The organism is Flavobacterium sp., from assembly GCF_034111225.1.
Lineage (GTDB): Bacteria > Bacteroidota > Bacteroidia > Flavobacteriales > Flavobacteriaceae > Flavobacterium.
Map to the genome: position 1 here is coordinate 115,344 of NZ_JAWUXR010000006.1, position 57,671 is coordinate 173,014.

General features: G+C 30.3%; 57 protein-coding genes (2 of these 57 cut by a window edge). 21 read left to right on the top strand and 36 right to left on the bottom strand.

The features are described 5' to 3' along the window. The 4 genes in view from UXY25_RS02530 to UXY25_RS02545 are tightly spaced (at most 57 nt apart) and all read left to right on the top strand, a layout consistent with a single transcriptional unit that may run on beyond the window. On the top strand, positions 1 to 186 hold the 3' end of the coding sequence (locus UXY25_RS02530; RefSeq protein WP_320814659.1) for an ABC transporter permease. The gene continues 588 nt to the left of window position 1, outside the view; the window shows 186 of its 774 coding nt (coding positions 589–774); its start codon lies beyond the left edge, outside the window; it ends in the stop codon at positions 184 to 186. 11 nt (positions 187 to 197) lie between these two features. Continuing rightward, the gene (locus UXY25_RS02535; RefSeq protein WP_320814428.1) at positions 198 to 974 is read left to right on the top strand and encodes an ABC transporter ATP-binding protein; all 777 of its coding nucleotides are present in this window, start codon (positions 198 to 200) and stop codon (positions 972 to 974) included. A 25-nt stretch (positions 975 to 999) separates the two neighbouring features. Further along, positions 1,000 to 1,977 carry an MlaD family protein gene (locus UXY25_RS02540; RefSeq protein ID WP_320814429.1) on the top strand — a complete coding sequence of 326 codons (978 nt, stop codon included), beginning with the start codon at positions 1,000 to 1,002 and terminating at the stop codon, positions 1,975 to 1,977. A 57-nt stretch (positions 1,978 to 2,034) separates the two neighbouring features. After that, positions 2,035 to 2,979: a tRNA-dihydrouridine synthase family protein gene (locus tag UXY25_RS02545; protein WP_320814430.1), complete on the top strand. Its 945-nt coding sequence runs from the start codon at positions 2,035 to 2,037 to the stop codon at positions 2,977 to 2,979. Here UXY25_RS02545 and UXY25_RS02550 read toward each other — a convergent pair. The 3 genes from UXY25_RS02550 to hisS form a co-directional block, all read right to left on the bottom strand. Then, a complete protein-coding gene (locus UXY25_RS02550) occupies positions 2,976 to 3,344 on the bottom strand; it encodes a hypothetical protein (protein WP_320814431.1) in 369 nt (122 codons plus the stop codon). The two genes, UXY25_RS02545 and UXY25_RS02550, sit on opposite strands and share 4 nt — an antisense overlap. Before the next feature lie 10 nt (positions 3,345 to 3,354). Continuing rightward, the gene (locus tag UXY25_RS02555) at positions 3,355 to 3,867 is read right to left on the bottom strand and encodes a hypothetical protein (RefSeq protein WP_320814432.1); all 513 of its coding nucleotides are present in this window, start codon (positions 3,865 to 3,867) and stop codon (positions 3,355 to 3,357) included. A 73-nt stretch (positions 3,868 to 3,940) separates the two neighbouring features. Next, positions 3,941 to 5,314, bottom strand: coding sequence for a histidine--tRNA ligase (hisS, locus tag UXY25_RS02560; RefSeq protein WP_320814433.1), 1,374 nt, complete (start codon positions 5,312 to 5,314; stop codon positions 3,941 to 3,943). Between the two features lie 481 nt (positions 5,315 to 5,795). Here hisS and UXY25_RS02565 point away from each other — a divergent pair, with 481 nt between their 5' ends. Then, positions 5,796 to 7,037 (top strand): ABC transporter permease, encoded by a 1,242-nt coding sequence (locus tag UXY25_RS02565; RefSeq protein ID WP_320814434.1) that lies wholly within the window; start codon positions 5,796 to 5,798, stop codon positions 7,035 to 7,037. A 35-nt stretch (positions 7,038 to 7,072) separates the two neighbouring features. Here UXY25_RS02565 and prmC read toward each other — a convergent pair whose 3' ends face one another. Together prmC and UXY25_RS02575 are read right to left on the bottom strand one after the other, a co-directional pair. Then, positions 7,073 to 7,927 carry a peptide chain release factor N(5)-glutamine methyltransferase gene (gene prmC / locus UXY25_RS02570; protein WP_320814435.1) on the bottom strand — a complete coding sequence of 285 codons (855 nt, stop codon included), beginning with the start codon at positions 7,925 to 7,927 and terminating at the stop codon, positions 7,073 to 7,075. Beyond that, complete coding sequence (locus tag UXY25_RS02575) at positions 7,928 to 8,404, bottom strand: GNAT family N-acetyltransferase (RefSeq protein WP_320814436.1); 477 nt, start codon at positions 8,402 to 8,404, stop codon at positions 7,928 to 7,930. An 80-nt stretch (positions 8,405 to 8,484) separates the two neighbouring features. On the opposite strand from UXY25_RS02575, the gene ribD reads away from it, so the two are divergent. The 4 genes from ribD (at position 8,485) to UXY25_RS02595 (ending at position 11,601) form a co-directional block, all read left to right on the top strand. After that, complete coding sequence (ribD, locus tag UXY25_RS02580; RefSeq protein ID WP_320814437.1) at positions 8,485 to 9,528, top strand: bifunctional diaminohydroxyphosphoribosylaminopyrimidine deaminase/5-amino-6-(5-phosphoribosylamino)uracil reductase RibD; 1,044 nt, start codon at positions 8,485 to 8,487, stop codon at positions 9,526 to 9,528. Beyond that, positions 9,521 to 10,132, top strand: coding sequence for an HAD family phosphatase (locus UXY25_RS02585; RefSeq protein WP_320814438.1), 612 nt, complete (start codon positions 9,521 to 9,523; stop codon positions 10,130 to 10,132). Before ribD ends, UXY25_RS02585 begins: the two co-directional genes overlap by 8 nt. 280 nt (positions 10,133 to 10,412) lie before the next feature. Further along, positions 10,413 to 10,982: an EamA family transporter gene (locus UXY25_RS02590; RefSeq protein WP_320814439.1), complete on the top strand. Its 570-nt coding sequence runs from the start codon at positions 10,413 to 10,415 to the stop codon at positions 10,980 to 10,982. 1 nt (position 10,983) lies between these two features. Then, a complete protein-coding gene (locus UXY25_RS02595; RefSeq protein ID WP_320814440.1) occupies positions 10,984 to 11,601 on the top strand; it encodes a YigZ family protein in 618 nt (205 codons plus the stop codon). Here the strand turns inward: UXY25_RS02595 and UXY25_RS02600 are convergent, their stop codons facing one another. Continuing rightward, the gene (locus UXY25_RS02600; RefSeq protein ID WP_320814441.1) at positions 11,602 to 12,003 is read right to left on the bottom strand and encodes a thioesterase family protein; all 402 of its coding nucleotides are present in this window, start codon (positions 12,001 to 12,003) and stop codon (positions 11,602 to 11,604) included. A gap of 201 nt (positions 12,004 to 12,204) precedes the next feature. Between UXY25_RS02600 and dnaA the strand changes: the two genes are divergently transcribed. Genes dnaA through UXY25_RS02615 form a run of 3 tightly spaced genes read left to right on the top strand, consistent with a single transcriptional unit; the run spans position 12,205 to position 14,872 of the window. Continuing rightward, on the top strand, positions 12,205 to 13,632 hold the full coding sequence (gene dnaA / locus UXY25_RS02605; protein WP_320814442.1) for a chromosomal replication initiator protein DnaA: 1,428 nt from the start codon (positions 12,205 to 12,207) through the stop codon (positions 13,630 to 13,632). Next, positions 13,633 to 14,082 carry a low molecular weight protein-tyrosine-phosphatase gene (locus UXY25_RS02610; RefSeq protein ID WP_320814443.1) on the top strand — a complete coding sequence of 150 codons (450 nt, stop codon included), beginning with the start codon at positions 13,633 to 13,635 and terminating at the stop codon, positions 14,080 to 14,082. A 52-nt stretch (positions 14,083 to 14,134) separates the two neighbouring features. Beyond that, a complete protein-coding gene (locus tag UXY25_RS02615) occupies positions 14,135 to 14,872 on the top strand; it encodes an SAM-dependent methyltransferase (RefSeq protein ID WP_320814444.1) in 738 nt (245 codons plus the stop codon). Between the two features lie 7 nt (positions 14,873 to 14,879). On the opposite strand, the gene UXY25_RS02620 is transcribed toward UXY25_RS02615, so the two are convergent. The 5 genes from UXY25_RS02620 to dapF all read right to left on the bottom strand — a co-directional run bounded on the left by UXY25_RS02620 (position 14,880) and on the right by dapF (position 18,971). Then, positions 14,880 to 15,533 (bottom strand): peptidoglycan-binding protein LysM, encoded by a 654-nt coding sequence (locus tag UXY25_RS02620; protein WP_320814445.1) that lies wholly within the window; start codon positions 15,531 to 15,533, stop codon positions 14,880 to 14,882. Positions 15,534 to 15,630: 97 nt separating this feature from the next. After that, the gene (locus tag UXY25_RS02625; protein ID WP_320814446.1) at positions 15,631 to 16,524 is read right to left on the bottom strand and encodes a DUF2279 domain-containing protein; all 894 of its coding nucleotides are present in this window, start codon (positions 16,522 to 16,524) and stop codon (positions 15,631 to 15,633) included. 85 nt (positions 16,525 to 16,609) lie between these two features. Then, positions 16,610 to 17,650: an endolytic transglycosylase MltG gene (gene mltG, locus UXY25_RS02630; RefSeq protein WP_320814447.1), complete on the bottom strand. Its 1,041-nt coding sequence runs from the start codon at positions 17,648 to 17,650 to the stop codon at positions 16,610 to 16,612. Between the two features lie 5 nt (positions 17,651 to 17,655). After that, a complete protein-coding gene (locus tag UXY25_RS02635) occupies positions 17,656 to 18,189 on the bottom strand; it encodes a GNAT family protein (RefSeq protein ID WP_320814660.1) in 534 nt (177 codons plus the stop codon). Positions 18,190 to 18,191: 2 nt separating this feature from the next. Continuing rightward, positions 18,192 to 18,971 carry a diaminopimelate epimerase gene (gene dapF, locus UXY25_RS02640; protein ID WP_320814448.1) on the bottom strand — a complete coding sequence of 260 codons (780 nt, stop codon included), beginning with the start codon at positions 18,969 to 18,971 and terminating at the stop codon, positions 18,192 to 18,194. 124 nt (positions 18,972 to 19,095) lie between these two features. Between dapF and UXY25_RS02645 the strand changes: the two genes are divergently transcribed. Then, on the top strand, positions 19,096 to 20,478 hold the full coding sequence (locus UXY25_RS02645) for a S1C family serine protease (protein ID WP_320814449.1): 1,383 nt from the start codon (positions 19,096 to 19,098) through the stop codon (positions 20,476 to 20,478). 132 nt (positions 20,479 to 20,610) lie between these two features. Next, the gene (locus UXY25_RS02650; protein WP_320814450.1) at positions 20,611 to 22,059 is read left to right on the top strand and encodes a glyceraldehyde-3-phosphate dehydrogenase; all 1,449 of its coding nucleotides are present in this window, start codon (positions 20,611 to 20,613) and stop codon (positions 22,057 to 22,059) included. A 53-nt stretch (positions 22,060 to 22,112) separates the two neighbouring features. On the opposite strand, the gene UXY25_RS02655 is transcribed toward UXY25_RS02650, so the two are convergent. From UXY25_RS02655 to UXY25_RS02675, 5 genes are all read right to left on the bottom strand, one after another. Next, positions 22,113 to 22,649 carry a hypothetical protein gene (locus UXY25_RS02655; protein ID WP_320814451.1) on the bottom strand — a complete coding sequence of 179 codons (537 nt, stop codon included), beginning with the start codon at positions 22,647 to 22,649 and terminating at the stop codon, positions 22,113 to 22,115. 27 nt (positions 22,650 to 22,676) lie between these two features. After that, the gene (locus UXY25_RS02660; RefSeq protein WP_320814452.1) at positions 22,677 to 23,555 is read right to left on the bottom strand and encodes a hypothetical protein; all 879 of its coding nucleotides are present in this window, start codon (positions 23,553 to 23,555) and stop codon (positions 22,677 to 22,679) included. A gap of 69 nt (positions 23,556 to 23,624) precedes the next feature. Continuing rightward, entirely contained in the window at positions 23,625 to 24,290 is a 666-nt protein-coding gene (locus tag UXY25_RS02665) for a Crp/Fnr family transcriptional regulator (protein WP_320814453.1), read from the bottom strand. Between the two features lie 95 nt (positions 24,291 to 24,385). Next, the gene (locus tag UXY25_RS02670; protein ID WP_320814454.1) at positions 24,386 to 26,650 is read right to left on the bottom strand and encodes an aconitate hydratase; all 2,265 of its coding nucleotides are present in this window, start codon (positions 26,648 to 26,650) and stop codon (positions 24,386 to 24,388) included. A gap of 265 nt (positions 26,651 to 26,915) precedes the next feature. Next, the gene (locus UXY25_RS02675; RefSeq protein ID WP_320814455.1) at positions 26,916 to 28,025 is read right to left on the bottom strand and encodes an acyltransferase; all 1,110 of its coding nucleotides are present in this window, start codon (positions 28,023 to 28,025) and stop codon (positions 26,916 to 26,918) included. A 34-nt stretch (positions 28,026 to 28,059) separates the two neighbouring features. Between UXY25_RS02675 and UXY25_RS02680 the strand changes: the two genes are divergently transcribed. After that, positions 28,060 to 29,193 (top strand): hypothetical protein, encoded by a 1,134-nt coding sequence (locus UXY25_RS02680; protein ID WP_320814456.1) that lies wholly within the window; start codon positions 28,060 to 28,062, stop codon positions 29,191 to 29,193. Between the two features lie 8 nt (positions 29,194 to 29,201). On the opposite strand, the gene UXY25_RS02685 is transcribed toward UXY25_RS02680, so the two are convergent. The 5 genes from UXY25_RS02685 to UXY25_RS02705 all read right to left on the bottom strand — a co-directional run bounded on the left by UXY25_RS02685 (position 29,202) and on the right by UXY25_RS02705 (position 34,893). Continuing rightward, entirely contained in the window at positions 29,202 to 29,627 is a 426-nt protein-coding gene (locus UXY25_RS02685) for a hypothetical protein (RefSeq protein WP_320814457.1), read from the bottom strand. Positions 29,628 to 29,687: 60 nt separating this feature from the next. Continuing rightward, positions 29,688 to 30,641: a MoxR family ATPase gene (locus UXY25_RS02690; protein WP_320814458.1), complete on the bottom strand. Its 954-nt coding sequence runs from the start codon at positions 30,639 to 30,641 to the stop codon at positions 29,688 to 29,690. Positions 30,642 to 30,738: 97 nt separating this feature from the next. Beyond that, complete coding sequence (locus tag UXY25_RS02695; RefSeq protein ID WP_320814459.1) at positions 30,739 to 32,094, bottom strand: peptidylprolyl isomerase; 1,356 nt, start codon at positions 32,092 to 32,094, stop codon at positions 30,739 to 30,741. Continuing rightward, positions 32,078 to 32,929 carry a hypothetical protein gene (locus UXY25_RS02700; protein ID WP_320814460.1) on the bottom strand — a complete coding sequence of 284 codons (852 nt, stop codon included), beginning with the start codon at positions 32,927 to 32,929 and terminating at the stop codon, positions 32,078 to 32,080. Before UXY25_RS02700 ends, UXY25_RS02695 begins: the two co-directional genes overlap by 17 nt. Continuing rightward, positions 32,929 to 34,893 (bottom strand): peptidylprolyl isomerase, encoded by a 1,965-nt coding sequence (locus tag UXY25_RS02705; protein ID WP_320814461.1) that lies wholly within the window; start codon positions 34,891 to 34,893, stop codon positions 32,929 to 32,931. The genes UXY25_RS02700 and UXY25_RS02705 overlap by 1 nt, the downstream gene beginning before the upstream one ends. Before the next feature lie 170 nt (positions 34,894 to 35,063). On the opposite strand from UXY25_RS02705, the gene UXY25_RS02710 reads away from it, so the two are divergent. Both UXY25_RS02710 and UXY25_RS02715 read left to right on the top strand, forming a co-directional pair. Continuing rightward, positions 35,064 to 36,659 carry a peptide chain release factor 3 gene (locus tag UXY25_RS02710; protein ID WP_320814462.1) on the top strand — a complete coding sequence of 532 codons (1,596 nt, stop codon included), beginning with the start codon at positions 35,064 to 35,066 and terminating at the stop codon, positions 36,657 to 36,659. Positions 36,660 to 36,717: 58 nt separating this feature from the next. Beyond that, positions 36,718 to 36,927, top strand: a complete 210-nt coding sequence (locus UXY25_RS02715) for a hypothetical protein (RefSeq protein WP_320814463.1) — start codon at positions 36,718 to 36,720, stop codon at positions 36,925 to 36,927. Positions 36,928 to 36,982: 55 nt separating this feature from the next. Here UXY25_RS02715 and UXY25_RS02720 read toward each other — a convergent pair whose 3' ends face one another. The 11 genes from UXY25_RS02720 to UXY25_RS02770 form a co-directional block, all read right to left on the bottom strand. Next, on the bottom strand, positions 36,983 to 37,867 hold the full coding sequence (locus UXY25_RS02720; protein WP_320814464.1) for a bifunctional 5,10-methylenetetrahydrofolate dehydrogenase/5,10-methenyltetrahydrofolate cyclohydrolase: 885 nt from the start codon (positions 37,865 to 37,867) through the stop codon (positions 36,983 to 36,985). A 61-nt stretch (positions 37,868 to 37,928) separates the two neighbouring features. Then, a complete protein-coding gene (gene ffh, locus UXY25_RS02725; RefSeq protein WP_320814465.1) occupies positions 37,929 to 39,266 on the bottom strand; it encodes a signal recognition particle protein in 1,338 nt (445 codons plus the stop codon). Between the two features lie 114 nt (positions 39,267 to 39,380). Next, the gene (locus UXY25_RS02730) at positions 39,381 to 39,617 is read right to left on the bottom strand and encodes a hypothetical protein (protein ID WP_320814466.1); all 237 of its coding nucleotides are present in this window, start codon (positions 39,615 to 39,617) and stop codon (positions 39,381 to 39,383) included. An 80-nt stretch (positions 39,618 to 39,697) separates the two neighbouring features. Next, the gene (locus UXY25_RS02735) at positions 39,698 to 41,296 is read right to left on the bottom strand and encodes a hypothetical protein (RefSeq protein ID WP_320814467.1); all 1,599 of its coding nucleotides are present in this window, start codon (positions 41,294 to 41,296) and stop codon (positions 39,698 to 39,700) included. A gap of 52 nt (positions 41,297 to 41,348) precedes the next feature. Then, positions 41,349 to 41,663, bottom strand: a complete 315-nt coding sequence (locus tag UXY25_RS02740; RefSeq protein WP_320814468.1) for a hypothetical protein — start codon at positions 41,661 to 41,663, stop codon at positions 41,349 to 41,351. Positions 41,664 to 41,716: 53 nt separating this feature from the next. After that, on the bottom strand, positions 41,717 to 43,231 hold the full coding sequence (locus UXY25_RS02745) for an MBOAT family O-acyltransferase (protein WP_320814469.1): 1,515 nt from the start codon (positions 43,229 to 43,231) through the stop codon (positions 41,717 to 41,719). A 1-nt stretch (position 43,232) separates the two neighbouring features. Then, positions 43,233 to 44,645: a GDSL-type esterase/lipase family protein gene (locus tag UXY25_RS02750; RefSeq protein ID WP_320814470.1), complete on the bottom strand. Its 1,413-nt coding sequence runs from the start codon at positions 44,643 to 44,645 to the stop codon at positions 43,233 to 43,235. Further along, on the bottom strand, positions 44,635 to 46,050 hold the full coding sequence (locus UXY25_RS02755; protein WP_414601361.1) for a hypothetical protein: 1,416 nt from the start codon (positions 46,048 to 46,050) through the stop codon (positions 44,635 to 44,637). Before UXY25_RS02755 ends, UXY25_RS02750 begins: the two co-directional genes overlap by 11 nt. A 58-nt stretch (positions 46,051 to 46,108) precedes the next feature. Then, positions 46,109 to 47,893: an arginine--tRNA ligase gene (gene argS, locus UXY25_RS02760; RefSeq protein ID WP_320814472.1), complete on the bottom strand. Its 1,785-nt coding sequence runs from the start codon at positions 47,891 to 47,893 to the stop codon at positions 46,109 to 46,111. A 142-nt stretch (positions 47,894 to 48,035) separates the two neighbouring features. After that, positions 48,036 to 49,043, bottom strand: a complete 1,008-nt coding sequence (locus UXY25_RS02765) for a beta-ketoacyl-ACP synthase III (protein WP_320814473.1) — start codon at positions 49,041 to 49,043, stop codon at positions 48,036 to 48,038. A 73-nt stretch (positions 49,044 to 49,116) separates the two neighbouring features. Beyond that, positions 49,117 to 50,058 (bottom strand): ABC transporter ATP-binding protein, encoded by a 942-nt coding sequence (locus UXY25_RS02770; protein ID WP_320814474.1) that lies wholly within the window; start codon positions 50,056 to 50,058, stop codon positions 49,117 to 49,119. A gap of 131 nt (positions 50,059 to 50,189) precedes the next feature. Between UXY25_RS02770 and UXY25_RS02775 the strand changes: the two genes are divergently transcribed. Beyond that, the gene (locus tag UXY25_RS02775; RefSeq protein ID WP_320814475.1) at positions 50,190 to 50,792 is read left to right on the top strand and encodes a hypothetical protein; all 603 of its coding nucleotides are present in this window, start codon (positions 50,190 to 50,192) and stop codon (positions 50,790 to 50,792) included. 73 nt (positions 50,793 to 50,865) lie between these two features. Here the strand turns inward: UXY25_RS02775 and UXY25_RS02780 are convergent, their stop codons facing one another. Further along, positions 50,866 to 51,543 (bottom strand): OmpA family protein, encoded by a 678-nt coding sequence (locus UXY25_RS02780; RefSeq protein WP_320814476.1) that lies wholly within the window; start codon positions 51,541 to 51,543, stop codon positions 50,866 to 50,868. Positions 51,544 to 51,554: 11 nt separating this feature from the next. Further along, entirely contained in the window at positions 51,555 to 52,031 is a 477-nt protein-coding gene (locus tag UXY25_RS02785) for a lipocalin family protein (protein ID WP_320814477.1), read from the bottom strand. Positions 52,032 to 52,210: 179 nt separating this feature from the next. Here UXY25_RS02785 and htpG point away from each other — a divergent pair, with 179 nt between their 5' ends. From htpG to UXY25_RS02800, 3 genes are all read left to right on the top strand, one after another. After that, positions 52,211 to 54,115, top strand: a complete 1,905-nt coding sequence (htpG, locus tag UXY25_RS02790; protein ID WP_320814478.1) for a molecular chaperone HtpG — start codon at positions 52,211 to 52,213, stop codon at positions 54,113 to 54,115. A 119-nt stretch (positions 54,116 to 54,234) separates the two neighbouring features. Further along, entirely contained in the window at positions 54,235 to 54,735 is a 501-nt protein-coding gene (locus UXY25_RS02795) for a GNAT family N-acetyltransferase (RefSeq protein WP_320814479.1), read from the top strand. Between the two features lie 108 nt (positions 54,736 to 54,843). Further along, positions 54,844 to 55,677, top strand: a complete 834-nt coding sequence (locus UXY25_RS02800; protein ID WP_320814480.1) for a hypothetical protein — start codon at positions 54,844 to 54,846, stop codon at positions 55,675 to 55,677. Between the two features lie 75 nt (positions 55,678 to 55,752). Here UXY25_RS02800 and UXY25_RS02805 read toward each other — a convergent pair whose 3' ends face one another. Together UXY25_RS02805 and UXY25_RS02810 are read right to left on the bottom strand one after the other, a co-directional pair. After that, complete coding sequence (locus UXY25_RS02805; RefSeq protein WP_320814481.1) at positions 55,753 to 56,721, bottom strand: sodium-dependent bicarbonate transport family permease; 969 nt, start codon at positions 56,719 to 56,721, stop codon at positions 55,753 to 55,755. Between the two features lie 8 nt (positions 56,722 to 56,729). Beyond that, positions 56,730 to 57,671: the 3' portion of an L-threonylcarbamoyladenylate synthase gene (locus UXY25_RS02810; protein WP_320814482.1), read on the bottom strand. 21 nt of this gene lie beyond the right edge of the window; 942 of the gene's 963 nt are visible here — the last part of the coding sequence; its start codon lies off the right edge, out of view — the gene reads right to left on this strand; it ends in the stop codon at positions 56,730 to 56,732.

Sequence of the window (57,671 nt, forward strand, 5' to 3'; positions counted from 1 at the left end):
CCTGCTACCATTAAAACCTTTTTTTTTGGTTATGCAATTGGACTAATTGGTTGTTTTAAAGGTTATTATTGTGAAAAAGGAACAGTAGGAGTTGGCGTAGCAGCAAATTCAGCAGTTGTTTTTACATCAATGTTATTATTTATTATTGATTTTATTGCAGTTTTTGTAACTGATATTTTTCTCTAAAAACATAAAAAATGCAAGAAAAAAAGGTAAACATAAATGAAAACAAAACAGTAGAAAGTAACCCCGTTTTAGTTATTAAGAATTTGAACAAACGATTTGGTGAAAACCAAGTGTTAAATGGTTTTAATTTGGAATTATATGAAGGGGAAAACTTGGTTATCATGGGGAAATCAGGTTCTGGTAAATCAGTTATGATAAAATGTTTGGTAGGTTTAATTGAACCTGATTCGGGAAGTATAAAAGTAATGGGACAGGAAATAATGGAACTAAACCAAACCCAATTTGATGTAATACGAAATGAAATTGGCTTTTTATTTCAAGGTAGTGCCTTGTATGATTCTATGACTGTAAGAGAAAATCTAGAATTCCCTTTAAGACACCACAAAGAACGTTTTGGAAATAAAATGAGTACAACTACACTTATAGAAGAAGCTCTTACTAATGTAGGATTACTGCATGCTATAGATTTGATGCCATCTGAGCTTTCTGGCGGAATGAAACGTAGAGTAGCATTAGCCAGAACGCTAATTTTAAAACCTAAAATAATTCTATATGACGAACCTACAAGTGGCTTAGATCCAATTACATCTAAAGAAATCATTCAACTCATAAAAAATATTCAAGAACAATATAAGACCTCTTCCTTAATAATTACACATGATGTGGATTGCGCCCGAGTAATTGCAAATCGAATGATTTTATTAATTAATGGTGTAAATTATATTGAAGGTAAATATGACGAGTTAGAAAAATCAACCGACGAAAATGTTAAAGCTTTTTTTAAATAAAATTTAGGAGGAAATTAAATAAATTATGAGAAAGACTTCAGGCGAAAAATTTAAACTAGGACTATTTGTTATAACAGGATTAATTCTATTTACTGCTGGGATTTTTCTTATTGGAGAACGTCAAAATATATTTGGAAAAAGTATTCTTATCAGTGTTAAATTCACAAACACAAATGGTTTACAAAAGGGAAATAATGTTCGCTATTCTGGAATTAATGTTGGTACTGTAAAAGAAATTTCAATGATTAATGACACCTTAATTAAAGTGGATTTATTGATTGATAAAAAAATGTCGCTTCATATTAAAAAAGATGCTATTGCAACAATAGGTTCTGATGGTTTAGTAGGAAATATGATAGTAAATATAATTCCAGGTAAAGGAAACGCTGTAAATGTAAATCCTAGAGACTTTATTAAATCTTACACAAAAATAGGAACTAATGAAATGTTAAATACTTTAAATGTAACAAATGAAAATGCAGCTTTACTAACATTAGATTTATTAAAAATAACCAATGCCATCAATAATGAAAAAGGTACTTTAGGAATGTTAATTAATGATAGTATCATTTCAAACAACATTAAAAACACCATAATTAATTTACAAAAAACTAGTACTGAAGCTTCAAAAGCAATGAACAGTTTAAGCGCAAAAATTACTGCAATAAATTTAGACAATAGTGTAGCTGGAGTGTTAGTTAATGACACTGTTCAAGCTCAAAAAATGAGAAACATTATAGCTAATTTAGAAATCACCAGCCAAAACATAAATAAAACCGTTGATAGTCTGAACAAAACTATTGACCAAGTAAAAAATGGGAAAGGAGCTATCAACTATCTTTCCAATGATGAAGAATTTGTTAAAAACCTTGATAAAACAATTAAAAATTTAAACGAAGGAACAAACAAATTTAATCAAAGTATGGAAGCTTTAAAACATAATTTTTTAATTAGAGGTTATTTTAAAAAATTAGAAAAACAGAAAGAAAAAAAACGAAAATAAAAATTGAGCATACATTTCTCTTTTATTTTAAATTACCTTTGCCGCTTGCAATAAAACATGAAAAACACACTTTTATCATCGCCTTTACAAGGTTTTACCGATTTTCGTTTTCGTAACGCTTTCCATAAGTATTTTGGCGGAATCGATACGTTCTATTCTCCCTACATTCGTTTAAACGGAAAATTAGTTATTAAAGGTTCGTACGAACGTGATATTTTACCGGAAAACAATACTACTTTGGAAGTAATTCCACAAATCATTACGAATGATGCAGAAGAATTTGTTTTTGTTGCAAAATACGTTCAGTCGTTAGGTTATAAAGAATTAAATTGGAATTTAGGTTGCCCTTATCCTATGGTTGCAAAGTGTGGAATGGGTTCTGGATTAATTAGCAATACTTCTCAAATAGAACATATTTTAGATAGAGCACATTCTGAAACCGATATTATTGTTTCGATGAAAATGCGAATGGGTTATGAAGAACCAACAGAAATTTTAGATGTTTTTCCAATTTTAGATAAATACCCAATTAAGAATGTTGCCATTCACGCACGAATTGGCAAACAATTATACAAAGGCGGAGTGGATTTAGATTCGTTTCAGCGTTGTTTAGATACTTCTAAGCAAAAGCTTTATTATAATGGAGATATAACATCTGTAGAAAAATATAGAGAACTACAAGAACGCTTTCCGACTATTGACCACTGGATGATAGGAAGAGGTTTAATTGCTGATCCGTTTTTACCAAGTATGATTAGAGACAACACAACGGAATATCCTAAAGACAGATATGAAATTTTTAAAGAATTTCACGATACTATTTTTGAACAATACGATGCGTATTTATCTGGACCAACGCCAATACGTATGAAAATGCTTGGTTTTTGGGAATATTTTGCGGAGTCGTTTCCAAATCCTCAAAAGACCTTTAAGAAAATTAAAAAAGCAGGAAATACTAAAAACTATCTTTCTGCTGTTGAAGATATTTTTAAAAGTGTTTAAACTTGAAGTTTATCACCTATTTTCTTACCTATTTTATACGCTATAAAAAGTCCAATAATTATAATAAGTAAGTTCCCAAAAACATACAAAGTATAATAGAGTATATTATCTTTTGAAAAAAAGCAAAAATCGTCCGTAATACAAATTTCTTCGTTTTGGGTAGAAAATTGAGTCAGTAAAAAACTAAGCAATAACAAGGAAAAAAAGGCAATTGTAAAGTATATAAATTCTTTTCTAATTGTTTTTTTTCCTGTTGGTTTAAATACATTTCGTTCTTCTTCAGAACGTTTATTGTTCTGAAGTGACCAAATTACTTTTTTTGCTTCGTCGTCTACATCCATATCAATTACAATGTCAAAATTCAATTACAAATTATTACTTCAACAAAGTAATCAATGTTTCATAATCAACTTTTTGTTGTTCACCAGAAGCTAAATTTTTCAATGCAAATACATTGTTTTTCATTTCATTTTCACTAACTAAACTTCCTCTAGAATTAGACAGCATAGAGCTCTTAATTTTATCCCTATTAATATTTGCACCCCAAATAAGAATTACAGTCAAAAATAAAACATACAATAAAATAAACATTAATCCTTTTGTTGTTTTTTTAAATCCTTGTCTCAAAAATTCTCTTTTCTTTATTATTAATTTGTGATTAAATAAAAATAATATTAGCAATTCTAATACTACATAATATTTGTTTGGCAGTGATGGCAATGGAGATTTATCAGAAGTATAAAAAAGCACAATAAAAACTTCAATAGTAAGATAAACAAAAAGAGAACTAAGAAATCCCGTCAAAACTAAAGACATTTTATGACCATATCCCCATACATCTCTATAAAACCAATAAATTCTATATAGTAAATAATAATATAATTTCATTTTAATCTTTAAAAGTGAAAATAAAAATATCTGATAGATTTTTAAAGACCTGATAGGTGTAAAAAATCATATACTATTTGTGTAAAGCTGATTTCAACTCTTCTAAACTTAATCTAGTCTGTTCCCCAGTAGCTAAATTTTTCAATGCATACACATTGTTTTTCATTTCATCTTCACCCACTAAAACTGCAAATGGAATTCCGCGTTTATCGGCATGTTGAAATTGTTTTCCAATTTTAGCATTATCAGGATACATTTCTACTTTTAAACCATTTTTACGTAATTGTGAAATCGCTTTCATGGCATATTTTGCTTCCGCATCACCAAAGTTTAAAAACAATGCTTTTGAAGTTGCAGTAACGGTTTCAGGAAATAATTGTAATTCTTCGATTACCAATGCAATTCGGTCTAAACCAAAAGAAATTCCTACGCCACTCATGTTTTTCAATCCGAAAATTCCAGTTAAATCGTCGTAACGACCACCGCCACCTATTGAACCCATGGCAACACCTTTTGGCGCAGCTACTTCAAAAATTGCTCCTGTGTAATAGTTTAATCCACGAGCTAGTGTAACATCTAAATCTAAATTGGCAGTTTGCAAACCTAATTCGGTTACATTATCGCAAATAAAAGTCAACTCCTCTACTCCTTTCATTCCTTCTTCAGAAGTTGAAAGTAAAGCGGCTAATTTTTCTATTTTCTCAGCAATCGAACCGGTGAAATTAAATAGCGGTTGTACTTTAACGATAGCTTCTTCTGAAATTCCTTTTTCAAGCATTTCTTTCTTTACACCGTCTTCGCCTATTTTATCTAATTTATCTAAAGCAACCGTAAAATCAATTAATTTATCAGAAGCTCCAATAACCTCAGCAATTCCTGATAATATTTTTCTATTGTTAATTTTAATAGTAACACCTTTTAATCCTAATTCAGCGAAAACTGAATCGTATAATTGTACTAATTCTACTTCTTGCCAAAGCGAATTTGATCCTACAACATCAGCATCACATTGAAAAAATTCTCTAAAACGACCTTTTTGTGGTCTGTCTGCTCTCCAAACCGGTTGAATTTGGTAACGCTTAAACGGAAATTCAATTTCATTTTGGTGTTGTACCACGTATCTCGCAAATGGGACCGTTAAATCGTAGCGCAATGCTTTTTCAGAAATTTGAGAAGTTAATTTTAAACTGTCTTTATTTTCTAAATGTGTTGCATCAGCTTTACCTAAAAAATCACCTGAATTCAAAATTTTAAAAATCAGTCGGTCGCCTTCTTCACCGTATTTTCCCATTAAAGTTTCTGAATTTTCAAAAGAAGGTGTTTCAATAGGTTGAAAACCAAATTTTTCAAAATTAGATTTTATAATAGAAAATATATAGTTACGCTTTGCTACTTCTGCTGGAGAAAAATCACGTGTTCCTTTTGGTATACTTGGTTTTTGAGCCATGTTAAAATTTAGAATTTATTGATTTGGTAATCTGATAATTTGAAGTGCAAATATCGGATTTATTCAGCAGTTTAAAAAATCTTATTTTTAACCTATAGGTTGTGAAAATTGAAAACGTCAATTCGAGTGTTTTTTGTGTAGTAAAACGGAACAAAAAATGTATCGAGAATCGTTTTTAATGAATTTTTCTGGTTCTCGATACGATTTTCTGAAGAAAATCACTCGAACTGACGAAAAATTGTCATCAAAAATTAATTGCACCAACGGGTTATTTTTAGTATAATTTTAAACACATAGACACATAGTTTTATTTTACGTTTTGTCATTCCGAAGCATGAGGAATCTCATAATCATAATTTATAATGTGATTTCTCCTTCGTCGAAATGACAATCGTTGTCTTTTTAATTTATGCTTAAAAAAAACTTCTAAATTCTAACTTTAAATATGTAACAAAAAGCAAACTCTATAGTCTAATACAACATGGTAGGATTATTTAAAGAAAACACAAATATTGCTATTGATTCAATTAAGAGTCAGGCTTTACGAACATCATTAACTGTTTTTATTATTGCTTTAGGAATTACTGCATTAGTAGGGATTCTTACAGTTGTATCAGCTTTACAAAATACTATTATGAATGATTTCGCTTCTATGGGAGCGAATACCTTTTCAATGAGTCAGTATGATTTTTCTGCAGAAATCAATCAAAATGATGTAGAACAAAAAGTTAATCCTATTATAAGTTACCCAGAAGCTAGAGACTTTCAAGAAAAATATAATTTCCCATTTACCTCAACTTCTTTATCATTTACTGCAGCATCAAATGTTGAAGTAAAATACGGTAGCGAAAAAACAGATCCAGAAATTTCAATAGTTGGTGTAGATGAAAATTTTGCTCCAAATAAAGGCTTAATTGTTGCAAAAGGAAGAAATTTTAATTCTTTTGATGTAGAAAATAATAATTTTGTTTGTGTTCTTGGTTCTGACTTTGAAAAAGGACTGTTTAAAGGCATAAATCCAATTGATAAAACTATTTCAATAAGAGGTGCAAAATTTAAAGTAATTGGGGTTTTAAAAGAAAAAGGATCAACGTTTGGAAACAGCCAAGATTTACGTGTTTTAATTCCAACTCAATTAGCGCGTTCTATATTTTCTGCTCCAAGCATTAATTATGAATTAAACATTATGGCAAACAATGAAGCTTTATTAGATGAAGCTGTTGACAATGCTATAATTACAATGCGCCAAGTAAGAAAACTAAATCCGGTTGAGAAAAATAACTTCGGAATTGAAAGAAGTGACGATTTAATTCAAACATTATTATCAAACACTGAAGTTTTAAGTCTTACTGCTTGGGTTATAGGTATCATTACCGTTTTTGGTTCATCTATTGCGCTTATGAATATAATGTTAGTTTCTGTATCTGAAAGAACGCGTGAAATAGGTATTAGAAAATCGTTAGGAGCCAAAAGAACAACAATTGCTTGGCAGTTTTTTACTGAAACATTAGTAATTGGACAATTAGGCGGAATCGTTGGTATTATCCTAGGAATTTCTATTGGTTTTGGTATCGCTACGGCTATTGGGTTTCAATTTACCATTCCTTGGATGGCTATCTTTTGGGCATTTGTCGTAACTTTTGCTGTTACTATTCTTTCTGGATTAATTCCAGCAATAAAAGCGTCTAAATTAGATCCTGTTGAAGCATTGAGACATGAGTAATACTAGTGATTAGTAAAATTATTATTCATAGTTAATTACAAACTACATTTTACCATTCTATCATTACCGTAAATGTCTTTGCGCAATTCTATATTTTTAAAACCTAATTGTTCTAATAGTTCAACCGTTTGCTTTCCTAAATACTGATTAATTTCAAAAAACAATTGACCGTCTTCTACAAGACTTTCTTTTGCCAATTGCGCTATTTTTCTATAAAAAAGCAACGCATCATTATCTTCTACAAATAATGCTAAATGAGGTTCATAGTCTAAAACGTTCTTTTTTATTTCTTGTTTCTCAAGATTACGAACATATGGAGGATTGGAAACGATTACATCGAATTTCGGCTCTAACTTTTCGAGTTCTAAAATATTCTGAAGAATAAAATGCACTTCTACTTTATTTTCAATAGTATTTCTTTTTGCCACTTTTAAAGCTTCTTCTGAAACATCAATTGCAAAAACTTCTGCTTCAGGAATATTCTTTTTAATTGAAATAGGAATACAACCCGTTCCTGTTCCGATATCTAAAATTTTTTGTTGATTTGGAAATTTGGAAATTTGGAGATTTGAAACAATCCAATCGACTAATTCTTCTGTTTCGGGACGAGGAATTAAAGTGTGTTCGTTAACATAAAACTTAGAATCGTAAAACCAAGTTTCCCCAATAATATACTGAATGGGTTTCTCTGTTTTTAATTCTGAAATTATAGCTTCCCATTTTTGAACCTCTTCTTCTGAAATTTCAAAATTAGGATTCAAAGCCAAGTCAATTCGTTTTAAATTATGCAAATACTCCATTAGAATAAAAAAGAAACTTTGTACTTCATCTTTACCAAAAAGAGCATCTAATTGCTCATGAAAATTATTATTTATTTCTTTAATCAGCATCTATAACTTTTTAATCATCCAAACTTGGCAACTGTTATGACCTGTGTTTCCCATTGGCCCATCAATATTCTCGAAACCTATTCGCTTATATAGTTTTTGAGCAGTAGTCATGAACGAAAGGGTTTCTAAATAGCATTGTTTAAAACCTACTTCTTTAGCAAATTCCAAACATTTTGAAATTATTTGTTCCGCATAACCTGTTCCTCTGATTTCGGGTGCAAAATACATTTTTTGCAATTCACAAACTGAAGCATCTCCATTTTCTAAAGGAGCAATACCACAACCGCCAACGACTTTTCCGTCTTTTTCGACCACATAGTATTTAGTCCTTCTTTCTTGATACACTTCAAACAAAGTATCTAAAATAGGATCTGCATAAGCCGTTCCTACTTTTGGTGCATCTAATTCATGAAACACATTTCTAATTACTGTCGCAATTTGCTTATTATCTTTTTGTTGGATTTCTCTAATCAACATAACCTTAATTTATACTGCAAAAGTAAACAAATACATAGAATACTATATTAAACCTATCTTAAAAATACTACTTTTGTAAAATGACTACGCATGAAAAATACATGGCTCGTTGCATTCAATTGGCGAAAAATGGATTAGGCTCAACCTATCCAAATCCATTAGTGGGTAGTGTAATCGTTTATAACGGGGAAATAATTGGAGAAGGTTGGCACCAAAAAGCAGGTGAAGCTCATGCAGAAGTAAATGCAATAAACTCAGTTAAGGACAAAGCTTTACTTTCAAAAGCAACTATTTATGTCAGTCTTGAACCATGTAGCCATTTTGGAAAAACTCCTCCATGTGCCGATTTAATTACGTACCATAAAATACCAAAAGCAGTAATTGGAACTATAGACCCTTTTGCTAAAGTTGCAGGAAACGGTATTAAAAAACTGATGGAATCTGGCATACAAATTACTTTAGGTGTTTTAGAAAAAGAATGCAAAGAATTAAACAAGCGCTTTTTTACTTTTCACGAAAAAAAACGTCCCTATATCATTTTAAAATGGGCAGAAACCGAAAACGGGTTTATTGCTCCATTAGAAAAAGACAAAAAAAAGCCGGTTTGGATTACCAATCAATATTCAAGACAGTTAGTTCATAAATGGCGAACAGAAGAACAAGGAATTTTAGTTGGCACAAATACTGTCTTAGAAGACAACCCAAGTTTAGAAGCTAGAGATTATTTTGGTCAAAACCCTATAAGAATTGCTATTGATAGAAATAACACAATTGATGAATCTTTTCAAATAAAAAATAAAAAAACGAGCACAGTAATTATTACAAATGATATTATTTTAACAAAAAAGGGATATATTATTTATAAAAATATTATATTTGATACTATTTTTGTTGATAATTTGCTTAAATATTTACACATATCCAATATTCAATCGTTAATTATAGAAGGTGGAACTAAAACACTTCAAAATTTTATTGATAAGGGTTTATGGGATGAAGCAAGAATTTTTTCAAATAAAAACAAATTTATAACTGGAATTGAAGCCCCAAAACTCAATTTTAAAAGTACTACTAATTTTAATGTAATTAACGATCAACTTAAATTATACAGAAATTATGATTGATACTATTATTTTTGATTTTGGAAATGTTTTTATAGATATAGACCGAAAAGCTACTGAAAAAGCCTTCGCTGAACTAGGTATTAAAGAATGGACAGAAGATCTAGAGCTATCAAACCAACTATACGAATTAGGAAAAATAGATGAACTTGAGTTCATGTCTGTAATCCAAAAACATATTCCTGAAACCGACATACTTTCTATAAGAAACGCTTGGAATATTCAAGTTGGAGATTTTCCTTTAAAAAGACTAGAATTTTTACAATTAATTTCTAATAAATATAGAATACTCTTATTGAGTAATGCAGACAGAACACACATTGATAAATTTGAACATAAATTTGGAGTTTCTTTTGCGAGAGATTTTTACAGTTGTTTTGAAAAAGTTTACTTTTCATTTGAGTTTGGATTCAGAAAACCAGATGTTAAAGCATTTCAATTAATAATAAACAACCATAACATTACCCCAAAAACAACTTTATTCATAGACGACACTTTGGAACATATTAAAAGCGCAAGTAGTCTTGGAATAAACACTTGGCACTTAAATCCTGAAAAAGAAGATGTAACACAATTACTAGATAAGTTAAAAACAGCTTATGCTTAATTTATTACTCACTATACTTTTTTCGAGTTTTTTATACTTAATATTTAAACTATTCGTAAAATATAACATCAACAACTTACAAGCAATTATATTTAATTATGTTATTGCTTTTTTTGTTGGCTATTTAATTAACCCCTTTGACTTTTCAATTCCCAAATTACTATCAACACCTTGGCTATTTGGTTCAATTTTTTTAGGATTTATGTTTATTTGTGTCTTCAATATCCTAGGTAAAACAACACAAATAAATGGCATCTCAGTAGCTACAGTATCCAGTAAAATGGCAATGATAATTCCTATACTATTTGGTATAATTATATTTAATGAAAATTTAGGAAGCAGTAAAATAATTGGAATCGTAATTGCCTTATTAGCTGTTTATTTTACATCAAAAAAAGAAAGCGGAAAAATAGAAACATCAAATTACCTACTGCCAATACTCTTGTTTTTTGGCGCTGGAATTATTGACACAAGTATGAACTACATACAACATCATTATATTAAAGAAGATGAAGCAAGCACATTTGCCTCATTTACTTTTATTTTTGCTTTTATTTTTGGGTTACTCTTTTTTGTAATAAAAAGTATAAAACAAGAAAGCAAAATTCACGGAAAAAACATAGTTGCAGGTATCGTATTAGGCATACCTAACTATTTTTCAATGTATTATTTAATAAAAGCACTGCAAAATAAAAATTTAGAAAGCGCTACAATTTTTACATTAATAAATATAGGTGTAATTTTGCTGACAACTATTTTTAGTATAATGTTTTTTAATGAAAAAATTAGAAAACAAAATTTCATAGGAATTCTGCTCGCAATAGCTGCTGTATTCTTAGTTACCCAATAAAATGAGCGATTTAAACCTAGATACCTACAAAACAATACTAACTTCACCTGAGCCAGCTTTATTTAAAGAAAAAAACAGCAAGTTCATTGGATATGCTTTTCCTGTTACAAATGAAGAACAAGTAAAAACTCATATAGAAGAATTAAAAAAAGAGCATCATTCTGCAAGACATTGGTGCTATGCCTATCAAATAGGAACCGAAAACATTAATTACAGAGCAAATGATGACGGCGAACCAAATAATAGCGCCGGAATGCCTATTTATGGTCAATTACAATCATTTGATGTTACAAACATACTTGTTGTAGTTGTTCGTTACTTTGGCGGCGTAAAACTTGGTGTAGGCGGTTTAATATCTGCATATAAAACTGCTGCGCAAATGGTTTTGGAAACCGCTCAAATTGAAGAAAAAACAATCGACATACATTACATCATAAAATTTGAATACATCAACATGAATAAAGTAATGAGAGTAATCAAAGAAAAAAATATCGATATCATAAATCAAAAAATGGAAATGTCATGTGAAATTGAAATTGCTATTCGCAAAAATAACGCAGAAAACATTTATGAAGCTTTTAATTCAATTTATGAAATCGATATTTCTGAAAAAGAATAATTAAATCTTTTTTAAACATTCTAAAACGTATTCAGGAGGCAATGTTGGCCTTCCGGTTTTCATGTTTACAAACACCAACATTGAGTAACCAATTGTTAACAACTCCTCTTTTTCATTATAGATTTCGTAGTCAAATTCTATCTTAACAGAAGTCTGACTTTTAAAAATAGTTTTAACAGTTAACACGTCATCATACCTTGCTGGCTTCTTATAATCCATAGACAAAGAAACAACTGGCAACATTACACCATTTTCTTCCATCCATTTATAAGAAACCCCCATATTCCTTAACCACTCAACACGTCCCATTTCAAAATATTGCGCATAATTACCATGATAAACAACCCCCATTTGGTCAGTTTCTGCGTATCTGACTCTAACATTAAATTGAAATTCTTTCATAAAAAAATATCTTCTATTAGTATTTTAAATTATAATTTATGTTTACAATTTTATTTTTTAAAAATCAATAGGCATTTCATTTTTTTTTAATAAAATTTGTTCACATATTTGTTCTCCCAAATAAAAAGAATGAATTGTCTTTATTCTTTGTAAGATAACTATTATTAACCTCAACAAATAACTGTAAAAAAAACAGGGTATATGAGCAAAACTGCACAATCTGTATGGAACAACTGTTTGTCTTTTATAAAGGACAATATTCAGGAACAAGCCTATAAAACATGGTTTGAACCTATTCAATCAGTTGAACTAACAGACAACGCATTATACATTCAAGTACCTAGTAAGTTTTTCTATGAATGGCTAGAAGAACATTACGTTAAGTTATTAAAAGTTGCTCTTACAAAAGAACTTGGTTCGAATGCAAAGTTATTGTATAAAATCAAAATGGAAAACACTTATGGCAATAAACTTCCATTTACTGAACAAATTCCTAGTTTAAATAGACAGGCTGTAAAAACTCAAGAAGTAGATGTACCTATTGCTAATAAAAATCCTGAGTTAAAAAATCCTTTTATTATTCCTGGAATTAGAAACCTTAAAATTGAATCTCAGCTTAACGCTAATTACAGTTTTGACAATTTCCTTGAAGGCGACTCAAATAGATTAGCGAGAAGCGCAGGTTTTGCTGTAGCAAATAAACCCGGCGGGACTTCTTTTAATCCACTATTAATATTTGGAGGTGTTGGATTAGGTAAAACACATTTAGCTCACGCAATTGGGGTTGAAATCAAAGACAAGCATCCAGAAAAAACTGTTTTATACATCTCTGCTGAGATATTTACGCAACAATATATAGATTCCGTTAAAAAGAACACAAGAAATGATTTTATACATTTTTATCAATTCATTGATGTTTTAATTATTGATGATGTTCAATTTTTATCAGGAAAAACAGGAACACAAGATGTGTTCTTTCACATATTCAATTACTTACACCAAAACGGAAAACAAGTAATCTTAACATCTGACAAAGCGCCAGTTGACATGCAAGACATTGAACAACGTTTATTGTCGCGCTTTAAATGGGGTTTATCAGCTGAGCTAAGCCAGCCTGATTTTGAAACTCGTATTTCTATCTTAAAGAACATTCTTTATAGAGATGGAGTTGAAATACCTGAAGACATCATCGAATATGTTGCCAAAAACATAAAAAGCAATGTTAGAGAACTTGAAGGTGCAATTATTTCTTTAATAGCACAGTCTTCTTTCAACAAAAAAGAAATAACAATTGATTTAGCAAAACAAGTTGTTGAAAAATTTGTTAAGAATGTAAAGCGTGAAATATCTATAGACTATATCCAAAAAGTAGTTTCAGATTATTTCCAATTAGATTTAGAAATTTTACAATCTAAAACAAGAAAAAGACACGTTGTACAAGCAAGACAATTAGCTATGTTTTTTGCTAAAAAATTCACTAAATCTTCTTTAGCTAATATTGGCTCTCAAATTGGAGATAGAGATCATGCCACTGTTTTACATGCTTGTAAAACGGTAGATAATTTAGTTTCTACTGATAAGCAATTTAGAAAGTTTGTTGACGACATCAACAAAAAGTTAACTTTATAAATGACAAAAATCTTAATGGTTTGTTTAGGAAACATTTGCCGATCACCATTGGCAGAAGGTATTCTACGCTCAAAACTGTCTAGTAATTTTACAGTTGATTCTGCTGGTACTGGCGGATGGCATACTGGTGAATTACCCGACAAACGATCTATTGAAATTGCAAAGATAAAGGGAATAGACATTACCAATCAAAGAGGCAGAAAATTCACTAAAAATGATTTTTCAGAATTTGATTTAATTTACGCAATGGATAATTCAAATTTAAAAGACATACTACAATTAGCTCCTGATGAAAATGCTAAAAAGAAAGTCCATTTAATTTTAAATGAAATTTATCCGAACGAAAATAAAGATGTACCCGATCCTTATTATGGATTAAATGATGGTTTTGAAAAAGTATACAATATGCTTGACGAAGCCTGTAATAGCATTGCTGAAAAAATAAAGTAAAATTCTTAAAATAGCACCTCAAGAAATTGAGGTTTTCTAAAAAAATTAATATATGAAAACCACTCAACTTTTAGGTAAATTATATTTAATTCCTTGTACATTATCTAATCCTGGAGAAATAACTGTAGCTCCTGAAGACGTTCTACCTCATAGCATTAAACGAACTATTGACTTCATAGATTATTATATTGTAGAAAACGAAAAGACAGCACGTAGATTCATAAAAATCATTCAACCAGAAAAAAGCCAACCTAACTTAAAACTTTCTTTACTAAATAAAAGAACAGAGGTTAGTGAGCATAATGCATTTTTAAAACCAATATTTGATGGCTATAATATTGGATTACTAAGTGAATCAGGGTGTCCTGGTATTGCAGACCCTGGTGCTGATATTATTAAACTTGCACATGAAAAAGGAATTCAAGTTGTACCGCTTGTTGGCCCAAGTTCAATTTTATTAGCAATGATGGCAAGTGGAATGAATGGACAAAGCTTTGCATTTAATGGATACTTGCCTATTGAAAAAGGAGAAAAGAAAAAAGCTTTAAAGGATTTTGAAAGGCTTTCACAAGAAAAAAATCAATCGCAATTATTTATTGAAACACCATATCGAAACAATAAACTAATCGAAGATCTTTTACAAAATTTAAATGGCAACACTCATTTGTGTATTGCTTGTGACATTACTTTGCCAACTGAATATATAAAAACGAAAACTGTTAACGACTGGAAAAAACAAAAGGTCGATTTACAGAACCGACCTTGTATTTTTATTATTCACAAAATGTAACGAAGTATTACAATTTTACTTTTGCATTTCTATCGGCATTAATATGACTTACATCATATCCACCGAATTTTTTCATATAACTTTTTAACGAAGTACCAAAACCGTCTTTAAAACCATTTCTTCCATTACTTCTAAGGTATTTTTTTACAGAACCAGCACCACCTAAATGAGCAGCTGCTACTAAACCAGATTCGGTTATTTTAATTCCATTAATAACTCTACCGTTATACTTTTTAATTTCTTTTCTTAATTCCCACTTATTTATTGCAATTAAAGCTTTAAACGCTTTATCCTGCCAAGCAGCATTTTGCAAAAATTCTTGAAAATCATAAACTCCAACTGCTCTTAAAGTACTTCTACCAAATTGGTATTTTCCCATATAACCATATGGATTAACCATATTTAAAATTCCTCTCGACTCTTTAAAAGCCAAAGCTTGTCTAAAACCTATAAAAGTTTTACCAACATAAGGAATCTCTACACTACTAACTTTCTCATCAACATCATCTAGTTCGTCAACATTTTGAACGCTGTAATTAATTTCTTCATTTTCATTAACATGAAAACCAGGAACTCTTTCAATTTTGAAAGAACTAAAACCTGAAGAGACTAAAACTACTAAGACAATTAATCCTAAAAAATACGAGCTTTTTCTTACCATAAATTTTTGTTTCTCAGCGTCTGTCACTCATCTGAAATTTCCGAGGTCAAAGATACGAAAAAATTTATAATATTGATTTACAGTATGTTAAAGTTTCCTAAAAGTAGACAATGTGTCCTCTAACTCCGTTAAAATCATCATATTGGAGCGTTGGCGCAGGGATTTTTATTGTGTTAAAAACTGAAAAAAGAGACTTTAAAAAATGGGATTTTGTTTCAATTTTCGTCAAATCAATATCAAAACTTAAATATAATTGACGATATGCTTCTTGATTATATCCATTTAATTGTGCTTCAGCATCTGTTCCGTAAAGCATATTTTCTGCTCCATATCCAAGCGCTATATTAAACCATTTTGGGATAAAATTTGCCTTTGTGAAAGAATGTAAATTAAATGACAACCAATATGTTTGTCCGTTATAATCTTTTAAAATTTGTTCTTGAAAAGAAGCTCCTAAAGTTTCAGGGCGAAAATTCGCTTTGCTCGTTTGATGAAATGAAAATTTAGGTGTAATTCTTTGTTCTTTCCAAATTAGCTCTTGCGAAACATATAATAATGTCCCTGATGAATTAGAAACTATATCTCCCCATGACGCTCCCCATTCTTGAGAAAAACCATCAAAAACCTCTACAACAGTTAGAAAACCAAAACCTAATGTAGAACCATAAAGCAATTGTTCTTTTCTTGACGCTCCACTCCATTGCAACATTTCACTTCCAAACCTACCCAAATGATAAGTAGAAAAAAAATGTCCGGCTTTATCCATTTGATTCCAATCATTATTATCATTTATAAAATGAAAATTAGTTTGCGGATAATCTTTATACCAAAGCTGATTCAACCCAATTAAGGCTGTTCCTAAAACAGAAGCTTCTCCAACATAGACAGAAGTTCTTCTTGAAGTATTTAAAGTATCAGAAGGCGTTAGAAAAGTGTTCAATTTTGATTGTGAATAGGAAGAAAAACCTACAAGTAATCCAACCAGTATCATTCTAGCCCTGATTGCAGCAACACCTTGTATAGCGTAAAGCAGGAAAATGGATAACTGATATGAAAGAAAATTTCGCTTCAAATGGTTATCGGTTGATTCCTAATTTATTTACCCAAGCAGCATATTTACGAGCATTTACTTGATGCTCCGAGTAATTAGAAGCAAAAGCATGATAACCTGGTTTATCTGGACTTGCACAGAAATAAATATAATCGTGTTTCTCTGCGTTTAGAACCGCATCGATAGCTGAAATATCAGGCATTGCAATAGGCCCGGGAGGCAAACCAGCATTCACATAGGTATTATAAGGCGATTTAATTCTCAAATCGTTATGATACACACGCTTAATAACTTGGTCAAAATCACCCGATTCTTTTTTCATGGCAAAAATTATCGTTGGATCGGCTTGCAAAGGCATTCCTGTTTTTAATCTGTTTAAATAAACACCTGCAACAGTTGCACGCTCATCAGCCTTTGCAGTTTCTTTATGAACAATTGAAGCTAAAACCGAAACTTCAATAGGTGTTAAGTTTTTTGCAGCCGCTTTTTCCAAACGCTCATGGTTCCAGAATTTCTTATATTCTTTAGCCATTTTATCAGCAAGCTTATTTGAATTCACATCCCAATAAAACTCATACGTATTTGGAATAAACATTGCTAAAATATTTTCTTCTGTAAATCCGTTCTCTTTTAAAAAAGGTGTGTTTGTAAAAGACACATATAATGCCACACTATCAGGTTCTAATTGAGAAGCCATTCTTTGCGCTAACTTTTCAAGACTTTCTTGATTATTGAATGCTACTTTAACAGGAGTATTTCTACGCATAGCTCTAACCATATCAAAACTAGTCATATTCTGAGTTAGTAAAAACTTTCCTGCTTTTACATTGGTATCATATTTTCTTTTACTTGCGACAAAATCAAACTTACCCATATCTTTTACAAAAGGCGCCAATTCTTGTTGCACCATTTCATAGGTGGCATTTGTAGGAATGTAAACAAAAACCTCTTTTTGGTTAAAAGTTGTGTTTGGTGTAAAGGCTTTATTGTAAACATAAGCTGTAACTCCACCTGCGATGAACAAACCTGCAACAGCAACACTCGTAAGTATTTTTTTAATTTTCAAGTGAATTAATTTTTAGTTGTTAATAATTGGTACAAAAATTCATCTTCAAAATTTCCGTTGATTTTATTCCAATCTTTTTTTACTCCTATTTTTTCGAATCCAAATTTAGAAAAAAGAGCGATACTAATTTCATTTTCCGATCCAATATTTGCAAATAATTGATGTAATTGTAATTGATTGAACGCGTAATCAATTAATAAAGACAAAGCTTCGGTTCCAATCCCTGCATTTCTATTAGAATCATTCATAATTACTATTCCAATTCCTGCTCTTTGATGCATGGGGTCAAATTCAAATAAATCAATTAAACCAATAGCTTCATTTGAATCATTTAAACAAATTGCCAATCGCAATTGTTTGGCTTCATAAATATCTTGATGCGCATTTTCAAGGTATTGACGAATTAAAAATTTACTATAAGGTGTTTGCGTATTACTTACATGCCAAATTGCTTCATTATTTTCTATTGCATAAACAAATTCTAAATCTTCAGGTTCTAGTGCACGTAAGTATATGTTTTCTCCTTTTAAAGTCATTATTTTCAATTTATTTTTCCTTCAAAAACAAAAGTTGCAGGACCTATTAGGTTAACATTGGTAAAAACACCATTATTTTCTTTGAAATTTACTACTAAGCTTCCGCCTTCAACATTTAGCTTTATATGATTTGAAGTAGTTTTTTTATTTACAAACATTGCAATTGCAACAGCAGTAACACCAGTTCCACAAGATAATGTTTCATCCTCTACTCCTCTTTCGTATGTTCGAACTACAAAAGTTTCATCGTTTAATTGAGATACAAAATTTACATTGGTTCCTGTTTTGCCATACAAACTTGAATAACGAATTTTAGCGCCTTCGTCCTTAATATTATAGTGCACTAAGTCTTCGACCATTTGAACATGATGTGGAGAACCTGTATTTAAAAAAGTATAGTTTTCTTTCACTTCAACAACATCAACATCCTTCATTTGAAGTGAAACTATATTATTCGAATCGATAGTGGCAAAATGATAACCATCTACAGCTTCAAACTCAGCTTTATTAGAAATCATACCCATTTGTTTAGCAAAAGCAACTAAACATCTTCCTCCATTACCACACATACTACTTTCATTACCATCTGAATTATAATACACCATGGTAAAATCATATTTATCATTATTTTCTAATAGAATAAGTCCATCTGCACCAACACCAAATCTTCTATCACAAAGTCTTTCAATTAGTTTTGTATCATTCTTGGGAAATACAAAAGTACGGTTATCAATCATGACAAAATCGTTCCCTGTGCCTTGGTATTTGTAAAATGTAAATTGCATATAATTAATTTCTTGTACAAAAATACAAATATTAATAAGATGTTAAACATTGTTAACCGAGCGTTAAAAAATTTTTATAAAAAAACAAATCTCTTTAAATTTACCTTAATTAAATTATTGAACTATGAAAAAATATACAGGATTATTATTTGTTTCTTTATTAAGTGGTGCAATAACGCTAGGCGCTTATAAAATTATATTTGAAAGCCAAAGCGATTCGTCATCTGTAACCTTAGCGCCAAATTACAGTAAAAACGTAAACTTAGGAGCAGAAAAAATTGACTTTACATCTGCTGCTGAAAGCACAGTACATAGTGTAGTACATGTAAAAAATGTAACCGTATCTAATGTTCCTCGAAACCCTATAATGGAATATTTCTATGGCTACCAAGGAAACAAGCAACAAACACAAATAGGAACAGGTTCTGGAGTAATTATTTCAGAAGATGGATATATCGTTACCAATAACCACGTAATTCAAAATGCAAGCGAATTAGAAATCACTTTAAACAACAATAAATCTTATAAAGCTAAACTTGTTGGCACTGATACCAAAATGGACATTGCCCTTTTAAAAATTGAATCAGATGAAAAATTACCTTATATCATTTTTGGTGATTCAGACGAAATTAAAGTTGGAGAATGGGTTTTGGCAGTAGGAAATCCATATAATTTAAATTCAACTGTAACTGCAGGAATTGTTTCGGCTAAAGCAAGAGACTTAAGTAATGAAGGGTTACAATCCTTTATACAAACAGATGCTGCTGTAAATCCAGGAAATAGTGGAGGTGCATTGGTTAACACAAGAGGAGAATTAGTAGGGATAAATACAATGATTTCTTCTCCTACAGGAAGTTATACTGGTTATTCATTTGCTGTTCCATCTAACATTACACGTAAACTAATTGAAGATTTAATACAATTTGGAAACGTACAAAGAGGCGTTTTAGGTGTGGAAGGCGGAGAATTAAACAGTAATGCTGCCAAAGAAATTGGAATTGACCAAACACAAGGATTTTACATTAATAAGGTGACTAAAAATTCAGGAGCTGAAAAAGCAGGAATAAAAAAAGGTGATATTATCACTGCTCTTGATGATAAAAAAGTAAATGGTTTCTCTGATTTAACTTCGTTTATAAATACAAAAAGACCAGATGAAATTGTAAACGTGAGTATTATTAGAGATGGAAATTTAAAAACAATTCCAGTAAAACTTACCAAAAAAGAACTTTTAGCATTTGAATATAACGGAATTGAACTTGAAGATATTGATACAAATGACAAAAAAGAGTTTAAAATTGACTATGGTGTAAAAATTAAAAACATTACAAACGAAAACTATTTAGATTACGCAAAAGAACTTGAAGGAAGTATTATCATGAGCATTGACGGAATGAAAGCTGAAAATATCGATAAAGTTTCTAGTTATTTAAATCGTAAAAAAGGCTCAAAAGCACAATATCAAATTATTACAAAAAATAAACAAATAGTACGCATCATAATGTAACCTACTTAATTTCAATTTTTAAACCACGTTAAAAGCGTGGTTTTTTTTATATTATATGTAAAAATAATTTCCCTATAAGGTTTGAAATCTTTATTTTTGCAGAATATAAACAACACCTTATACAATTACTTCATGAGTAACAACAATTTATACGAAAAAGAACTTGCTTTCCAAGCTGACAGACGTAAAGCCTGCGTTGAGTTCATTAAAATTATTAGTGATTTATGGTACGATAAATCAATTGAATTAATTTTATTTAGAAATCAACTTATCGACAGAAATGTAAGTGACATCATTAATTTGCATGAATATGCAGGTGAATTTGTTCAAAAACCAATCAATATTTTTGATTCGGTAGAAATTGCTCAAGCAATTATTAGTTTAGATTTACCTCCTTCTAGATTAGACATTGGTAAATTAACTTACGAATATCATTTAGAAGACAATAAATACAATGATGCAACTGCATTTGTATTAGACAAGTTGAAGAAAGCAAAAGACTATACTGACATCAAACCAAAAGATGTAGTCTTATATGGCTTTGGAAGAATTGGTCGTTTATTAGCTCGTGAAATGATGAGTAAAATGGGTAAAGGACAACAAATGCGTCTAAGAGCAATTGTAACAAGAGATAAAAGTGATGCAATTTTATTAGAGAAAAGAGCTTCATTATTACGTTATGATTCTGTCCATGGTGACTTTCAAGGTTCAGTAATTGCTGATCCAGAAAATAATGCATTAATTATCAATGGAACAACTGTTCACATTATTACAGCTAACTCACCAGAAGAAATTGACTATACAACATATGGTATTGAAGATGCTTTAGTTATTGATAACACAGGTGCATTTACAACTGAAGAAGCTTTGAAACGTCATTTAACATCTAAAGGTGTTGATAAGGTTTTATTAACTGCTCCAGGAAAAGGTGTTCCAAATATTGTATACGGTGTAAATCATACAGAATACAATCCAGATGAAGTTTCTATTTTTTCGGCAGCTTCATGTACAACAAATGCAATTACTCCTGTTTTAAAAGCTGTTGAAGATACTTTAGGTGTTGTTAAAGGACATTTAGAGACAATTCACGCATATACAAATGACCAAAACTTAGTAGATAACATGCACAAAAAATACCGTCGTGGTAGAGCTGCAGGTTTAAATATGGTTATTACAGAAACTGGTGCTGGAAGTGCTGTTGCAAAAGCATTACCTAGCTTAGCTGGTAAATTAACTTCAAATGCAATTCGTGTTCCTGTTCCAAATGGCTCATTAGTTGTATTAAATTTAGAAGTTACCAAAAAAACTACGGTTGAAGAACTAAACGACATCATGAGAAAGTACGCTCTTGAAGGAGATTTAGTTGAGCAAATTAAATATTCACTAAACAATGAGTTAGTATCTTCAGATATTGTTGGAACTTCTGCTCCATCTATTTTTGATAGTAATGCTACAATTGTTTCTGCTGACGGAAATAACATCGTAATGTATATTTGGTATGATAACGAATATGGTTACAGCCATCAAGTTATTCGTTTAGCTAAATATATTTCTAAAGTAAGAAGATACACTTACTATTAGTAAGGTAGAAATATTCCAAATAAAAAAAGCGCTTCAATATTGAAGCGCTTTTTTTATTTAATTAATCCGTTTAAAACATCTCTTATTTCATTAGATTCCCAGTTAATTGGCTCAAAATTATCCATAATAATCCTTCCTTTTCTTGAAACTATTAGTGACCTAAAATTCTTGTCTTGAGGCTCAAATTTAAATGGAGGCCTGCTTAGGCTATAACAAACAGGGAAAAAATAATCATTTTCTTTTAAATAATTTCTAACTTTTAATTGATCATCCTCTACAATTACAAGAAACTCAATTTTAGTTTTATATTCTTCGTAAATTGTGTTAAACAGTTCTATTTCTTTTTGACTATCTTCATTAGATAATGAAAGATACTTTACTACAATAACATTATCTCTCTTAATAACAGTATTAAAACTCGTACCTTCTATTCCAATTAAATTCCAATTGTAATCTTTTAATACTTGTTGTTCTTCAAATGAAACAAAACTTGGCTTTTTAAAATTTGTATTATTTTCTTTATTAAAAAACAAAACTGCAAGAATTAAAAACACACCCAAACTTGCAAATAATATAACTTTCTTCTTCATTTTTTTATTCAAAATTACAAAAAACAATTAAAACAAAAATTTATATTGAACATTTACCACAATTCCTCTAGTTAATCCATCAGGCCTAACCTCTCTTACTAAAAGGGGTCCACCTAAACTAAATTCTAAAGATTTTTTATCAGATAATTTATAATTGAAATATAAATTTGCATTTAAAGTTAAACCAGCAGAACCATCTATACTTGTTTCAATATTACTTAAGTCAGTATATTTATCTTCTGCAATATGGTAAATTGGAAGTAAACTCGGGCTAAAGGTAAAACGGTCATTAATCTGATAGTTATAAACTGCTCTAAATAACAAATCTCCTGCTCTTTTATAATTATTTGTTGAAGAAAAACGACTGTTTGGCGGAGCAATAAACTCGTTTTTATTTTGAGTTAATGGTTGTTGGTAACCTAAAACAAAATTAAATTTATTCACTCTTTTTGAAACCCCTAAAATAACATCAAAAGTCCCAAGACTTGGTTGAAAGTCCATAGGCAAGGGAGCTCCATTTTCTTTTAAATTACCATCCGTAAAAGGAATTTTAAATCCAATAGTTCCAGTTAAACCTTCATTTAATCTAATGTTTGACGAAATAATTGCGTCAGATAATGCAGAAGAGGAGACCTCACTAGTAAACTGATTAAAATAAGTTAGTTTTAAATCTACATTTACATTATTTAAAATTTTTCTATTGTATGCTATATAAGAACCAAAAATATTTATATTTTCATATGATATTCCATAATTGACACCTATTTTAATCGCATTCTTATAAATTATAGAATCATTTTCATGTGATTTCATGTTGTCAACTGTACAAATACCAGCATCACTACAACCTTGTGAGTACATTTCGAAAAAAGGAATAAACATCAAAACAATCAATAACTTCTTCATAGCTAATTTTTTATAGTTTAAATACAAAATTACAATAGCCTCATGAAAAAAATTGTTAGACTACTAACATTAAGCTTTGTTTAAAACTATTTCTTTCCGTTCAAATGACAAATATTTTTCATTTTGCAATTCATTCAATAGAATATTTAATGTAGGTCGAGATGTACCAATTAAAGTTGCAATTTCTTTTTGAGTATAAGGATGACGAATAATTACATCCCCAGAAATTTGATTAGTATAACCAAAATCTTCAGCTAATTCTTTTAGATATTCTTTCAATCGTGTTTTAGTATCTTTAAACAAAAGCAATTGAAGTCTTCTTTCAAGTTTCTTGAATCGAAAACCAATAAATTTGTAAATCTTTAGACTAAATTCTTTGTTATCCCGAAGAAGATCAATCATTTCTGGAGTCGTAATTGGGCAAACAGATGTATCTTTATCTATTGCTTGTGCGAATTCATTTCGGATTTCTTGTCCTAAAATAGCTTTTTCACCAAAAATCTCTCCTTTAGATAAAATTGCAGTAATAATCTCATCTCCTTCTTCCGTAATGTAACCAATTTTTACTTTACCTGAGTTTACCAAAAAAACTTTATCCGCAGCATCTTCTTCAAAATAGATATAGTCATTCTTTTTGTATTCATTAAAATCGTGGCCACCTTTGTAACCTTTAAATTTATGTGGACAAAGAATGTTAAACAGATTTACATCTTCAAAAAACCAAAGTGAATTCATAAGCATCTTTATTTATTCCAAAGTTAATGAAACTTAGATATAAAAAAAACGCCCAAGAGTACTTGAGCGCTTTTTATAAAATTCTTAACTATAAATTACGCTTTACCTGCAGCAATTAAATTTAAAGCAGAACCTGCTTTGAACCATTCAATCTGCCCATCGTTATAAGTATGGTTAGCCATAATTACATCTTTAGAACCATCTGCATGAGCAAACTCTAACGATAATGGTTTACCTGGAGCAAATGAAGTTAAATCTAAGAAATTGATTGTATCATCTTCTTGAATTTTATCATAATCTGCTTCGTTAGCGAACGTTAAACCTAACATACCCTGTTTTTTAAGGTTTGTTTCGTGAATACGTGCAAACGATTTTACTAAAACAGCAGTAACACCTAAGAAACGAGGCTCCATTGCAGCATGCTCACGAGAAGAACCTTCACCGTAATTATGATCTCCTACAACAACTGAATCAATTCCAGCAGCTTTGTAAGCTCTTGCAACAGCAGGAACCGTATCAAAACCACCTGTTAATTGATTTTTAACTTTATTAGTTGCTTGACCAAATGCATTAACAGCACCTATCAACATATTATTTGAAATATTATCTAAATGTCCACGGAAACGTAACCATGGTCCTGCCATAGAAATATGATCTGTAGTACATTTTCCAAATGCTTTTATTAACAATTTAGCACCAGTAATATTTTTACCGTTCCATGGTTTAAATGGTTCTAGTAATTGTAATCTATCCGATGTTGGAGAAACTGCTACTTTAATTCCACTACCATCTTCAGCTGGAGCTTGAAATCCTGCATCTTCAACATCAAATCCTCTTTTAGGTAATTCATCACCATAAGGAGTTTTCAACATTACTTTTTCACCTTTATCGTTGATTAAAGCATCTGTTAAAGGATTGAAATCTAATCTTCCAGCAATTGCTAAAGCAGCAACCATTTCTGGAGAAGTTACAAAAGCATGCGTATTTGGGTTACCATCTGCACGTTTTGAGAAGTTTCTGTTGAATGAATGAACGATTGTATTTTTTTCTTGTTTATCAGCACCTTCTCTATCCCATTGACCAATACATGGCCCACAAGCATTAGTGAATACTTTTGTACCCATTTTTTCAAAGTCTGCTATAATTCCGTCTCTTTCGATAGTGAATCTAATTTGTTCTGAACCAGGGTTGATACCGAATTCAGCTTTTGGAGTAATTCCGTGCTCAACAGCTTGTCTAACAATAGACGCAGCTCTTGACATATCTTCGTAAGAAGAGTTTGTACATGAACCAATTAATCCCCATTCTACTTTTAACGGCCAACCATTAGCAGCAGCTTCTTCTTTCATTTTAGAAACTGGCGTTCCTCTATCTGGAGTAAAAGGTCCGTTGATATGTGGCTCTAATTCTGATAAGTTAATTTCAATAACTTGATCAAAATAAGTTTCTGGATTAGCGTATACTGCTGCATCTGCAGTTAAATAATCTGCAACTTTATCAGCAGCATTTACAACATCTTGACGACCTGTAGCAGCTAAATATCTTCTCATTGAATCATCGTAACCAAAAGTTGAAGTTGTTGCTCCAATTTCAGCACCCATGTTACAAATTGTTCCTTTTCCAGTACAAGACATTGAAGTTGCACCTTCACCAAAATATTCAACAATTGCTCCTGTTCCACCTTTTACAGTAAGAATATCAGCAACTTTAAGAATAACATCTTTTGGAGAAGTCCAACCAGATAATTTACCTGTTAATTTAACTCCAATTAATTTTGGAAATTTAAGTTCCCAACCCATTCCTGACATTACATCAACTGCATCGGCACCACCAACACCAATAGCTAGCATACCCAATCCACCTGCATTAACAGTATGTGAATCGGTACCAATCATCATTCCACCTGGGAATGCATAATTTTCTAAAACGATTTGGTGAATAATTCCTGAGCCTGGTTTCCAAAAACCAATTCCGTATTTATCTGAAACTGAAGAAAGAAAGTCAAAAACTTCTTTAGATTGATCATTTGCTAAAGCTAAATCAGATTTAGCTCCGTTTTTTGCTAAAATTAAGTGATCACAATGAACCGTTGTAGGAACAGCGACTGTCTTTTTATTAGCATGCATAAACTGTAACAATGCCATTTGAGCAGTTGCATCTTGACAAGCAACTCTATCTGGAGCGAAATCTACATAGTCAGCACCTCTTTTAAAAGATTGTGAAGGTTTCCCTTCCCAAAGATGAGAATATAAAATCTTTTCAGACAATGTAAGTGGACGGCCAACTAGCTCACGAGCTTTATCAACTCTTTCAGCCATATTAGCATACACTTCTTCAATCATTTTAATATCAAAAGCCATATCAATTTATTTATTTTATTAGTATCTTTTTTTTGTATGTGCTACAAATTTAATAAATCTTAACGAGATTTAAAAATTTATAATAAAAGTAAAGATTCGAAGAATTATTATTTATAAACATTCTATTTTAATGAAGATACTTCAACAAAATGCTGAAAAAATAAACTTTATTGAATAATTCGTAATTTGAATAATTAATATTATTAATATCTCAAAAATAGGGTTTAAAATCTATCATTTTAACAATTTAAGTGATTTTTAACAATCACTTATCCCTTAAATCCATCATAGGTTTTTCATAAAAACGATACAACAAATAAGACGACACAATGGTGATAAACATATAACTAGCAATTATTATAGCATTTGAAAAATCAACATCTAAGCTACTTATAAGATATTTCAGAAGTACAGTAATGATACTATAGTGAAGTAAATACATACTGTATGAAATTTTACTTATCAATTGAATAGGTTTTCCAAAAACGGTTTTAGAAGAGCTCCAATAAACAAATAAAGGTAATGCTAAAAAGATAGTAAACGAAGTAAGTGTAAAATAAAACACCTTATAATACAACGGTGTAGCCACGATATCAAAACCTAGAACATTCATTATTACAAATTGAAACACAAACAAATGCAACGAAATGATAAACAAATACACTTTATAATTCTGTAACATTTCTTTATAAAACATATGCAACCAAGCCGTTACGAAACCAAACAAAATGCTATCAATTCTATAAACTGTTAACGATTTTAGATTTGAATTCCATGTTGTCATATCGGAAAAAGCATTTTCTAAATAAACAAAATATCGTAAAAGATGAAAAAACAAAATCAACACTAAAACAGTAACAATAAATGACGCCTTTTTATTCTTTTTAAAAAAAATCCAAGTAAGAAATAAAATAAACGGAACAAATAAATAAGTCCATTCTTCTATAGATAAACTCCACGATTCGGTAAAAAAATTGATTTTATACTCTGTGAAATTTTGGAAGAAAATGAAATAAGCAGCCCAACCATCAATTGAATAGCCAAAAACTAGAGCAACTATAATATTTAGTATTAAAACTAAATAATAGTTAGGTAATGTCCTGAACCATCTTCTTTTAAGGAAAACAAAAATCTCTTTAAATGTAAATGCTTCGCTTATGTATTTTTTCAATAAAATAGTTCCAATTAAAAATCCGCTCAAGACAAAAAACAACTCTACACCAAAAAAACCAAACAATCCACTAACCGAAACTAATAAAGGATTTGAGCTATCTATTAAGTAATACACATGCGAAAAAACAACCATTAATATTGCAGTTGCTCTAACAACATCTAGTCCAAAAATTCGTTGATTATGTTGTATATCTGTATTCATTTTACCTACTTTTGTGAATATCAAACTATTAATTTTGAGAAATTCAAAGATATATAAATATTTAGGCTTCACTTTTATTCTTTCAAGTCTTTTTGGGATTACAACCTATAATTTACTTTCCAACAGACATAAAGCAATTATCAAAACAAGTTTAGTTCACAAACTTGGCCTGGTTGACAATAATTGGTTGGTTGAAAACGATGCTAAGGAATACAAAATGCTTTCACCCACATTTATAATTGATGCTATTTATAAATCAATGGAAGGTCCGAAATCTTCTCGCTACATTCAACTGAGTCAAAATAATGAAATGCTTTGGATTACAGGGTTTGACGTTAAAGCATTAGATGCAAAAACAAATGAAGTACTTAGTAATGATTTCATTTGTCATATGAATGTTGATTTAAACGACATTAGTTATTATGGAAATTGGGATTTAAATGATAGAATTGGCAAACAATATCCTAGATTAACTTCATTATCAAATGGTTTTGTGAGTTTTGATTTTCCAAAAGGCTACGGTGTTCCCATAAAAGGAAACGAACATTTATTTATCACAACACAAGCTTTAAACCATAATCAAAAACCTGTTTTTAAAAAAATAAAGCATTTAGTTACCGTTAAAAACGAGAAATACAACGGAACTCAAAAACCTTTAATGAGTAAAACGGTTTTTATTCAATTACCTTATAACAAACAAGATCCTTTTAAAATGCCGCTTGACCCAGCAAGTAACCAATGCATTCCTGTGGAAACCAAAAACCACAGTTATGAAGATGCAAACGGAAACATGCTTTCTGGCCATTGGGTTATTCCCAAAGGAAAAAACAGTTATAGAAGCTCCATAAATGCGCAATTACAATTAAAAGACAGTTTGCGTTTGCATTTTTCCGCAATTCATGTGCATCCATTTACCACTTCAATTGCTTTATACGATAAAACTACGAAGCAAAATGTATTTAAAAGTGCTGTTTCTAATTATACTGATAAAATTGGCTTAATAGAAGTTGAACCCTTTTCTTCGGTAGAAGGTGTTTGGCTTTATGAAGACCATGAATATGAATTGGTTTTAGATGTAAACAATACTTCAACAATTGACCAAGATATGATGGGAAGTATGTTTTTGTTTTTTTATGATAAAGAGTTGGATGGAAAACTTAGGAAGTAGATTATTTATTAAAAATCTATTGTAAAAATTGAAGTGTTTATTAAAATGACATTGTTCTCATTTATTTTAAAGGCGTAACGTAAAAATTTTCTATGATTCCCTCTATACTCAACCAATACTATAAAAGAATCACAAACAACATTTGAAAACCTTACAATTAATTTTTTTCGTCCTTTATCACTACTTTTTTTCAATTCTCTATTTTTTGAAATACTAGCCGTTAATAATTCATTTTTACATTGTTCCAAAATACAATAACTATCTATTTCTTTAGGAAGTAACATTTCACATAGTGAATTATGTCTTAAATCCACTTTTACCTTTCCGTTTACATTATAATCAGAACAATATTCCAAAAACTCATTAGATTTCTTTATAATCTCAATTGATAAATTATACTTATCATTATGTTCATTCTGAGCAAAAGATGACATAAAATTTAAAACAAATAAAAATACAAAATATTTCATGTAATTTACTTCCTCGAGGATTGGTTAAAACAGCTTCTTAATAATGTCATCTTCCGAAATACCTTCAGCGTCTGCTTTGTAATTTTTTATGATACGATGGCGTAAAATTCCAGTTGCTACTGATTGCACATCTTCTATATCTGGAGAAAACTTACCATTTAAAGCCGCTTGTGTCTTTGCTGCTAAAATAAGGTTTTGGGAAGCTCTTGGCCCTGCTCCCCAATCGATATAGGTTTTCACAAATTCAGTTGCTAAAACATTATCTGGACGCGTTTTACTCACTAAAGTCACCGCATATTCAATTACATTATCAGCAACTGGTATTTTTCGAATTACATTTTGAAAATCAATAATTTCTTGCGCTGTAAATAATGCATTTACTTGTGGATTATGAATTGAAGTAGTTGCTTTTACCACATCTACTTCTTCTTGAAAAGAAGGGTATTCTAATTTTACGGCAAACATAAAACGGTCTAACTGTGCTTCTGGCAAAGGGTAAGTTCCTTCTTGCTCAATAGGGTTTTGTGTTGCCAATACAAAATATGGTAAATCTAATTTATAATGATGACCTGCAACTGTTACTGATCTTTCTTGCATTGCTTCTAATAAAGCGGCTTGCGTTTTTGGTGGTGTACGATTGATTTCATCTGCCAAAATAATATTGGAGAAAATTGGCCCTTTTATAAATTTAAACTGTCGGTTTTCATCTAAAATCTCACTTCCTAATATATCTGAAGGCATTAAATCGGGTGTAAACTGAATACGTTTAAAGTTTAGCCCTAAAACTTGTGATATTGTATTTACCATAAGTGTCTTGGCTAACCCTGGAACTCCAATTAATAAGGCATGTCCACCAGCAAATACGCTCAGTATAATTTGGTTTATTACTTCATCTTGCCCTACAATGACTTTTGCAATTTCTTGCTTTAACTCTTTTTGTTTTTGTACTAATTGTTGAATAGTTGCAACGTCAGACATATTTGTATTGGAATTTAAAATATTAGAACCACTAAAATAAGAAAAAAAAGCATAAAAAAAGCCCTTCAACATGAAGGGCTTTAAAATTATTTTTGAATTATTTTTTTAACCAGTTGTTTGTGAAATTACAATCTTTATAATCAGCATTAATGCTAATATAAGTTTCGTTAATTTTTTCTTCAGTCCATTTTGCAATGGCTTTGATTTTTTTATCTGTTAAAGCTAAATCTTTAACTTTTAAATAATCGTTAGCAAAGTCTGCAGTATGTTCTTCTGTTTTATTATTTACTGTAATGATTTTATAGAACTTATTTCCACCTCTTTCATCTTCTAAAATTGGATTAGAAACTTGACCGACTTTAAAATTAGAAATTTGACTGTATAATGCAGGATCCATTTTTGTTAGATCGAAACGTGGCTCCATTGTTCTAGGGTTTAATAAAACCCCTCCATTGTTTCTTGTTTCTTTTTGATCTGATGAAGATTTTGCAGCATCTGCAAAAGTAATTTCTCCACTTATAATTTTAGCTCTTATTTCTTCGATTTTTGTTTTGGCTTGAGCCATAGCTAGTGAAGTAACTTTAGGATTAACTAAAATATGTCTTAATTCTACTTCTTGACCTTTAATTTTTTCTACCAAAATAATGTGGTAACCAAATTCTGTTTCAAATGGCTCTGAAATTTCACCTTCAGCTAAACTAAATGCAACATCTTTAAATTCTTTTACAAATGCTGTTTTTCTATTCATCTTATAGAATCCTCCATTTGAACTTGATCCTGGATCTTCCGAAAACAGAACTGCTTTACTGAAAAAACTAGAACCTTCAAGTACTTCTTTCTTTATATTTTTCAATTTATCAATTGCAGCTTGTTTTTCTTCTTGCGAAACTACAGGCTTAACTACAATTTGAGCAACTTCAACTTCAGCTCCAAAAACTGGCATTTCGTCTTTTGGAATTTCTTTGAAGAAATTTCTAACTTCTTCTGGAGTAATTTGAACCTCATCTACAATTTTATTTTGCATTTGAGTAGTCAATTTATTTTGCTTGATAATATCGAAAAAGTAATTTTTAAATTCATCTTCGTTTTTCTTTCTATAAAATTTAATAACTTTATCTAACGAACCTACTTGCTCAACCATTGCGTCAATTTGCTGATTCATGTAACCATAAACTTCTTCATCAGTTATAACAATACTATCTTGAATAGCATGATGAGCATATAATTTATCTTCTAATTGCTTTCCAAATAATTCACAACGAGAAATGTTTTTCACATCTACACCTTGTGCTTTAAGTTGAATGAATTCTAAATCTATATCAGAATCTAAAACCACATAATCTCCAATAACAGCAACTACTCCGTCAATTTTTACTTTTTTACCTTGACCTAATATTACTGACGTACTTAATAATAAAGTAAGAGCTAAAATGCTTTTATTTATAAATTTCATATTTGTTATTTTTAATCGCATCATTTGTTATTTCCTTTTCTATTGTTTTAACTAATTCTAATTTTCTTTTATTTATAATGACCTGCTTTATAGTTGGCTTCAAAAACTGCAAAGGTGTTGCTTCATTTTTAGACAACACATTATTAACTTTAACTAACCAAACCGTCGTAGAATCTGGATATTGAAAATCTATTCCTGAAACAATATATTTATCTTTGTTATTAACATTAATAAATGGTAGTTTTTCATAAACCTGATTGATATCAACCCACATAGAGTCATTAAATGCATAACTCTTAAACTGTATGGCTAGTTCCTGAAGGTCTTTTTTATCTTTTTTTGTAAAGGAACTAAACTTTGTTCTAATTTTATCAAACTTTTGATTTTCTTTAACTAAATTAATATAACGAAGTTTAATTAATTCTGAAGAGTTCTTAAAATATTGTTTGTTTGAATCATAATAAGAGTTTATTTGAGCTTCTGTAACAATTGTATCAATTTGTTGCTTAACTAATTCCTCTAAATACCCCTTTGTATATAAATCTATTTTATATTGATTTATTAAATCTGTAAACCCGTCCATTTGACTATCTGAAAGGTTATATTCAGCAGCATTATAAAGTATTTTTTGAGTAGCCCATCTACCAATATATGATTTTACAATTGCAATACTGTCATTTTTGGAAGTGCCTTTAGGAACTAAATCGGCTATATCACTTTTATACAAATACATATCACCTACCCTCGCGATAGCTTCAGGTTCTTGTGGCTTTTTAAAATAACTACAAGAAGAAACAACTAGAATAAGCACTAAATATTGTAGGGCTTTAATCATTATTTTAAAATTTGATTTTTAACCATTTCAAAAACCTTTTGATTTACGTTGACTTTAAATTCTTTTTTCAAATCGTCAACCCAATTATTTTCTAAATATTGCTGGTAATCACTAATTACTTTACCTCTACATTCATCAATAGTTTTTTCTTGAGTTGGCTTAACTTCTTTTACTTTTAAAACAAAATAGTAATTCCCTTTTTTAACTATTGAAGTAGCGCCTTGTTGTAGGTTTTTATATTCAGATAATATGTCATAATTTTCTTCAAATAATCCAGATTTAACCATAACATTAATGGCTCCATTTTTATTTAATTTTGATTTAATATAATCTATAGATTTATTTTTTTCTAAATATGATTTTGCTTTACCTATAACCTTTTCATCCGTTGAAGAATATACATCTATATCATATCTGTTATTCCACATATAATTTTTAGAATTGTTTTTAAAATATGCGTTTAAACCAATAGTATCTGTTTTAGCTCTTTCCCAAATTTCTTTCTCCATTAAATCAAAAAGCAACAAACCGTCTCTATATTCCTCTACAATATTTTTGAATTCTACGAATTCATTTTCTAAATTATCATCATAATATTTAATCAGTTGATCATCCATCCACTTTTCAAATAAGTGATCTATAAGTGCATTTATTGGTTTAATCTTAATGTTTGACTTTTGTTGACTAAAAATGTAATTTATAAAAGAAGGCGAATACAATTTTTTATCTTTATTAAGAACAACTAATTCCCCACTTAATTCTTTTTTATTTTCTGGCATCTCCCAAGTTTGAGAATAAAAATCATCCGTAACAGATTTTTTTATTTTCAAAAACAATTTTCCGTTTTTAGTAAAAGAGTACTTCTTTCTTAGCTTTGCAGCCAATGAATTTGTAATCAACAAAGACCTTTCATCTTTTCTTACTTTACTTTCTAATTCAGTTCTCATTTCCTGAATAGATTGAACAGGATGCTTTTCAATCAACTTTACAATATGCCAACCAAACTGAGACTGGAAAGGTTTAGAAACCTCGTTTTTATCATTAAGACTGAATGCAATTTCTTCAAATTTTTCAGAAGCTAACTGACCTGAACCGAAACGTTGTAGAACTCCTCCTTTACCAGAAGTTGATTTATCTTCAGAAAATTGATTTGCTAAACTTTCAAAATTTTCTCCTTGTTTTATTTTTTGATAAATCTCCTCAATAGTTTGTTTTGTTTTTTCTTGTAATGCAGCATCAGGAGTCGATGGCTTTACAATCATTATATGAGCAACTGTAACTTCACCTCTGTTTTTTCTAGCATCTGTAACTTTAACTATATGGTAACCAAATTTTGTTCTAAATGGTGCCGAAAAATCTCCTACGCTAGTATTAAAAGCAGCGTTTTCAAATGGGTAAACCATTCTAAATGCAGAGAAATAACCTAAGTTTCCTTTATTTTCTTTTACTGAAGGATCTTCAGAATATTGATCAGCAATTTCTTCAAAGTTTTTACCTTCTTTAAGTAATTGCTGTACTTTTACAACTTTATTATATGCTCTTAAAGTGTCTTCTGGAGAAGCACTTTCATCAACTAAAATTAAAATATGAGATGCTTTAACTTCTTTATTAATTCTTTCGTAAGCCTCTTCAACTAACTCATTTGTAACTTTAGAATCGTTAATGTAATTTTTCGCTAATTGTCCTCTATAAGACATAAGCTCATTTTGATATCTTACATTATAATGCAATCCTAATTTATAAGCCTTTTGCACCTTCAATTTATAACCAACAAAAAGCTCTAGGTATTTATCTAGATCTTTTTGGGAGTCATCTTTAACTAAATCTAAATTTTTATTATACACCCTAATAAACTCATCAGAATAATATGATGTACTATCTATAGTAAATAAAGCTTTTTTTTCTTGCGAAAAACCATTTTGAATAAAAGTAACAAGTACTAAAAATTGAAATAAATATCTCATGGAATATCATTTTTAATTTGCAATCAACAAAAATAACAATTCCTATGTATATAGCAAGTTTCTAAATAGGATTAACAAAATTTTATTTTTCGATTTAAAACACATAAGTAGTATTACGTTTTAGATATTTAAATTAATACATTAATTTTGCACTCTATAAAAAAAACAAAATGGGATTTAAAGAAGAAATTGCTAAAAGAAGAACTTTTGGAATCATATCACATCCAGATGCTGGAAAAACAACTCTAACAGAAAAATTATTATTATTTGGAGGTGCCATTCAAGAAGCTGGAGCTGTAAAAAGCAATAAGATTAAGAAAGGTGCCACTTCCGATTTCATGGAAATTGAAAGACAAAGAGGGATATCTGTAGCAACTTCTGTTTTAGCCTTCATTTACAAAGACAAGAAGATTAACATTCTTGACACCCCAGGTCATAAAGATTTTGCCGAAGACACTTTTAGAACTCTTACTGCTGTTGACAGTGTAATTGTTGTTATAGATGTTGCAAAAGGTGTTGAAGAGCAAACTGAAAAACTTGTTGAAGTTTGTAGAATGAGAAAAATTCCAATTATCGTTTTCATTAACAAATTAGACCGTGAAGGTAAAGACGCATTTGATTTATTAGATGAAGTAGAGCAAAAACTTGGACTTACAGTTACACCACTAAGTTTCCCTATAGGAATGGGTTATGATTTTAAGGGAATTTATAACATTTGGGAGAAAAACATCAATCTGTTTTCTGGAGACAGTAGAAAAGATATCGAAGAAACGATTGCCTTTTCAGACATAAATAATCCTGAACTTGACGGTATTATTGGAGAAAAACCAGCTAAAAGATTAAGAGAAGAATTAGAATTAATTGATGAAGTTTACCCAGCTTTTGATAGAGATGAATATTTATCAGGTCAGCTTCAACCAGTATTTTTTGGTTCGGCTTTAAATAATTTTGGAGTTAGAGAATTATTAGATTGTTTTATTGAAATTGCACCTACACCAAGACCTAAAGAATCAGACACTAGACTTGTAAACCCTAATGAAGAAGAATTTAGTGGTTTTGTATTTAAAATACATGCCAATATGGACCCTAAACACAGAGATAGGTTAGCGTTTATTAAAATTGTTTCAGGTACATTTGAAAGAAACAAACCCTACCTGCATGTAAGAAATGGCAAGAATATGAAATTTTCAAGTCCGAATGCTTTTTTTGCTGAAAAGAAAGAGATTGTTGATATTTCGTATCCAGGAGACATTGTTGGACTTCACGATACAGGTAATTTTAAAATTGGAGACACCTTAACTGAAGGTGAAAAAATGAACTACAAAGGAATACCTAGTTTTTCTCCCGAACATTTTAGATATATCAATAATTCCGATCCATTAAAATCAAAACAATTAGAAAAAGGGATTGATCAATTAATGGACGAAGGTGTTGCCCAGTTGTTTACATTAGAAATGAATAACCGTAAAATTATCGGAACCGTTGGAGCATTACAATATGAGGTAATTCAGTATCGTTTAGAGCATGAATATGGCGCTAAGTGTAGCTATGAAAATTTTCCTGCTTATAAAGCGTGCTGGGTAAAACCAGACGATCCTAAAAATGAAGAGTTCATGGAGTTTAAAAGGATTAAACAAAAATTTCTTGGAACTGATAAATACGGACAATTAGTGTTTTTGGCTGATAGTGAATTTTCAATACAAATGACTAAACAAAAATACCCAAGTGTTAAGTTATTTTATACTTCAGATTTTCATATTTCATAATTTTTTAGTATAATTGCAAAGCAATAGCCCCCTATTTAACCAAAAAACAAAACAAAAAATGAAATTTGCTAATTCTAAATTTTTAGCAACTGTTATGATGGCTTTTATAAGCTTTCTTAGTGTTGCTCAACCTATTGACCCACCAGCTGACGATGACCCACCGCCAGCTCCAATTAACACAAAACTAATTTGGCTTATGATTATTGGCATTGCTTTTATGTTCTACTTTTTCAAAAACAGAGCAGCTTTTAATCAACAAGCAAATTAATTATATAAAAAAAGTCCTGTAACCTACAGGACTTTTTTTATATAATTGTTTTTTTTTAAATAGAACTTCTTCTTCTTTCTCTTGCCAACAATGTGTTTTTCAACAACATGGCAATAGTCATTGGTCCTACTCCACCAGGAACAGGAGTAATATAAGACGCTTTCTTAGAAACATTTTCAAAATCAACATCACCTGTTATTTTATATCCTTTTTCTGTTGTTTCATCTGGAACTCTTGTAATTCCAACATCAATAATAACAGCATCGTCTTTTATCATTTCGGCTTTTAAATAATTAGGAACACCTAATGCAGTAATAATAATATCTGCCTGACTTGTTATTTGATTAATATTTTTAGTGTGACTGTGCGTTAAAGTAACTGTAGAATTTCCTGGAAAACCTTTTCTTCCCATTAAAATACTCATAGGCCTACCTACAATATGACTTCTTCCAATAACTACCGTTTGCTTTCCTTTTGTTTCAACGTTATATCGTTCTAAAAGTTCAAGAATACCAAAAGGAGTTGCAGGAATAAATGTACTCATATCTAAAGCCATTTTTCCGAAATTTTCAGGATGAAAACCATCTACATCTTTACTTGGATCTACAGCCATTAGTACTTTTTGAGTATCAATTTGATCTGGCAATGGTAATTGAACAATAAAGCCGTCAATATCATCATTTTCATTTAATTCCTTAATTTTCTTAAGCAATTCAGTTTCTGAAGTTGTACTCGGCATTTTAACTAAAGTGGAATCAAAACCCACTCTTTCACAGGCTTTTACTTTACTACCTACGTAAGTTAAACTTGCACCATCATTCCCTACAATTAAAGCTGCCAAATGCGGAACCTTTTCCCCTTTAGCTTTCATAGCATCTACTTCAGCTTTAATTTCGTTTTTAATATCTTCCGAAACTTTTTTACCGTCTAATAAAATCATTGTTGTGTAGTTGTGTGTTGTTTATTAAAAAAATAAGACGCAAAAATTTGCGTCTTATATATTATTTCATGCCTTTCATGCCTTGCATCATGCGCATCATGTTTTTTCCGCCACCACCTTGCATCATCTTCATCATTTTACCCATTTGATCAAACTGTTTCATTAACTGATTAATTTGCTCAACATTAGTACCTGAACCTTTTGCAATCCTCGCTTTACGTTTAACATCAATTACTGAAGGCTTAGTTCTTTCTAAAGGTGTCATTGAATGTATTATTGCTTCAATATGTTTAAATGCATCATCTTCTATCTCTACATCTTTCATTGCTTTTCCAACTCCAGGTATCATTCCGACAAGGTCTTTCATGTTACCCATTTTTTTAATTTGTTGAATTTGTGTTAAGAAATCATCAAAACCAAACTCGTTTTTAGCAATTTTCTTTTGTAATTTTCTTGCTTCTTCTTCATCATATTGCTCTTGAGCTCTTTCGACCAAAGACACAACATCTCCCATACCAAGGATTCGCTCTGCCATACGATTTGGATAGAAAACATCAATCGCATCCATTTTTTCACCCGTACCAATAAACTTAATAGGTTTATCAACTACCGATTTAATTGAAATTGCAGCTCCACCTCTAGTATCACCATCTAACTTCGTTAAGATAACTCCGTCAAAATTTAATTTATCATTAAAAGCTTTTGCAGTATTTACAGCATCTTGACCTGTCATTGCATCCACAACAAACAATGTTTCTTGAGGTTGAATTGCTTTATGAACTTCAGCAATTTCATTCATCATTTGCTCGTCTATAGCTAAACGACCAGCTGTATCCACAATTACAACATTAAACCCATTTGCCTTAGCATGTTTAATTGCATTTTGAGCAATTTCAACTGGATTTTTATTCTCTGTTTCTGAGTATACTTCAACACCTATTTGATCTCCTACAACATGTAACTGATTTATAGCTGCTGGACGATAGATATCACAGGCTACTAATAAAACCTTTTTATTTTTCTTTGTATTAAGGAAGTTAGCTAATTTACCTGAGAAGGTAGTTTTACCTGAACCTTGTAAACCAGACATTAAAATAACTGATGGATTCCCTGAAAGATTAATTCCTTCAACATCTCCTCCCATTAATTCTGTCAGTTCATCTTTTACTATTTTAACTAATAATTGACCGGGCTGTAAAGTTGTCAATACATTTTGACCAATAGCTTTCTCTTTTACTCTAGTTGTAAAATCTTTTGCTATTTTGAAGTTAACATCGGCATCTAATAATGCGCGACGAACTTCTTTCAAAGTATCTGCAACATTAACATCAGTAATTTTACCGTGTCCCTTTAATACATGAAACGCTTTATCTAATTTATCAGTTAAATTATCAAACATAATGGATTGTGATTTTAATAAGATGCAAATTTAATAATTTGATTTTTAAGAATGATATAAAAACAAAAAAATCCACTAAAAAGTGGATTTAATTTTATATTAAAATAAAGAAGACTACTCCTCTTTTTTTGCTTCTGCTTTTTTTGAAGAACAACAAGATGCTTTTGCTTCAGTTCCGCAAGATTTTTTCTCTCCTTCTGCAGACTTTTGCATTGATGCAACTTCTTTTTTATCAGCTGAACAACATGCCTTTTCAGTTTTAGCAACTTCTTTCTTTTTTTGAGTTTGAGCAGTAGCATCTACTGAAAACATAAATGCAGCTATTGCTAATATTGTGATTACTTTTTTCATGGTTATAAAATTTTAAATTATTATTATAAAAACTTGTGCAACAAATATATACAAATATTTGAATTACAAAATTAAGATTATTATTTTTTTATGATTTTTTTAGATGTGTAAAACTTATGGTCAAAAACAAAAGTTAAAACAACAATATTTGTTTTTGCTTCTTCTAGGTTAAAGATCATCTCATTAATTCCTGTTTTTAATCCTTCAATAGTTCCTTCAGATAAAATTTTACCATCAACACTTGACATAATATATTCTAATTCCGCTTCATAAGGTATCGAAAATTGAACATTTACAGCATCATTAATTGCAGGATTTGGATATACTGAAAAACTAAACGGATTTGAACCATCTATTAAATCATGACTTAATGTAGGATTATAAACCAATTTTACTTCATATATAGTTGGATCAGCATTTGTAAGGTTTGTTTGATTATCAGTAAATGCAGAAGCTGAAGAACTTTGTATACCTCCAAAAATATGACCAATAACAAATTCAGTTGCAGTTATCTCAGAAAGTTTAATTACTTCGTTAGAATAATGAGGCAGACTTTCATTTGAAATAAACTCTGCGCCAGAGCCTTTTAAATTAGGCATTTCAACAGGTAATTGATACTCTGTCAAAGAACCATTAGCAGCTCTTTTCGTTCTGCTAATTGTTTTAACGAAAGGAACTGTATTATCTTGAACTAAAGCCCCGCCATTGTAATAGTACTGACTCATTCCTCCAAAAAACAAATTATGCATATTGTTATTCGTAGCGTCATATAAACTTGCTTTTCCAGAATGATAATTACTTAAATATTGATTAAAACTTGTTTGCGGAAAGTAACCTCCCGTTTTAATATCAACTGGATACAAAAAAGGTAAATCAGCGCTAATTTGAAACACACCTGAAGAAATAGTATAGCCTAATTCTCCGTTAGGAAAAACTTGTGGCAATAAGTTATAATCCCTTCTATGTAGGTGAACAGCATCAGTAATAGTTGTATAATTATTAATTGACAATTGAGTTCCTGAATTATCAATTTCAAACTTTCGAATTGAATTTGAATAAGTTTGAGTAAATGAAGCTCCATTCATTGGATTATATCGTCCGTCAAAACGATGACCTCCAATTAAATAAAATTCATTACCAATTTTTCCTAACTGCCCTCCTGTTATTGCAAAATTAGTACTTGTAATTTGTTTAAAATGACTTGAAATTGCCGTTTCATTTATTACAGCTGAAATCAAACCCGAAACATCTATAGATGTTAATTTATCAAATGTAATATGATCGTTTGCAGAAGTAGCAAAAGCATAACCACCAATTATATATAAAGTATTGCCATCTTGATAAAAATTCATATTCGTTGATTGCAATTGTTCTTTCAACCCTATTGCTAATGAATTTACAGAAGCAGTCCAAGTTTGCTGTGTAGTAATATCAACTACGTAAATATTGGTGTTATTTTGACTTCCAGGAAAAGCATTAAAAGGCTGTCGTGCATGCATTCCATCTTTTCGACCTCCAATTATAAGCCACTTTCCATTATGTTGACCAAATGCATAAGAGTGTAATCCTGGCAACCCTGTTATAGTAACAGGTGTTAACACAACATTATAAGGAAAGTCGTTTTGTCCTTGCATTAGTTGAAAAAAACTAAAGACAAGAAAAACTAAAAAATTTTTCATTTTGTTGTAAGTTAAGTTGACTGCGTAATGCAGTAAATTATTTAAAAATCAATTACAACAAAAGTTTTGGAGGGTCCCAAATAGAATTTAGGTAGTTCGAATTAAAAAAAATTTCATAAAAAGAAGTTTCTTTTTTCAATTCAAAATCAAAAAGTTCAAAATTTAAATCACTACTATATTCATTTATAAATTGTAATGGGCTAAAATTTAGACTCATTACAAACTTACCGTTCTCACACTTCTTTTGTTCAGAATTATTGCATTTTTGCTCACAATTATTTCCAAACTGAAGTTTTACAGCACGAACAGAAGGCAATGCAGTTAAAGCAATTAAATATAAAAGTAATATATATGTAAAATTTTTCACAATCCAAAAATAGTAAAACAAATGAAAATATATGTAACAAAAGTTACAGAGTTCTAAAACTGAAAATAAATAAAAGGCTGTGGTCCAGACGAAGCAGTTGCGTAAACTACCCAGAAAACTAACCCCAAAAGAAGTGCTTTAATATAAATAGGTATTACGTTAAAAAAATCTTCTAATTTATTAATTCCTTTCTCAGGTATAAAATGCCATACAAATCCGAAAAGCATTAAGAAAACCACATTTTTATAGCCTAATAAAATAGTTTGCCATTCATTTACATTGAAAGTTAATGAAGCAATATTATCTACAATTTGAAAAGCAGTTTGAAAATCTTTAGCTCTAAAAAACAACCAGCAAAAAATGACGAAATGAAACGTCAGAATAATTTTTATAGCTTTAACAAAACTCGTTTTTGGTAGTTTAATTCTAGAATCTAAGAAACGTTCTACTGCAAGTGCAGTTCCATGTAAAACTCCCCAAAACACAAATTTCCAATTCGCTCCATGCCATAAACCTCCAAGAAGCATAGTCATGAAAAGATTAAAATAAGTACGGAATTTTCCTTTCCTGTTTCCGCCTAAAGAAATGTACAAATAATCTCTTAACCAAGACGATAACGAAATATGCCATCTTCTCCAAAACTCAGTTATTGAGCTAGACTTATAAGGTGTTCTAAAGTTAGGCGGTAAAGTAAAACCCATTAACAACGCTAAACCTATTGCCATATCTGAATAACCAGAAAAATCACAATAAATTTGAAGTGTATATCCATAAGAAGCTAATAAATTTTCAAAAGCAGAATAACTGTTTGGCGCATCAAAAACTCGATCAACGAAATTCAAAGAAATATAATCGGAGATTACTGCTTTTTTAAGTAAACCTCCAATAATTAAAAATAAGGCTTTATTAAAATCTTCTTTAGTAATTTTTAATTTCTCATAAATTTGAGGAATAAAATCACTCGCTCTAACAATTGGCCCAGCAACTAATTGAGGAAAGAAAGAAACGAAGAATAAAAAATCAACAAAACTTTTGGTTGGTTCAAGTTCTCTTCGGTAAACATCTATAGTATAACTTAAGGTTTGGAAAGTATAAAACGAAATTCCAACAGGCAAGATAATATCTGTAAAAGCAGCATTCCCACTAAAAAGAGTATTGAAGTTGTCTATAAAAAAATTGGTGTATTTAAAATAAACTAAAAGCCCTAGATTGGTAAACAAACTTAATAACAAATAGAATTTCCTGTATGTTTTATTAGTTTCTTCAAAAATAAATTTAGATAAAGAATAGTCTAAAACAGATGAAAAAATAAGCAACCAAAAATAAATTCCGCTGCATTTATAATAGAAAAACAATGAAAAAAGCACTACATAAGTAATTCTAAAATAATGCGTTTTTCTTGATAGAATATAAATGAAATAAAAAATTAGAAAGAATCCTAAAAACAACGCACTATTAAATAACAAAGGTTGTTTTGGGTTATAAAGAAACCAATTTTGAATTAAATCTAATGATAGATTGCCAAAAACATTTTGGAACACATCTTGTATTTGAAATAATGCTAACAAACTATTCTATCAATTTATAATTGTTGTACGTTTCCATCAAAGCTTTAAAAAACAACTCGCCTTGTAACTCATATCCTTGTTTTGAATAATGCACTTTATCTTTAGACATAAGTCCTTTATTCGCATTTGAATTCACGCTGTAAAGTCCGCCCATATTTTTGTACATATCCCAAACAGCATAATTATTTTTCTCAGCAAATTCTAAAATAGCTTTCGCATAACTCGCTACAAAAGTATTTGGGTATTTTCTTTGAAAAAGTGATGGTGGCGGAGTTGTAAGTAAAATTTCAACTGAAGGGTTTTGTTTCTTGATTGAAAGAAGCATTTCTTCAAGTTGCGTATAAAAAATAATCGTTTCTTGTTTGTCAAAACTTTCATTTGTACCCAATGAAATCACAACCAAATCGGCTTCAATAGTTTGTAATTGCTGAAAAAATAAAGGGTATTTTAAATAATCTGAACATTTTGCTCCATTAACACCAATTGCACTGTAAACTATTCCTGAATTCTTATTTTCTAATACTAATCCGTTTAGAGAAAAGTCCTTCGTTTTATCATTTGAAGTAATGTAAATCTTATCTAAACTTTCTTCTGAATAATAGTTATATGAATGTTTATCTTCGGAAATATTCAATGGAATAAATTCCGATTTAGTAATTTTTACCGGTTCATTTTCATCAGTAGGAATTCGTAAAGTTTTCCCAGCCTGAATATTATTGGAACGCAAATTATTTGCTTTTTTAATTTCGGAAACTGAACAATTGTATTTATCAGCAATAATTGAAAGCGCTTCACCACTTTTAATTTTATGGTAAATCACTTTTGGCTTTGAAGACACCATTACAATGTTTTTAGAAGTTTTTGCCAAATTAAAATTACCTTTTATTGGCGCAACAATTTTAATTGAATTAAAAGCATAAGACCTATCTCTAACGTTCAATTCAACAACAAAGTCATTTTCGTCAGAATATAATGCAATTCCGCTAAGACCAACTGGTTTTCCTTCGTTTGGCTTTACATTTCTTTGATTTAAAAAAGAAATTGAACTTGAATATTTTATATAATGACTACCATTTGTACTTGCTAAATTATAAGGAAAAGTAAAGCCTAAACCTGCATTTCCAAATTTATTTTGTAAAAGTGAACGCATTTTACCCGAAAACAAATCGGCTTGAATATGTGAATCGCCAATATGAACAATTCTTACTTTATTTTTCTTTGTTATTTCAATAGAATCTAACTTCTGTAAAAACCTTTTAATGGCTTTTGCATTGTGAATTTCGTTTTTAAACTCAACCACAGAAATAGTATCTATACTTACCGAATCTATTTCAATTTTAGTTGTATCAGAAAGGGTTTGACCCAAAATAAATTGTCCAAAAGCCAAACAAAAAAATAAAATACTATTCTTCATAAACTACACTATCATTAACTGCTTTAGCACTATCTTTTTTGATGATTTTCTTTAATGGTTTCTTTACAGGTCTTATTTTTTTATACTTTTCAAAACCATCATTAATCTGATTAAAAATCATATTTGCAACATCTTTTGCACCTCTAAAATTAAAATGCGTATAATCTTTATTTGCTCTTGCAGGTTCTTCATCAACCCATGAAACCATTGAACCATCGCCCCCCATTAAAGTATATAAATTCACAAATGCCGATTCTGATTTTATTGCATATTTCTTTTGAGCCAACATTAATGGAACCACTGCAGAATCAGTTTTCATATCCATTTCGTACTTGGTTGACTTATCAGCTGTTGAAATAACTAAAATTGAAACTCCAGGAAAACATTCTTTCAAATGAGCTACGACTTTATTCATTCGTTTTTCATACCAAGAATAATTATAAGAACCATAATTTAGAACGTTTGTTCCATAATGCAATACAATTAAATCATAATGTAATTGTTCTTGAAACTGCTTCATTAAATCAACATCAAACATTGATAACGGTAAGCCCGAATTTCCTCTGCTCGAAAAATTATCTACATGTATACCTTTACCATTATCAAAATTAAAGCCATAAAGAGGAATACTGTCAGCTTCAGTGAAATTAACCCTCATCGATTTTTGTCCGTTTGACGAAAGCGATAAAGTATTTAACTTGTTAATAGGTTTTAATTTTTTATAAATTGTATCAACTCCAACAACTTGATAAATTTTACCGTTTTTATTCTTTGACTTACCAAAAAATAAAGTTGGGTTTCCTAATTCTGAAGCGAAACGTGTTTTTGTAGCTCTAAATTTCACCCAAGGATCACGCAATGTATCATTAGCAAAAAACAAATATCCATTTACACCAAATGGACTCACTGGATGTTTTGTTTTTAAATAAGAATAGGCTTTCCAATTTGATGAAAATTCATGTGTAATTGAATTACGAGAAGAAGCAGATTCTGAAGTGATGTTTACAAAACCAACACCTTCGCCACCAAATTTTTCTTGTAAATAGGTTCTAAAATCTTTTACAATCATATCGCCATCAGTCATTGAATCTCCAAAATAGGCAATTCGCACTTTCTTTGTTGGATTTTTTTCGAGTTGGAAAAGCTTTTCGAAAAAAGAAACTAAATATTGATTTCCTTTATAAATCTTAAAGGTTTCAGATGGAAATTTAACTCCTTCAAAAGATACAAAATCTATTTTTTTATTTCCTAAAGTATCTTTAATATCTTCTTTTTCAGCATTGGCAACAGCTTCTAAAAGCAAACTGTCAATTACTACATTTTCGGTTAATGAACTTCCTTCATCAAAAATTCTTTTAGGCAAAAACGTTTTGAACACCAAAAATGATGCAGTTGCCAAAAGCATTGCAAAAAAGGTCTTGAAAAAATAAGATTTTGATTGTTTCACTTTTATCTAGCAAAAATTACATTCTTTCAGGAACATCAATTCCTAATAGTTGAAAAGAAGATTGAATAACCTCAGCTACTTTATTTGCTAATTGTACTCTAAAGATTTTTAAAGCTTCGTCACTTTCTCCTAAAATAGAAACGTTTTGGTAAAATGAATTGAATTCTTTTACCAAATCATAGGTGTAATTTGCAACCAAAGCTGGACTATGATTATGTGCTGCACTTTGAATTGTTTCTGGATAAAGTTGAATTTGTTTGATTAACTCTTTCTCTTTTTCATGCAAATCAATAGTATTCGCAGATACGACCGATTTATAATCGAAAGTTGCTTTCCTTAAAATAGATTGAATACGAGCATACGTATATTGGATAAATGGACCTGTATTTCCAGCAAAATCAACCGATTCTTCTGGATTAAACATCATTTGTTTTTTAGGATCTACCTTTAACATATAATACTTCAATGCTCCTAAACCAATAGTTTTATATAAAACCGCTTTTTCTTCTTCTGAATAACCTTCTAACTTCCCTAATTCTTCCGAAATAGATTGTGCTGTTTCTGTCATTTCAGCCATTAAGTCATCTGCATCTACTACGGTTCCTTCACGAGATTTCATTTTTCCCGAAGGTAATTCCACCATTCCGTAACTTAAATGATAAAGACTATCTGCCCATTCAAATCCTAATTTCTTTAAGATTAAGAATAACACTTTAAAGTGATAATCTTGTTCGTTACCAACAGTATAAACCATACCTCCAATATCTGGATTGTCTTTTACACGTTGAATTGCTGTTCCAATATCTTGTGTCATGTAAACTGCAGTTCCGTCTGAACGAAGTACAATTTTACGGTCTAAACCATCAGCGGTTAAATCTATCCAAACTGAACCATCTGCATCTTTTTCGAAAATTCCTTTTTCTAATCCAAATTGCACTACTTCCTTACCTAATAAATAAGTGTTGCTTTCGTAATAATAAGAATCGAAATTTACTCCAACTGATTTATAAGTTGCTTCAAAGCCATCGTAAACCCATTGGTTCATAGTTTTCCAAAGCGATATAACTTCAGCATCGCCAGCTTCCCATTTAAGCAACATTTCTTGAGCTTCAAGAATAGAAGGTGCTAGTTTTTTAGCTTCTTCTTCCGTTTTACCTTGACTCATTAATTCGGTAATTTCTTTTTTGTAATTTTTATCAAATTCTACATAGAAATTACCAACTAATTTATCTCCTTTTAATCCAGTTGACTCAGGAGTTTGTCCGTTTCCAAATTTTTGCCAAGCCAACATTGACTTACAAATATGAATTCCACGGTCATTTATGATTTGAGTTTTGTATGCTTTTTTACCTGAAGCTTTAATGATTTCAGCAACAGAATACCCTAATAGAATATTACGAACGTGGCCTAAATGCAAAGGTTTGTTAGTATTAGGTGAAGAATATTCAACCATAATAGCTTTTCCCCCTTCATTTGGAGTTACAAATCCAAATTTTTCTTCATTCTTAATTGAATTGAAAAAATCTACATAAAAAGCATTGGTAATTACAATATTTAAAAACCCGCCTACAACATTAAAACCTCCAACTTCATTAGCGTTTTCTACTAAATAAGTCCCGATTTTAGTCCCAATTTCTACTGGATTTCCTTTTAATTGTTTTACCAATGGAAAAACAACCATAGTAACATCGCCTTCAAAATCTTTCCTAGTTGCTTGAAATTCTACTTTATCTATTGATAAATCGAACAAACTTTGAACTGCTTTTTGAATGTGAATTGTTAATGTTTCTTGTAAAGTCATTTTCCTATTGTTTTTAAAGGTGCAAATATAATAAGAAGTTAGAAGTAAAAAGTCAGAAGTTAGAAGTTTTTTAGAACCAAAAAAGCGATTCAATTGAATCGCTTTTTTGTACTTGTATTCTTTTATACCTATTTTTACAAAACTACCAACGAATAATAACACTTCCCCAAGTAAATCCACTTCCAAAAGCTGCTAGAACAACCAAATCTCCTTCTTTGATTTTACCTTTTTCCCAAGCTTCAGTTAAAGCAATTGGAATAGATGCTGCAGTTGTATTTCCGTATTTTTGTATATTATTATACACCTGATCGTCAGATAGTTTGAATTTCGATTGGATAAACTGAGAAATTCTTAAATTAGCTTGATGTGGAACTAACATATTAATATCGGAAACTTCTAAATTATTAGCTTGTAAGCCTTCGTTAATTACTTCACTAAAACGTACAACTGCATTTTTAAACACAAATTGTCCGTTCATATAAGGATAGTAGCTTTCGTCATTTGGATCATTATCTGCAATTATGTCGGTCACCCAACGTTTTCCCATTCCTGGGGCTATTAAAGCTAATTCTTCGGCGTGTTGTCCTTCAGAATGCAAATGAGTTGACAAAATACCTTTAGACAAATCTTCTTCTCGTGAAAGAACAGCTGCTCCTGCTCCATCTCCAAAAATAACAGATACACCACGACCTTTATCAGACATATCCAAACCTGTTGAATGTACTTCAGAACCTATAACTAAGATGTTTTTATACATTCCGGTTTTAATATATTGATCGGCTACTGAAATAGCATAAACAAATCCTGAACATTGGTTACGAACATCTAAAGCTCCAACGGTTCTAAGGCCTAAATCACGTTGTACTAAAACTCCTGGTCCTGGAAAATAATAATCGGGACTTAAGGTTGCAAAAACAACAAAGTCGATATCTTCTTTAGCTACGCCTGAACGCTCAATTGCAATTTCGGCAGCTTTAACGCCCATTGAAGTAGTGGTGTCTTCTCCTCTTATAATATGTCTTCTTTCTTGAATACCTGTGCGTTCTTGTATCCATTCATCATTAGTATCCATTAACTTTGACAAATCGTCATTGGTTACCTTATTCTCTGGCACATAAAAACCTAATCCTGCTATTTTTGAATGATACATAGTTTAAAATTTACTGAAAAATTGAATTACAAAATTACGAAATTAAAAGTATTCCTAAATTCATTAAAAGACCTTAATCTTTTAATTTCAAAAATACCTGCTCACCCCGAGCCAATTTATTGACGTTTTCAAAAAACAAAATACCTTCATCGTATTTAGCTTCAATAAGATAATTTCTACCTTTATAATAACTATTAAGCACTTCTATTCTTAGCTTAGATTGTTCTGTAATTTCTAATTCGAAAGGGTAAATTAATTGCTTATTGTTTATTAATTCTCCTAAAAATACTGAATCAATTACATTTATGTCTCCAAATAGTTTAGCAACATCAACATTATCTTTTGAATTAAACAATGTATCTGGTGTTTCTTCTGCAATTACCTTTCCGTTTTTTAAAACGATTATTTTATCTGAAAAAGACAATGCATCATCCATGTCATGAGTAGCTACAATACAAGTGACTCCTTTTTCTTTAGCATAATTAAAAACACTTCTTCTTAAATTATTCTTTCTTGAATTATCAATATGACTAAAAGGTTCGTCAAACAGTAATATTTCTGGCTCCAAAGCCAAAACTCGCGCAATAGCAACTCTTTGCATTTGGCCGCCACTTAAATATTTAACTTTCACATCTGAAAATGCCGTCATTTCAACTAATTGCAACAACTCTTTAATTCGCTCTTGTTTATTTTCGGGATAAAAATTAGATAAAAACTTACCTATATTTTCAGAAACAGTTATATATGGCATTAGATCAAAGTCCTGAGCTAAATACTTCATAAAAGACATTCCGGGAACTAAATTAAATTTAGGGCCTAAAACTACTGTTTCATTCCAAAAAATTTCACCTTCATTTAAATCTTCAAGTCCGTAAATCACTTTTAACAATGTGCTTTTTCCACTTCCGCTCTCTCCTAAAATGGAAACATGCTGACCTTTTTTAATCGAAAAAGTAACTTTACAAAGAGTTTTATCGCATTTATATGAAAAAGAGACATTAGAAACTAAGAGCATTTTTTTGATAATTTTATTCAAAAGTATAAAGAAAACAAATACCATTTAAGAGAAAAACTATGAAAAAAATTATTTTCATATTCTTTATATTAATTATATATTGCACAACCCTAAATATTAACCAACTAATAATGAAAAAAAATTTATTAACTTTTGCTACTGCATTAGTATTACTTACCTTGCCTAACCTTACTAATGCTCAATTTGGAGTTGAATTAAACTACGGAATGAATGGGTCATATGATCCAAGTTATAATGGCTTCACTCATTTTGGAGCTGGTGTAAATTATAACTTTGATGACACATTTGGCGCAAAAATAGATTTTGCATCTGATAAATTTTCTATTGAAAATGAATTTGGAGACAAAACTGGAGCTGCCAACACTAGAATATCTTTACAAGGTATAGTAAATGTTTCTAATATAATTGATTCAAGATCATTCTATAATGATTTTCAAATTTTAGCACATGGTGGAGCTGGTCTTTCAATTTTAAAATCAGACATCCCAACTTTAGACAAAACTGACCATATTTTAAATATAATTGTAGGTATTAATCCTCAATACAAAGTTGCTGAAGGTTTCTTTCTAGGAATAGACGCTTCATTTATTGCAAATATTTCTCAACATTATAATTTTGATGGTACTTCGACATACGTAGGTGATGCAAATTCAATTACTGGTTTAATGTATAATTTATCTGCAACCCTTTCTTACAAGTTTGGAACTTATTAAATTTTAAACCAACTAGTTATAAAAAAAAAGAGTTCCTAAATTAGGAACTCTTTTTTTATGAAATAAATTGAAGTTATTGTTTTTTTGCGTCTTCAATCATTTTTTCATTTGCTACAATTGCAAATTCAACTCTTCTATTTTTTGCTCTACCAGCATCTGTCTCATTATCTCCAATTGGGTCAACCTCTCCCATTCCAACTGAAACAAACCTTCCTGAAACCAATCCTTTACTAGATAAATAGTTTTTAACTGCAGCTGCACGTTCTTTTGAAAGATTTAAATTAAAATCATCTGAACCTTTACTGTCAGTATAACCATATATTTTAATATCAGTTTCTGCATAGCTTTTAAAAACCGGAACTAACTTATCTAAATTTTGTTTTGCTTTTGCTGTTAAAGTAGATTTGCCAAATTCAAAGTTTACCGAATTTTCTCCTAAAACTAAATGAATTCCTTCACCTACTCTTTCTACTTCAGCTCCTGGCAAAGCTTCCTCAATTTCTCTAGCTTGCTTGTCCATTTTATTTCCGATTACACCACCTGCAACACCACCAACTACACCACCAATTACAGCTCCAAGTGCACCGTTACCTCCTTTACCAGCATTATTACCAATAACTCCTCCAGCAACTGCACCTACTAAACCACCTATTACAGCTCCTTTTTGAGTATTATTAGCATTTTTTACAGCTGTACAACTCATTATCAACATTGACAAACTTAAAGCGAAGATTTTTATTCTATTTTTCATATTTTGAAATTTTAATTGATTCTTTGAAATTGATAAACTACATCAGTAATTTTTCCGCCAACATTAATTTTATCTATTAATTGAAAAGAGTTTTCAGAAGCATTACTAACTTTAATAATGTATCCTTCTTTTACTTTTTTAGATTTTAATCCTTCATCTAAAAACTTAAGGACCATGTTACCTTCCTGGTTTATATACCAAGTTATTGGAGTAGCATATGCACTACAACCGCTTTTTTTAAGCTCCATACTTCCCTTATTGTTATTAGAAACAAAACTCCATTCACTTCCAACAAAACATTTAGAATCTTCAACATCAAAAGATTTTACCTTAATATAATCAGATCCTGGATAAGTTACTGAAGAAATACTCCAATTCCCTTTTATAACTCGCTCTGTTTTATTATCAACATTTGTGTTGGTAACAGATTTTGATTTACATCCAAATAAGAAAATGGAAAACACTATTATTAAAATATTTTTTTTCATAATTAAAGTTTTACTAGATTGTTTATACAAAAGTAGATTAGAATTTAGAATATTTCTTATAAAATTATATTTTATTTTAACATAATTCACACATCAGTCAATTTGTCAGATAAAATACAATTGGTACTTCTTTTGAACTACTATTTCTTATAAAATGTTTAACTAAAAAAAATAAAAATATGTCTTCAGGAAAAATTAATGTTTCAGTAGAAAACATCTTTCCCTTAATAAAGAAATTCTTATACAGCGACCATGAAATTTTCTTACGTGAGTTAATCTCAAATGGAACTGATGCAACTCTAAAACTAAAGCACTTAACAAGTATTGGCGAAGCAAATGTAGAATATGGTGACCCTAAAATTGAAGTAAAGATTGATAAAGAAGGTAAAAAAATTCATATTATTGATCAAGGTTTAGGAATGTCTGCTGAAGAAGTAGAAAAGTATATTAATCAAATTGCTTTTTCTGGAGCTGAAGAATTTTTAGATAAGTATAAAGACTCTGCCAAAGATTCAGGTGTAATTGGTCATTTTGGATTAGGTTTCTATTCTGCATTTATGGTTGCTTCTAAAGTAGAATTGATTACTAAATCTTATAAAGATTTTCCAGCAGCACATTGGACATGTGATGGAAGTCCGGAATTCACATTAGTTCCTCATGACAAAACAGACAGAGGGACAGAAATTATTTTACATATTGCTGAAGATTCATTAGAATTTTTAGAAGAAAGTAAAATTCGTGAGTTGTTAATGAAATACAACAAGTTCATGCCTATTCCAATTAAATTTGGAACTCGTAAAGAAAAAATTGAACAGAAGAAAGGTGAATTTGTTGAAAGCGAAAACAAAGATGAAATTTTTACAGAAGTTGAAACAGACAACATAATCAATAACCCAAATCCGGCTTGGACTAAACAACCAGCTGATTTATCTGAAGAAGATTATAAAAATTTCTATCATGAATTGTATCCAGCGCAGTTTGAAGAACCTTTATTCAACATTCATTTAAATGTAGACTATCCTTTTAACTTAACCGGAATTTTATATTTCCCAAAGTTAGCTGCAGATATTCAAATGCAGAAGGATAAAATTCAATTGTATCAAAACCAAGTTTACGTTACTGATAATGTAGAAGGAATTGTGCCTGAATTTTTAACAATGCTTAAAGGTGTTATTGATTCTCCAGACATTCCATTAAACGTTTCGCGTTCTGGTTTACAAGCAGATAGTAATGTAAAGAAAATCTCTAACTACATTACACGTAAAGTTGCAGACAAACTGAAAGCTTTGTTTACTGAAAATCGTGAAGATTTCGAAAAGAAATGGAATGACATCAAAATTGTATTGGAATATGGAATGCTTTCTGAACCAAAATTTTATGAAAAAGCAGGAGCATTTACATTATATCCAACTACTGATGGTAAATACTTTACTTTAGAAGAGTTAAAAGAAACTACCAAAGATACTCAAACAGATAAAGACGGAAAGTTAGTTGTCTTATATGCATCTAGCAAAGAAGCACAACACAGTTATATTGACATTGCGACCGAAAAAGGCTATAAAGTAATATTATTAGATTCGCCAATTATTTCGCATTTAATTCAAAAATTAGAAGCAGATAATGAGAACTTAACTTTTGCTCGTGTAGATGCTGAGCATATTGATAAGTTAATTCAGAAAGAAGAAAGTCAAATTTCTAAATTGTCTGAAGAAGAAACAACATCTTTAAAAAACATTTTAGAAACTCTTGTGCCAAAAGAGAAGTATTCTGTACAAATGGAAGCTATGGACAGTAAAGCTGCTCCGTTTATGATTACTCAACCAGAATTCATGCGAAGAATGAAAGAAATGAGTCAGTCTGGTGGCGGTGGCGGAATGTTTGGAATGGGAAACATGCCAGAAATGTACAATTTGGTAGTGAATACAAATTCTGAACTAGCAACTTCAATTTTAAGCGCTGAAGCAGATGACGCAAAAGCAAGTTTGGTAAAACAAGCCTTAGATTTAGCAAAACTATCTCAAGGTTTATTAAAAGGAGGAGAATTGACTTCTTTTGTAAAACGTAGTTTTGAAACGTTGAAGTAAGAATTTTAATTTATATTTTTTCTAAACCTGCAAATGAAAATTTGCAGGTTTTTTATTTTATTTAAAAAAAATATTCAGATTTGATTTTGTAAATTCGGAAAAAGACAATAAATTCATTCATGAACTTACAAACAAGTATATCAAACGATTTAATCACCATTAAACCTGTTCAAGAAAATGATTTTGAAGCTTTGTTTTCAGTAGCTTCTGACGAATTACTTTGGGAACAACACCCAAATAACGACAGGTATAAAAGAGAAGTTTTTCAAGTTTTTTTTGACAATGCGATCAAATCTAAAGGTGCTTTTGTAATTATTGACAATACAACAAATAAAGTAATTGGTTCTTCACGTTATTATGAATTTAATAAAGAAGAAAGCAGTATTATAATTGGTTATACTTTTATTTCAAGAGATTTTTGGGGTACGAAATATAACGGTTCTTTAAAAGAGTTAATGATTAATTATGCATTTCAATTTGTGAATAAAATACATTTTCATGTTGGAGACACAAATTACCGCTCTCAAAAAGCGGTTGAAAAACTAGGCGCAATAAAAATTGGAGAACTTCCAGACGACACTTCACCTAAAACAAATTGGCTTTATGAATTAAAAAAATAATGGCACCTTTATTGCACTAAACAACAAAATGTTAAAAAAATTAACTTTTTTTTTAAACCTTTTTAACTTTTATGCATCTAATAAACATAACACTAAAAACTATTGACTATGAAAAATTTAAGGAATTATGCATTTAGTGGATTAGCAATCCTAAGTCTTTTATTCACATCATGTAATAAAGAAGAAGATATTAAAGTAGATCAAGAATTACTTGCAGCAAATGCTCAAATTGATTTTGGAAATGAATTAGACTTTAATGCTGGGGTTGATGTTGCTAATGAAAACTCTAGTTATTCAAGTAGAAATAACAGCACTTTTGAATCTTTGTCTCCAACATGTGCAACCGTAACAGTTGACAATAACACTCCTGGAGTTTTCCCAAAAGTTTTTACGGTAGATTTTGGAACAGGATGTCTGCATAATGGAATTCTTCGTTCAGGAATAATTACCGTTACCTTTTCTAATTATTTTATTGAATATGGAAGCACAATGACCATTACTCGTTCAAACAATTATTATGTAAACGGAAGAAAACTTGAAGGAACAATCGTTTATGAAAATATTACCACAAATACTTCTATCCCAAAATGGAATAGAACAGTAACTAATGGAAAATTAACTACATTAACTGGAGCAATATATACTTTCTTCGGAACTAGAACTGTTCAACAAACAGAAGGAGTAGGAACTTTAACACTTGGCGACAATACTTATGAAGTGCTTTCTGGTAATCATACTGTAACAAAACCAAGTGGGAACACTTTAACAGTAACAGTGGTTCAAACATTAATAAAGAAATATTCTTGTAATTATATTTCGCAAGGTCAATTGAATTTGCAAGGCTCTTTCTTAGACGGAATTTTAGATTATGGCGACAATACTTGTGACAACCAAGCTACATATACGCATTCAGATGGAACTGTTTATAATATAAATTTATAGTTATAACGCCTATGAGAACTAGAGCAAGAAGAAGGTAAAAAAAGCCGTTGTATATTATACAACGGCTTTTTTTATTTAACTATTTACAATCACCATCATGTATAAAGGCATTCCGATAGTAATATTTACTGGGAATGTAACTGCTAATGCCATAGGTATAAAAATTCCTGGATTTGCTTTTGGAACCGCCATTTTCATTGCAGCTGGAACCGCTATATAAGAAGCACTTGCTGCTAAAATAGAAAGTATAAAACGATCTCCAATAGAGTCAGTTACAAAAGAACTTAAGTAAGCAAAAACAACTCCATTAATCAAAGGAACAATTATTGCAAACATTGTTGTAAAAGCTCCATTTTTTAAAAAATCTTTTAGTTTTTTCCCGCATACAATCCCCATATCTAAAAGAAAAATGGCTAAAAACCCTTTGAATAAATCAGTTGTAAATGGTTTAATTCCCATTGCTTGTTCATCACTTGCTAAAAAACCAATTACTAAACTTCCTAAAATCAATAACACACTTCCATTTGTAAAGGAATGTTTTACAATTGAACCTAAAGATTGGCTTTCGTTTGTTGCGCTTTTCTTTCCATAAATTCGAATTAAAATAACACCTACAACAATTGCTGGAGCTTCCATTAAAGCCATCACAGCGACCATATGTCCATTAAAGGCTATGTTTTGTAACTCTAGAAAAGAAATTGCAGTAACAAACGTCACTGCGCTTACAGAACCATATGCCGCAGCAATAGCTCCAGAGTTAGAAATAGACAATTTCTTCTTTAGAATAAAAAATACATAAATAGGAATACTAAGAGCTGCAATTATACCAAAGACAACACTCCATATTATTTCCATTGAAAAACTACTATGTGCTAACTCCTGACCTCCTTTAAACCCAATTGAAAACAATAAGTAAAGAGAAATAAATTTTGAAGAGTTTTCCGGTATTGCTAAATCGCTTTTTAAACGAACTGCTAGAATTCCTAACAAGAAAAACAATAAAGCCGGATTCGTTAAATTTTCTAGTAATAAATTTACATTCATTTTTTAAATTATTTTGCTGAAGCTCTCTTCAGTCTGTCGTTAATACTCATTCCTAAATTCTTATTTTCAAACCAAGTTGTAACAATTACATCACTTTCAAGGGCATCAGCTTTTAATAATATTTTGTATAAATTAGATGCCATTTCTTCCATATTTCCATTCTCTGAAAGAAGAAATTGATGTTTAATCTTACGATGTTCAATATTTAATTGATGTCCTATATAAACAATCGTTTTAGCAGTTGTTGTTTCTAAAAATTCCATAACTTCATCAACAACATAAAAAGGTGTTTTTGGGGCATAATGCTTATTAAACATCCCAGGTGACATAGGTATTTCAGAATCTTTTAAAGTTGATTTCACTTGAACTTTACCAACTACCAATTCTATATGTTCAATAGTTAAAGCTCCTAACCTGTAAATTATGGGTTCTCCGTTTTCAAATCCTACAATTGTAGATTCTAAACCCTTACTACAGTCGCCTCCATCTAAAACAAAAGGCAAAACCCCTTTAAAATATTTCTCCACATGTTTGGTGGTTGTAGAACTAATCCGATTAGAAGGGTTTGCGCTTGGTGCTGCTAAAGGATATTCTAAATCTGATAGTAATTCTAAGGTTAAAGAATGATTAGGCACTCTAATGGCAACCGTATCATTATTTGCTGTTATATAGTTTGGAATCAAATCTGTTTTTGGAAGCACCAAAGTTAAAGGGCCTGGCCAAAATGTTTTTGCTAATATTTTAGCTTTTATTGGTAAATTCTGTGCATATTTATATAATTCTCTTTCAGACTTAATATGTACAATTAATGGATTTGTTGATGGTCTATTTTTAATTGAGTAAATAGATTCAATCGCTTTTTTTGAATAAATAGAAGCGGCTAAACCATAAACTGTTTCAGTTGGAATGGCTATAACTTCATTTTGATCTAACCATTTTTTAGCTTTAAT

Bases quoted from the DNA above. Each gene is read 5' to 3' on its own strand.
- UXY25_RS02535 (WP_320814428.1), top strand. From the start codon at position 198: ATGCAAGAAAAAAAGGTAAACATAAATGAAAACAAAACAGTAGAAAGT.
- UXY25_RS02540 (WP_320814429.1), top strand. From the start codon at position 1,000: ATGAGAAAGACTTCAGGCGAAAAATTTAAACTAGGACTATTTGTTATA.
- UXY25_RS02545 (WP_320814430.1), top strand. From the start codon at position 2,035: ATGAAAAACACACTTTTATCATCGCCTTTACAAGGTTTTACCGATTTT.
- UXY25_RS02555 (WP_320814432.1), bottom strand. From the start codon at position 3,867: ATGAAATTATATTATTATTTACTATATAGAATTTATTGGTTTTATAGA.
- hisS (WP_320814433.1), bottom strand. From the start codon at position 5,314: ATGGCTCAAAAACCAAGTATACCAAAAGGAACACGTGATTTTTCTCCA.
- UXY25_RS02565 (WP_320814434.1), top strand. From the start codon at position 5,796: ATGGTAGGATTATTTAAAGAAAACACAAATATTGCTATTGATTCAATT.
- prmC (WP_320814435.1), bottom strand. From the start codon at position 7,927: ATGCTGATTAAAGAAATAAATAATAATTTTCATGAGCAATTAGATGCT.
- UXY25_RS02575 (WP_320814436.1), bottom strand. From the start codon at position 8,404: ATGTTGATTAGAGAAATCCAACAAAAAGATAATAAGCAAATTGCGACA.
- ribD (WP_320814437.1), top strand. From the start codon at position 8,485: ATGACTACGCATGAAAAATACATGGCTCGTTGCATTCAATTGGCGAAA.
- UXY25_RS02585 (WP_320814438.1), top strand. From the start codon at position 9,521: ATGATTGATACTATTATTTTTGATTTTGGAAATGTTTTTATAGATATA.
- UXY25_RS02590 (WP_320814439.1), top strand. From the start codon at position 10,413: ATGGCAATGATAATTCCTATACTATTTGGTATAATTATATTTAATGAA.
- UXY25_RS02595 (WP_320814440.1), top strand. From the start codon at position 10,984: ATGAGCGATTTAAACCTAGATACCTACAAAACAATACTAACTTCACCT.
- UXY25_RS02600 (WP_320814441.1), bottom strand. From the start codon at position 12,003: ATGAAAGAATTTCAATTTAATGTTAGAGTCAGATACGCAGAAACTGAC.
- dnaA (WP_320814442.1), top strand. From the start codon at position 12,205: ATGAGCAAAACTGCACAATCTGTATGGAACAACTGTTTGTCTTTTATA.
- UXY25_RS02610 (WP_320814443.1), top strand. From the start codon at position 13,633: ATGACAAAAATCTTAATGGTTTGTTTAGGAAACATTTGCCGATCACCA.
- UXY25_RS02615 (WP_320814444.1), top strand. From the start codon at position 14,135: ATGAAAACCACTCAACTTTTAGGTAAATTATATTTAATTCCTTGTACA.
- UXY25_RS02620 (WP_320814445.1), bottom strand. From the start codon at position 15,533: ATGGTAAGAAAAAGCTCGTATTTTTTAGGATTAATTGTCTTAGTAGTT.
- UXY25_RS02625 (WP_320814446.1), bottom strand. From the start codon at position 16,524: ATGATACTGGTTGGATTACTTGTAGGTTTTTCTTCCTATTCACAATCA.
- dapF (WP_320814448.1), bottom strand. From the start codon at position 18,971: ATGCAATTTACATTTTACAAATACCAAGGCACAGGGAACGATTTTGTC.
- UXY25_RS02645 (WP_320814449.1), top strand. From the start codon at position 19,096: ATGAAAAAATATACAGGATTATTATTTGTTTCTTTATTAAGTGGTGCA.
- UXY25_RS02650 (WP_320814450.1), top strand. From the start codon at position 20,611: ATGAGTAACAACAATTTATACGAAAAAGAACTTGCTTTCCAAGCTGAC.
- UXY25_RS02655 (WP_320814451.1), bottom strand. From the start codon at position 22,649: ATGAAGAAGAAAGTTATATTATTTGCAAGTTTGGGTGTGTTTTTAATT.
- UXY25_RS02660 (WP_320814452.1), bottom strand. From the start codon at position 23,555: ATGAAGAAGTTATTGATTGTTTTGATGTTTATTCCTTTTTTCGAAATG.
- UXY25_RS02665 (WP_320814453.1), bottom strand. From the start codon at position 24,290: ATGAATTCACTTTGGTTTTTTGAAGATGTAAATCTGTTTAACATTCTT.
- UXY25_RS02670 (WP_320814454.1), bottom strand. From the start codon at position 26,650: ATGGCTTTTGATATTAAAATGATTGAAGAAGTGTATGCTAATATGGCT.
- UXY25_RS02675 (WP_320814455.1), bottom strand. From the start codon at position 28,025: ATGAATACAGATATACAACATAATCAACGAATTTTTGGACTAGATGTT.
- UXY25_RS02685 (WP_320814457.1), bottom strand. From the start codon at position 29,627: ATGTCATCTTTTGCTCAGAATGAACATAATGATAAGTATAATTTATCA.
- UXY25_RS02690 (WP_320814458.1), bottom strand. From the start codon at position 30,641: ATGTCTGACGTTGCAACTATTCAACAATTAGTACAAAAACAAAAAGAG.
- UXY25_RS02695 (WP_320814459.1), bottom strand. From the start codon at position 32,094: ATGAAATTTATAAATAAAAGCATTTTAGCTCTTACTTTATTATTAAGT.
- UXY25_RS02700 (WP_320814460.1), bottom strand. From the start codon at position 32,929: ATGATTAAAGCCCTACAATATTTAGTGCTTATTCTAGTTGTTTCTTCT.
- UXY25_RS02705 (WP_320814461.1), bottom strand. From the start codon at position 34,893: ATGAGATATTTATTTCAATTTTTAGTACTTGTTACTTTTATTCAAAAT.
- UXY25_RS02710 (WP_320814462.1), top strand. From the start codon at position 35,064: ATGGGATTTAAAGAAGAAATTGCTAAAAGAAGAACTTTTGGAATCATA.
- UXY25_RS02715 (WP_320814463.1), top strand. From the start codon at position 36,718: ATGAAATTTGCTAATTCTAAATTTTTAGCAACTGTTATGATGGCTTTT.
- UXY25_RS02720 (WP_320814464.1), bottom strand. From the start codon at position 37,867: ATGATTTTATTAGACGGTAAAAAAGTTTCGGAAGATATTAAAAACGAA.
- ffh (WP_320814465.1), bottom strand. From the start codon at position 39,266: ATGTTTGATAATTTAACTGATAAATTAGATAAAGCGTTTCATGTATTA.
- UXY25_RS02730 (WP_320814466.1), bottom strand. From the start codon at position 39,617: ATGAAAAAAGTAATCACAATATTAGCAATAGCTGCATTTATGTTTTCA.
- UXY25_RS02735 (WP_320814467.1), bottom strand. From the start codon at position 41,296: ATGAAAAATTTTTTAGTTTTTCTTGTCTTTAGTTTTTTTCAACTAATG.
- UXY25_RS02750 (WP_320814470.1), bottom strand. From the start codon at position 44,645: ATGAAGAATAGTATTTTATTTTTTTGTTTGGCTTTTGGACAATTTATT.
- UXY25_RS02755 (WP_414601361.1), bottom strand. From the start codon at position 46,050: ATGCTTTTGGCAACTGCATCATTTTTGGTGTTCAAAACGTTTTTGCCT.
- argS (WP_320814472.1), bottom strand. From the start codon at position 47,893: ATGACTTTACAAGAAACATTAACAATTCACATTCAAAAAGCAGTTCAA.
- UXY25_RS02765 (WP_320814473.1), bottom strand. From the start codon at position 49,043: ATGTATCATTCAAAAATAGCAGGATTAGGTTTTTATGTGCCAGAGAAT.
- UXY25_RS02770 (WP_320814474.1), bottom strand. From the start codon at position 50,058: ATGCTCTTAGTTTCTAATGTCTCTTTTTCATATAAATGCGATAAAACT.
- UXY25_RS02775 (WP_320814475.1), top strand. From the start codon at position 50,190: ATGAAAAAAAATTTATTAACTTTTGCTACTGCATTAGTATTACTTACC.
- UXY25_RS02780 (WP_320814476.1), bottom strand. From the start codon at position 51,543: ATGAAAAATAGAATAAAAATCTTCGCTTTAAGTTTGTCAATGTTGATA.
- UXY25_RS02785 (WP_320814477.1), bottom strand. From the start codon at position 52,031: ATGAAAAAAAATATTTTAATAATAGTGTTTTCCATTTTCTTATTTGGA.
- htpG (WP_320814478.1), top strand. From the start codon at position 52,211: ATGTCTTCAGGAAAAATTAATGTTTCAGTAGAAAACATCTTTCCCTTA.
- UXY25_RS02795 (WP_320814479.1), top strand. From the start codon at position 54,235: ATGAACTTACAAACAAGTATATCAAACGATTTAATCACCATTAAACCT.
- UXY25_RS02800 (WP_320814480.1), top strand. From the start codon at position 54,844: ATGAAAAATTTAAGGAATTATGCATTTAGTGGATTAGCAATCCTAAGT.
- UXY25_RS02805 (WP_320814481.1), bottom strand. From the start codon at position 56,721: ATGAATGTAAATTTATTACTAGAAAATTTAACGAATCCGGCTTTATTG.